At 42.1% G+C, this 57,671-nt stretch carries 52 protein-coding genes and 1 tRNA gene (2 of these 53 only partly in view); 12 read left to right on the top strand and 41 right to left on the bottom strand.

Annotated features, from left to right (window positions below; translation table 11 throughout):
- The 3 genes from pgk to FE005_RS08160 form a co-directional block, all read right to left on the bottom strand.
- A protein-coding gene (pgk, locus tag FE005_RS08170) for a phosphoglycerate kinase (RefSeq protein WP_003127563.1) crosses the window boundary here: on the bottom strand, positions 1-805 show its 5' portion. 386 nt of this gene lie to the left of the window's left edge; only the first 805 of its 1,191 coding nucleotides appear in the window; the start codon lies at positions 803-805; its stop codon lies beyond the left edge, outside the window.
- A gap of 99 nt (positions 806-904) precedes the next feature.
- Positions 905-1,906, bottom strand: a complete 1,002-nt coding sequence (gene gap / locus FE005_RS08165) for a type I glyceraldehyde-3-phosphate dehydrogenase (RefSeq protein ID WP_003127561.1) — start codon at positions 1,904-1,906, stop codon at positions 905-907.
- Between the two features lie 40 nt (positions 1,907-1,946).
- The gene (locus FE005_RS08160) at positions 1,947-2,984 is read right to left on the bottom strand and encodes a sugar-binding transcriptional regulator (protein WP_138371626.1); all 1,038 of its coding nucleotides are present in this window, start codon (positions 2,982-2,984) and stop codon (positions 1,947-1,949) included.
- Between the two features lie 258 nt (positions 2,985-3,242).
- Between FE005_RS08160 and FE005_RS08155 the strand changes: the two genes are divergently transcribed.
- Complete coding sequence (locus FE005_RS08155) at positions 3,243-3,443, top strand: hypothetical protein (protein ID WP_081131214.1); 201 nt, start codon at positions 3,243-3,245, stop codon at positions 3,441-3,443.
- Here FE005_RS08155 and rpoN read toward each other — a convergent pair.
- Entirely contained in the window at positions 3,421-4,734 is a 1,314-nt protein-coding gene (gene rpoN, locus FE005_RS08150; protein ID WP_081131213.1) for an RNA polymerase factor sigma-54, read from the bottom strand. The genes FE005_RS08155 and rpoN overlap by 23 nt on opposite strands.
- Positions 4,735-4,788: 54 nt before the next feature.
- On the opposite strand from rpoN, the gene FE005_RS08145 reads away from it, so the two are divergent.
- A tRNA-Arg gene (locus FE005_RS08145) sits at positions 4,789-4,860 on the top strand.
- Positions 4,861-5,011: 151 nt separating this feature from the next.
- Here the strand turns inward: FE005_RS08145 and rpoE are convergent.
- Both rpoE and FE005_RS08135 read right to left on the bottom strand, forming a co-directional pair.
- Positions 5,012-5,617, bottom strand: a complete 606-nt coding sequence (gene rpoE / locus FE005_RS08140; protein WP_005471809.1) for a DNA-directed RNA polymerase subunit delta — start codon at positions 5,615-5,617, stop codon at positions 5,012-5,014.
- Between the two features lie 86 nt (positions 5,618-5,703).
- On the bottom strand, positions 5,704-6,141 hold the full coding sequence (locus tag FE005_RS08135; protein WP_005471808.1) for a DUF1934 domain-containing protein: 438 nt from the start codon (positions 6,139-6,141) through the stop codon (positions 5,704-5,706).
- Positions 6,142-6,320: 179 nt separating this feature from the next.
- Between FE005_RS08135 and FE005_RS08130 the strand changes: the two genes are divergently transcribed.
- The 3 genes from FE005_RS08130 to yidA are packed head-to-tail and all read left to right on the top strand — an operon-like array spanning position 6,321 to position 9,349.
- On the top strand, positions 6,321-7,151 hold the full coding sequence (locus FE005_RS08130) for a lipoate--protein ligase family protein (protein WP_138371625.1): 831 nt from the start codon (positions 6,321-6,323) through the stop codon (positions 7,149-7,151).
- On the top strand, positions 7,148-8,518 hold the full coding sequence (locus tag FE005_RS08125) for an HD domain-containing protein (protein WP_060813523.1): 1,371 nt from the start codon (positions 7,148-7,150) through the stop codon (positions 8,516-8,518). Before FE005_RS08130 ends, FE005_RS08125 begins: the two co-directional genes overlap by 4 nt.
- 9 nt (positions 8,519-8,527) lie before the next feature.
- The gene (yidA, locus tag FE005_RS08120; RefSeq protein ID WP_003127553.1) at positions 8,528-9,349 is read left to right on the top strand and encodes a sugar-phosphatase; all 822 of its coding nucleotides are present in this window, start codon (positions 8,528-8,530) and stop codon (positions 9,347-9,349) included.
- Positions 9,350-9,378: 29 nt separating this feature from the next.
- Here yidA and FE005_RS08115 read toward each other — a convergent pair whose 3' ends face one another.
- Positions 9,379-9,840 (bottom strand): NUDIX hydrolase, encoded by a 462-nt coding sequence (locus FE005_RS08115; protein ID WP_138371624.1) that lies wholly within the window; start codon positions 9,838-9,840, stop codon positions 9,379-9,381.
- A 145-nt stretch (positions 9,841-9,985) separates the two neighbouring features.
- Between FE005_RS08115 and FE005_RS08110 the strand changes: the two genes are divergently transcribed.
- Both FE005_RS08110 and FE005_RS08105 read left to right on the top strand, forming a co-directional pair.
- Positions 9,986-10,360 carry a VOC family protein gene (locus FE005_RS08110; protein WP_003127551.1) on the top strand — a complete coding sequence of 125 codons (375 nt, stop codon included), beginning with the start codon at positions 9,986-9,988 and terminating at the stop codon, positions 10,358-10,360.
- Positions 10,361-10,544: 184 nt separating this feature from the next.
- A complete protein-coding gene (locus tag FE005_RS08105; RefSeq protein ID WP_138371623.1) occupies positions 10,545-11,258 on the top strand; it encodes a gamma-glutamyl-gamma-aminobutyrate hydrolase family protein in 714 nt (237 codons plus the stop codon).
- A gap of 303 nt (positions 11,259-11,561) precedes the next feature.
- Here FE005_RS08105 and FE005_RS08100 read toward each other — a convergent pair whose 3' ends face one another.
- From FE005_RS08100 to zapA, 9 genes are all read right to left on the bottom strand, one after another.
- Positions 11,562-12,815, bottom strand: a complete 1,254-nt coding sequence (locus tag FE005_RS08100; protein ID WP_138371622.1) for an ABC transporter permease — start codon at positions 12,813-12,815, stop codon at positions 11,562-11,564.
- The gene (locus FE005_RS08095) at positions 12,808-13,707 is read right to left on the bottom strand and encodes an ABC transporter ATP-binding protein (RefSeq protein WP_003127547.1); all 900 of its coding nucleotides are present in this window, start codon (positions 13,705-13,707) and stop codon (positions 12,808-12,810) included. The genes FE005_RS08100 and FE005_RS08095 overlap by 8 nt, the downstream gene beginning before the upstream one ends.
- A gap of 25 nt (positions 13,708-13,732) precedes the next feature.
- Complete coding sequence (locus FE005_RS08090; RefSeq protein ID WP_138371621.1) at positions 13,733-14,413, bottom strand: DUF2812 domain-containing protein; 681 nt, start codon at positions 14,411-14,413, stop codon at positions 13,733-13,735.
- The gene (locus FE005_RS08085; RefSeq protein WP_003127545.1) at positions 14,400-14,726 is read right to left on the bottom strand and encodes a PadR family transcriptional regulator; all 327 of its coding nucleotides are present in this window, start codon (positions 14,724-14,726) and stop codon (positions 14,400-14,402) included. The genes FE005_RS08090 and FE005_RS08085 overlap by 14 nt, the downstream gene beginning before the upstream one ends.
- Before the next feature lie 481 nt (positions 14,727-15,207).
- Entirely contained in the window at positions 15,208-17,427 is a 2,220-nt protein-coding gene (locus tag FE005_RS08080; protein ID WP_138371620.1) for a L,D-transpeptidase, read from the bottom strand.
- Between the two features lie 156 nt (positions 17,428-17,583).
- The gene (trxA, locus tag FE005_RS08075; protein ID WP_021149372.1) at positions 17,584-17,898 is read right to left on the bottom strand and encodes a thioredoxin; all 315 of its coding nucleotides are present in this window, start codon (positions 17,896-17,898) and stop codon (positions 17,584-17,586) included.
- A 94-nt stretch (positions 17,899-17,992) separates the two neighbouring features.
- A complete protein-coding gene (locus FE005_RS08070; RefSeq protein ID WP_138371619.1) occupies positions 17,993-20,356 on the bottom strand; it encodes an endonuclease MutS2 in 2,364 nt (787 codons plus the stop codon).
- A 72-nt stretch (positions 20,357-20,428) separates the two neighbouring features.
- A complete protein-coding gene (locus FE005_RS08065; protein WP_003127541.1) occupies positions 20,429-20,983 on the bottom strand; it encodes a CvpA family protein in 555 nt (184 codons plus the stop codon).
- A gap of 23 nt (positions 20,984-21,006) precedes the next feature.
- On the bottom strand, positions 21,007-21,447 hold the full coding sequence (zapA, locus tag FE005_RS08060) for a cell division protein ZapA (protein WP_003127539.1): 441 nt from the start codon (positions 21,445-21,447) through the stop codon (positions 21,007-21,009).
- Between the two features lie 205 nt (positions 21,448-21,652).
- Here zapA and rnhC point away from each other — a divergent pair, with 205 nt between their 5' ends.
- A complete protein-coding gene (gene rnhC / locus FE005_RS08055; RefSeq protein ID WP_138371618.1) occupies positions 21,653-22,588 on the top strand; it encodes a ribonuclease HIII in 936 nt (311 codons plus the stop codon).
- 115 nt (positions 22,589-22,703) lie between these two features.
- Here rnhC and FE005_RS08050 read toward each other — a convergent pair whose 3' ends face one another.
- From FE005_RS08050 to FE005_RS08040, 3 genes are all read right to left on the bottom strand, one after another.
- Positions 22,704-24,431 carry an ABC transporter permease/substrate binding protein gene (locus FE005_RS08050; protein ID WP_138371617.1) on the bottom strand — a complete coding sequence of 576 codons (1,728 nt, stop codon included), beginning with the start codon at positions 24,429-24,431 and terminating at the stop codon, positions 22,704-22,706.
- On the bottom strand, positions 24,424-25,635 hold the full coding sequence (locus tag FE005_RS08045) for a glycine betaine/L-proline ABC transporter ATP-binding protein (protein WP_003127535.1): 1,212 nt from the start codon (positions 25,633-25,635) through the stop codon (positions 24,424-24,426). Before FE005_RS08045 ends, FE005_RS08050 begins: the two co-directional genes overlap by 8 nt.
- Before the next feature lie 118 nt (positions 25,636-25,753).
- Positions 25,754-26,407: a GntR family transcriptional regulator gene (locus FE005_RS08040; RefSeq protein ID WP_138371616.1), complete on the bottom strand. Its 654-nt coding sequence runs from the start codon at positions 26,405-26,407 to the stop codon at positions 25,754-25,756.
- Between the two features lie 345 nt (positions 26,408-26,752).
- Between FE005_RS08040 and FE005_RS08035 the strand changes: the two genes are divergently transcribed.
- Positions 26,753-28,279, top strand: a complete 1,527-nt coding sequence (locus tag FE005_RS08035; protein ID WP_003127533.1) for an AMP-binding protein — start codon at positions 26,753-26,755, stop codon at positions 28,277-28,279.
- A gap of 119 nt (positions 28,280-28,398) precedes the next feature.
- Here the strand turns inward: FE005_RS08035 and menC are convergent, their stop codons facing one another.
- Genes menC through menB form a run of 6 tightly spaced genes read right to left on the bottom strand, consistent with a single transcriptional unit; the run spans position 28,399 to position 35,654 of the window.
- On the bottom strand, positions 28,399-29,502 hold the full coding sequence (gene menC, locus FE005_RS08030) for an o-succinylbenzoate synthase (RefSeq protein WP_003127532.1): 1,104 nt from the start codon (positions 29,500-29,502) through the stop codon (positions 28,399-28,401).
- 21 nt (positions 29,503-29,523) lie between these two features.
- Complete coding sequence (gene menH, locus FE005_RS08025) at positions 29,524-30,342, bottom strand: 2-succinyl-6-hydroxy-2,4-cyclohexadiene-1-carboxylate synthase (protein WP_103300634.1); 819 nt, start codon at positions 30,340-30,342, stop codon at positions 29,524-29,526.
- Positions 30,326-32,044, bottom strand: coding sequence for a 2-succinyl-5-enolpyruvyl-6-hydroxy-3-cyclohexene-1-carboxylic-acid synthase (menD, locus tag FE005_RS08020; protein ID WP_138371615.1), 1,719 nt, complete (start codon positions 32,042-32,044; stop codon positions 30,326-30,328). The genes menH and menD overlap by 17 nt, the downstream gene beginning before the upstream one ends.
- Positions 32,022-33,398: an isochorismate synthase MenF gene (locus FE005_RS08015; RefSeq protein ID WP_138371614.1), complete on the bottom strand. Its 1,377-nt coding sequence runs from the start codon at positions 33,396-33,398 to the stop codon at positions 32,022-32,024. Before FE005_RS08015 ends, menD begins: the two co-directional genes overlap by 23 nt.
- Complete coding sequence (gene menE / locus FE005_RS08010) at positions 33,376-34,839, bottom strand: o-succinylbenzoate--CoA ligase (protein ID WP_138371613.1); 1,464 nt, start codon at positions 34,837-34,839, stop codon at positions 33,376-33,378. The genes FE005_RS08015 and menE overlap by 23 nt, the downstream gene beginning before the upstream one ends.
- The gene (gene menB / locus FE005_RS08005; RefSeq protein ID WP_003127527.1) at positions 34,839-35,654 is read right to left on the bottom strand and encodes a 1,4-dihydroxy-2-naphthoyl-CoA synthase; all 816 of its coding nucleotides are present in this window, start codon (positions 35,652-35,654) and stop codon (positions 34,839-34,841) included. The genes menE and menB overlap by 1 nt, the downstream gene beginning before the upstream one ends.
- Positions 35,655-35,780: 126 nt before the next feature.
- On the opposite strand from menB, the gene FE005_RS08000 reads away from it, so the two are divergent.
- Positions 35,781-36,146, top strand: a complete 366-nt coding sequence (locus FE005_RS08000) for a PaaI family thioesterase (RefSeq protein WP_138371612.1) — start codon at positions 35,781-35,783, stop codon at positions 36,144-36,146.
- 210 nt (positions 36,147-36,356) lie between these two features.
- On the opposite strand, the gene FE005_RS07995 is transcribed toward FE005_RS08000, so the two are convergent.
- Together FE005_RS07995 and FE005_RS07990 are read right to left on the bottom strand one after the other, a co-directional pair.
- Positions 36,357-36,569, bottom strand: coding sequence for a DUF2922 domain-containing protein (locus FE005_RS07995; RefSeq protein ID WP_003127524.1), 213 nt, complete (start codon positions 36,567-36,569; stop codon positions 36,357-36,359).
- A gap of 17 nt (positions 36,570-36,586) precedes the next feature.
- Positions 36,587-36,790: a hypothetical protein gene (locus tag FE005_RS07990; RefSeq protein ID WP_003127523.1), complete on the bottom strand. Its 204-nt coding sequence runs from the start codon at positions 36,788-36,790 to the stop codon at positions 36,587-36,589.
- 170 nt (positions 36,791-36,960) lie between these two features.
- On the opposite strand from FE005_RS07990, the gene FE005_RS07985 reads away from it, so the two are divergent.
- Positions 36,961-38,136, top strand: a complete 1,176-nt coding sequence (locus FE005_RS07985; protein WP_005471785.1) for an AI-2E family transporter — start codon at positions 36,961-36,963, stop codon at positions 38,134-38,136.
- Positions 38,137-38,217: 81 nt separating this feature from the next.
- Here the strand turns inward: FE005_RS07985 and FE005_RS07980 are convergent, their stop codons facing one another.
- The 10 genes from FE005_RS07980 to FE005_RS07935 all read right to left on the bottom strand — a co-directional run bounded on the left by FE005_RS07980 (position 38,218) and on the right by FE005_RS07935 (position 50,134).
- A complete protein-coding gene (locus tag FE005_RS07980) occupies positions 38,218-38,859 on the bottom strand; it encodes a GyrI-like domain-containing protein (RefSeq protein WP_005471783.1) in 642 nt (213 codons plus the stop codon).
- A gap of 111 nt (positions 38,860-38,970) precedes the next feature.
- Positions 38,971-39,642, bottom strand: a complete 672-nt coding sequence (locus FE005_RS07975) for an amino acid ABC transporter permease (RefSeq protein ID WP_003127520.1) — start codon at positions 39,640-39,642, stop codon at positions 38,971-38,973.
- On the bottom strand, positions 39,642-40,484 hold the full coding sequence (locus tag FE005_RS07970) for a transporter substrate-binding domain-containing protein (RefSeq protein ID WP_003127519.1): 843 nt from the start codon (positions 40,482-40,484) through the stop codon (positions 39,642-39,644). The genes FE005_RS07975 and FE005_RS07970 overlap by 1 nt, the downstream gene beginning before the upstream one ends.
- Positions 40,485-40,530: 46 nt before the next feature.
- A complete protein-coding gene (locus tag FE005_RS07965) occupies positions 40,531-41,982 on the bottom strand; it encodes an amidase (protein ID WP_138372201.1) in 1,452 nt (483 codons plus the stop codon).
- A gap of 349 nt (positions 41,983-42,331) precedes the next feature.
- Positions 42,332-44,104, bottom strand: coding sequence for an oleate hydratase (locus tag FE005_RS07960; protein ID WP_138371611.1), 1,773 nt, complete (start codon positions 44,102-44,104; stop codon positions 42,332-42,334).
- Positions 44,105-44,589: 485 nt separating this feature from the next.
- Entirely contained in the window at positions 44,590-45,408 is an 819-nt protein-coding gene (locus FE005_RS07955; protein ID WP_175413570.1) for an alkaline phosphatase family protein, read from the bottom strand.
- Between the two features lie 1,053 nt (positions 45,409-46,461).
- The gene (locus tag FE005_RS07950) at positions 46,462-47,304 is read right to left on the bottom strand and encodes a DUF368 domain-containing protein (protein ID WP_138371609.1); all 843 of its coding nucleotides are present in this window, start codon (positions 47,302-47,304) and stop codon (positions 46,462-46,464) included.
- A gap of 197 nt (positions 47,305-47,501) precedes the next feature.
- The gene (locus tag FE005_RS07945) at positions 47,502-48,008 is read right to left on the bottom strand and encodes an N-acetyltransferase (protein ID WP_005471780.1); all 507 of its coding nucleotides are present in this window, start codon (positions 48,006-48,008) and stop codon (positions 47,502-47,504) included.
- A gap of 147 nt (positions 48,009-48,155) precedes the next feature.
- Positions 48,156-48,782, bottom strand: coding sequence for a glycosyltransferase family 32 protein (locus tag FE005_RS07940; protein WP_003127510.1), 627 nt, complete (start codon positions 48,780-48,782; stop codon positions 48,156-48,158).
- Between the two features lie 248 nt (positions 48,783-49,030).
- Positions 49,031-50,134, bottom strand: coding sequence for an alpha-hydroxy-acid oxidizing protein (locus FE005_RS07935; RefSeq protein WP_138371608.1), 1,104 nt, complete (start codon positions 50,132-50,134; stop codon positions 49,031-49,033).
- Positions 50,135-50,382: 248 nt separating this feature from the next.
- Here FE005_RS07935 and FE005_RS07930 point away from each other — a divergent pair, with 248 nt between their 5' ends.
- Positions 50,383-50,904, top strand: coding sequence for an aromatic acid exporter family protein (locus FE005_RS07930; RefSeq protein ID WP_003127505.1), 522 nt, complete (start codon positions 50,383-50,385; stop codon positions 50,902-50,904).
- 191 nt (positions 50,905-51,095) lie between these two features.
- Here FE005_RS07930 and FE005_RS07925 read toward each other — a convergent pair whose 3' ends face one another.
- From FE005_RS07925 to FE005_RS07910, 4 genes are all read right to left on the bottom strand, one after another.
- Positions 51,096-51,737, bottom strand: coding sequence for a hemolysin III family protein (locus FE005_RS07925; RefSeq protein WP_021149355.1), 642 nt, complete (start codon positions 51,735-51,737; stop codon positions 51,096-51,098).
- Between the two features lie 73 nt (positions 51,738-51,810).
- Entirely contained in the window at positions 51,811-52,671 is an 861-nt protein-coding gene (locus FE005_RS07920) for a class C sortase (RefSeq protein ID WP_175413541.1), read from the bottom strand.
- A 39-nt stretch (positions 52,672-52,710) separates the two neighbouring features.
- A complete protein-coding gene (locus FE005_RS07915) occupies positions 52,711-54,573 on the bottom strand; it encodes a SpaA isopeptide-forming pilin-related protein (RefSeq protein WP_138371607.1) in 1,863 nt (620 codons plus the stop codon).
- A 119-nt stretch (positions 54,574-54,692) separates the two neighbouring features.
- Positions 54,693-57,671, bottom strand: partial view of a vWA domain-containing protein gene (locus FE005_RS07910; RefSeq protein ID WP_138371606.1) — the 3' portion only. The gene runs 483 nt beyond the window's last position; only the last 2,979 of its 3,462 coding nucleotides appear in the window; the start codon falls outside the window, past its right edge; the stop codon is at positions 54,693-54,695.

Genomic DNA, 57,671 nt, shown 5'->3' with positions numbered 1-57,671 from the left:
AGTCAACTGGTAAAACAAGTTTATCGCCAGCTTTTTCGATCAATTCTTTTGCCAACTCAACTTTATCCGCTTCAACAAGAGAGTTACCAATTTCCATTCCTTTTGCTTTGTAGAATGTATAAGTCATTCCGCCACCGATCAAGATCTTGTCTGCTTTAGGAATCAAGTTTTCAATGACACCGATTTTGTCAGATACTTTCGCACCACCAAGAATCGCTACCATTGGACGTTTTGGTTCTTCGACTGCTTCACCAATAAATTTGATTTCTTTTTCCATTAAGAATCCAGCAACTGTTGGGATTCCTGTAGAAGCGATTCCGACGTTTGAAGCATGGGCACGGTGAGCTGTACCAAATGCATCATTGACAAAAACATCCCCTAATGAAGCCCAATATTTACCAAGCTCTGGATCGTTTTTGCTTTCTTTTTTGCCGTCAACATCTTCAAAACGAGTGTTTTCGAAAACAACAACATCGCCGTCTTTCATGTTGTTGATTGCTGCTTCCAATTTTTCCCCACGTGTTTCAGGAACGAAAGTCACTTCTTTGCCTAACAATTCGCCTAGACGTTTTGCTACTGGTGCTAAAGATTTGCCTTCTTTATCTGCTTCTTCTTTGACACGACCTAAGTGAGAGAAAAGAATTGCTTTTCCGCCATTTTCGATCACGTAATTAATTGTTGGAAGTGCTGCTTTGATACGAGTGTCGTCACCGATCACACCGTCTTTCAATGGAACATTGAAATCCACACGCACAAGAACTTTTTTATCTTTTAAATCGATATCTTGAACTGTCATTTTAGCCATGAACAGATTCCTCCTAATGTAATTGTTAAAAAAAGCGGAGAAGCGCGCTGCTTCCCCGCTTTCTCTTGCGATGGTTTAAATGAATGTACGACGCAAATCTTATAATTTAGCGAAGTATTCTAAAGTACGTACTAATTGTGCAGTGTATGACATTTCGTTATCATACCAAGCAACAGTTTTAACTAATTGTTTGTCGCCAACAGTCATAACTTTTGTTTGAGTTGCATCAAATAGTGAACCGTAAGTCATACCAACGATATCAGAAGAAACGATTTCGTCTGTGTTGTAACCGTAAGATTCGTTTGAAGCTTCTTTCATTGCTGCGTTTACTTCGTCAACAGTTACTTCTTTGTCAAGAACTGTAACTAATTCAGTTAATGAACCAGTTGCAACAGGAACACGTTGAGCAGCTCCGTCTAATTTACCGTTCAATTCAGGAATTACCAAGCCAATAGCTTTAGCAGCACCAGTTGAGTTAGGAACGATGTTTGCTGCAGCAGCACGCGCACGGCGGAAGTCACCTTTAGGGTGTGGTCCGTCTAGAGTCATTTGGTCACCTGTGTAAGCATGGATCGTAGTCATCAAGCCTTCGATCACACCAAATTTGTCATTCAATGTTTTAGCCATAGGAGCTAAACAGTTAGTTGTACATGAAGCACCAGAAATTACTGTTTCATCACCTGTTAAAGTTTCGTGGTTTGTGTTGTAAACGATTGTTGGTACATCGTTTCCGCCAGGAGCTGAGATAACTACACGTTTTGCACCAGCTGTTAAATGTTTTTCAGCAGCTGATTTAGAAGTGAAGAATCCAGTACATTCTAGCACGATTTCAACACCTAATTCGCCCCAAGGCAATTCTTCAGGGTTGCGGTTTGCTAGAACTTTGATTTCGTTTCCGTTCACGTTGAATGATCCTTCATGAACTTCAACTGTACCGTTGAAACGTCCTTGTGTTGTATCATATTTTAACAAGTGTGCTAACATTTTAGCGTCTGTTAAGTCGTTGATAGCCACAACTTCGATTCCTTCTACTTCTTGGATACGACGAAATGCTAAGCGTCCGATACGTCCAAATCCATTAATACCTACTTTAACTGTCATTTAAGATTTCCTCCTTATGAAAATCATAAAAATATTTATTTTAAAGGGTTGCCCCTTTTAAAATCTCATTGGCACAGGCTTCATCTGTGATGAGCCATGTTTGTTTTGGTGCATTTTTCATGTATGCATTGATCGCTTTGGCTTTTGATTTACCGCCTGCGATTGCGAAAATGATCGGCACGTTCTGCAAGTCCTTCAACTGCAGTCCGATACGAGGAATCTTATAAACGACCTCGCCTGCTTCGTTAAAGAAATAACCGAAGGATTCCGCTACTGCATTCTTTTGTTTCAGCATCAGGATCTCTTTTTCTGACATCTTTCTTCGAGCTGCCATATGCAGTGCTCGTCCAATACTATGAATAACACAATTTGCTTGACTTATCAAGTTTAAGACATCAAGGATCGCTGGTTCTTTCAACAAAAATTCATAGGTGTTAATGCTTAATTGTTCCGGTACAAATAGGGAACGATAATTACCATTGGTACGCATCGCCATCACTGATCCGACTGAATTTGCCTGAACATTGACTGCTTCTCCGATGCCCCCTCTGGCTGGGACAAACAAGTTATGGCGTTTGCCAGTTTCAAGATTGCCTAGTTCTTCGGCAACTTTTGCCATTGTCGTACCGCCCATCACAGCGATCGTATTCTCACCATCTGGCAGCAATAAGTCTAACGACTCATTAAGCAGCTGACCGAATTCAGCAATCACTTTCGGTTGACGGTCCCCATCACCGCTGGCAATCAAGCAACGATCAATCCCGAAGTACTCGGATAACCGCTTCTCTGTTTGATGCATGCCAAACAATTGATCCATCAAACTGCCGATTTTTGTATAGATTTCTTCGCCATAGGCCGTTAATTGCATACCGCTTTTAGACGAATCAATCAATTTAAGTTTTTTGAGGATATCCGTTTCAGACCTCAACACACGTTCCGTCATTGCTAAGCTTTCAGACAATGTCCGCCGCCCTACTGGTTGCATCCAATAGATAGTCCGTAAAATACGGTAACGTTCTTGAAGCACCGCGAGGATATCCGGGGTGATTGCCTCAATCAATTTCAATTCATCGAGCATTTTGCATCCTCCCGTTGGACTTTTTTTGTCCTACAATGACTTAAAATGACCCATCTATTCCAAAAAAAATTTAATTCATCTCTTACACCAATAATAGTAGCACTTCTGGACGCCTCATGCAACTATTTCAATTATAAAAAATGATTCTCCAAACTTTTTTAACCGTAAAGCGGATTCTTATCACAGCCAAAAATAGCTTTCAAACTAGTAAAAGAAATCAACAAAGAAAAACTCGAGCAAAAGGATCAGCGACCGCCTATGAAAAGCGGGCAGAGCTATTTATCACAAGTAGCCCTGCCTTTGCTACGATTATATGAAACCCAAATTGCTTACCTGTCTTCTTATGTAAAAGAGGTGGGGTCATTGGACTTTTTGCCGGCATTCTTGTTGAATCTTTCTTCAATAGCTGGACCAGAACAAGAACTGTATCGAAAAATCAATCAAACCGCTTTCGTTTAGATGATCCAGGAATATTAAGAGCCTCACGATACTTGGCAACAGTCCGGCGAGAAATTTCCACTTCTTCCGCTTTTAACAAATCAGCCAATTTTTGATCAGAAAGCGGCTTCTGCTTATTCTCTTCGTTGATCAAAGCTGCCAAACGCCGCTTGATTGCCTCCGTGGTGACATCCTCTCCACTTTGGGTGGACACTTTTTGACCAAAGAAGGACTTCAGTTCAAAAACACCAAATTCTGTCTCCAAATATTTCCCATTGACGGCACGACTGACTGTCGATTCGTGAATACCTAATTCGTCAGCGATTTCTTTGAGGATCAATGGCTTCAATGGTCGGTCAGCTTGTAAAAAAAAGGCTTGCTGATGATGAACGATCGCTTCTCCCACTCGATAGATGGTATCTCCTCGCTGCTGGAGAGTCTTTTTTAGCCATTCAAATTCTTGGGCTTTGTTGTCTAAATATTTCTTTACCTCAGCATCGCCACTTTGTTTTAATTGATCAAAATAGTGTTGTTGGAAACGGACTTCCGGCATTGCTCGTCGATTAGAGGTAACCACTGGCTGGCCTTCAATAATCGTAACTCGCAAATCTGGGATGATATACAAACCATCTGTAGACCCAAAGGCCGCCCCTGGTGTTGGGGTCAACGTTTGGATATAGTCAAACACCTTCTGAATTTCTGAAAGCGAAACTGCTAGATTTTTCGCTATTTTGTCCCACTTGCGCTCTGCTAATTCCGTGAACCATTCTTCAAGAACGATATAGGCGAGTTCTGGCGCAGCATCGTCCCGTTCAGTTTGAAGCATGAGGCATTCTCGTAGATCTCGTGCGCCGACACCCGCTGGATCCAACTGCTGAATCAGTGTCAAGGCATCAAGCATCTGAATCTCTGAAGCTCCGATCATTTGACCAGCCTTCACCAAATCAATGGTCAAAAATCCATTCAAATCAATATATTCCACTAGAAATAACACGACGGTGCGTAGAAAGGTGTCTCGGTAATTTAAATGGATTTGATCGATCAAATACTCAAAGAGCGAACTTCCTCTATTTGGGATCTGATTCAAATATTCATTGAATTGCTCAGATGTCCCACTGCCTTGAGTATAACTCGTCGGATATTCATGGTCCGTTAAATCGATCAGGGGATTCTCTAATGCCTGATTATCTACGAAAGCAAGCAGTTCATCTGATGAAAATTGCAGCACTTGGATCGACTGCTGTAATTTCTGCGTCATCGCCAACTTTTGTGTCTGTTTTTGTTGTTGCGAAAATTGTTGTTGAAATTTCATCATTTTACCTCTTGTTTTTTCTGAGAAAATTGGTTAAACTGTTATTTGTGCTTCGCGCCTTTAGTGTAGTGGATATCACGTAAGATTCCGGTTCTTGAGACGGGGGTTCGATTCCCTCAAGGCGCGTTTTTCATTTCATTTATAGTATACTTTATCTCAAGGGATAATTCAAAAAACCACGGAAGTGCTGACAGCACTTCCGTTTTTTTTTATTTTGATTGAGCTCTTGCCATCTTCCATACGCTGTTGCCTTTGCTAAACACAAAAAAGAAGAGGCCTATTCCTCTTCTTCCTCGTCATCAAATTCGTCTTCTTCATCATCATCGATGATCGTTAGATCTTCTTCAATGTTCCCTGGTAGTTCCTCTTCGTCATCATCGTTATTGTCTGCACCAATTTCTTGCAGATCTGAGTTATATGCGGAGATTTCTTCATCCTCATCGTCATCATCGTCAAAAAGATCCTCTTCATCGTCATCAGACAAATCAGTATCCTCTGGGTCATCATCGTTATAATCGATCGCGTCTTCATCGTCACTAATAAAGGCATTCACTTTCTTACGTTTGCGACGACGCGGTGTATCTTCATCTTCATCATCGATTCCGTGGTTGACTTCTTCATCGATTGAGTCGATCGCATACCATGAACGCAATCCCCAGCGATTGTCTCCCAAAGAAATAAAACTGCCATCGATATTCAAGTCTGTATAAAACTGCGCCAAAGAATCACGAATCTCGCTGTCCGAAGTTTCTAGATAGTTTTGGATTTGGTTGACCAAATCAGAAAAATCCATCACGTCACCGCGTTGCTCTAAAATCGCATGGGCAACTTCGATCATTGACAATTCGTTTTTATTTACACCTTCAAATACATTAATTTCCAAACGGGACACGTCCTTTCACAGTCTACTCCTAATCATACAAAAATGTGAGACAAATTGCAATTTATTCTTTCAAAATTTGCATTTATTTAAGCAGTAAACTCCAAAGAAAGTTTGTATTCTCCCACTTTGTCTTCCATCATAAATAAATCATAATGGACATCGACTTTGCCTGAATAAGGACGATCTTTCAGACTGACATGTAAGTGACTTGTATATGTATGGAAATGCATCGTGCCATAAGGCGTTTGATAACTTGTTTCTAAACGCTCTTTGTAAGCGAATTTCAAGCGTGTTCGCATTTCTCCCGAGCGAATCAGTTGGATCACGCCATCTGGCATAATTTTCATCGTCACTGGTACTTCGGCTCCTTCTGGCTGAATCTCTTTGTATCTCAGATACAGCGTATCGCCGATTTTGACCGCCTGTCCTTGTAAATCAAACAAAAAATCTTGTGTTTCTCCCGCTTGTTCGACCTTTGTCGTTAAATGGATCGAAATCGGAATTCCTTGTGACAATTCCCTCATGATAGTGTGCCTCCTTAGCAGATTTCAGTTCCATTTTTCCTTTTTTCCCCTCTTTTGTCAATCATTTCAGCTAAAACATCCACTATAGAACGTTTTCTTAGCTTTTTGATTAAGTTTTTTCATGATCTTCATATATAATAGTAGGAGATCTTATTATTGAAGGAGAATCTAAGCCTACCGTGACCATTGAAATGATTGATCAAATGTTGCCATTTGATCCCCAAACTACCGAGAATCGTTTTTTACCGTTTGCATTGACCGATGTATTGAGTGAATATGCAGGCGTTCATCATCAGGATTTTTTACACTTTTGGCAGTTGCCTGATACTATGATTTTAGGAATGAAAGATACCCGAGTGCCTTATTTCACCGAAGGAATATCCGCTTTGACGACTGCTGGCTTTCAACCAATCATCCGCAACTCAGGCGGGCTTGGGGTCATCAACGATGCCGGTGTTCTGAATGTATCGTGGATTTTCCCAAAAACGTTAGCTGCTACTACAGATGCGGCTTATCAGCGAATGGTCGACTTGATGCGAGAAGCATTTCCCGAAAAAGAAATTGCGGCCTATGAAATCCCAAACTCTTATTGTCCCGGTACCTTTGACTTGAGTATGGACGGAAAGAAAATCGCAGGGACTGCCCAGCGCAGGATCAAAGCAGGAATTGCAGTCATGATGTACCTTAGTGTCAACGGCGACCAACACTATCGTGGAGAAGTAGTAAGAACGTTTTATCAAAAAAGCTTGAAAGAGCAGTTTGGTACTAATGGCTATCCCGCCGTTGAACCTACCAGTATGACAACACTCCAAGATGTGCTTCAGCGCTCTTTCTCTGTATCAGAAGCTGCCTCACGACTGCAAGAGGCCTTGATGCGGCTAACTAAGTCCTCTCTCAGCCCTGTGACTGCATCCGAATGGGTTGAAAAAAATGATCAAGCGGCATTACTAGAGGCTCGTATGACCAGTATGTATCAACGAAATCAACCGATAAAGGAGAGTTCACAATGAGCATCCCATATAAGTATCAAACACTTGCTATTGAAAAAGTATTCCGTGATCCTGTACACAACTATGTGCATGTGCAGCATCAAGTGATCTTGGACTTGATCAATTCGAAAGAAGTACAGCGCCTGCGAAGGATCAAACAACTAGGAACTTCTTCGTTTACTTTTCATGGTGCTGAACATAGTCGCTTCTCACATTCGTTAGGAGTCTACGAAATTAGCCGCCGCATCTGTGATTTGTTTCAACGAAATTTCCCAGTTGAAAAAGTTGGGTCTGATGGCTGGGATGACCGGGAACGATTGGTCACGCTTTGTGCTGCTTTGTTGCATGATGTTGGCCATGGCCCTTATTCTCACACTTTTGAACATATTTTTCATACCGATCACGAAGCCATCACTGTAGCGATCATTACTTCTCCAGAAACAGAAGTCTATCAAATCCTCAATCGTGTGGAAGAAGGTTTTCCTGAAAAAGTGGCCAGTGTTATTACTAAGACATACCCAAACCCACAAGTGGTGCAAATGATTTCCAGTCAGATCGATGCGGATCGCATGGATTATTTACTGCGGGATGCATACTTCACGGGAACGGAATACGGCACATTTGATTTGACACGTATTCTGCGAGTCATTCGTCCCTATGCTGGCGGGATCGCATTTTCTATGAGTGGCATGCATGCGGTAGAAGATTATATTGTCAGCCGCTATCAAATGTATGTCCAAGTCTATTTCCATGCCAGTTCTCGGGGAATGGAAGTTATCTTGGCACATTTACTAAATCGCGCTGCCGAATTGTATCAAGAACATGAAGAACTTTTCCAATCGCATTCCCAGCTTTTGCTGCCCTTTCTTAAACAGCACTTTACTTTGGAAGAATACCTAAAACTAGACGATGGCGTCTTGAATACGTACTTCACTCAGTGGACGGAAGAAAATGATCCGATTCTTAGTGATTTAGCCAAACGATTCTTGAACCGCAAACCGCTGAAGTCTGCACGTTTTGAAGAAGACACTCAATTGCCATTGATTCATGAACTGCAATCTCTTGTCGAAAAAGTCGGTTTTAACCCCGACTATTACACAGCAATCAATTCTAGTTTCGATTTACCTTATGACTTTTATCGCCCAACTTCTGGCATGCATCGGACACAAATCGAACTGCAAGAAAAAGACGGCTCCCTAGTGGAATTATCCAAGGCTAGTCAACTAGTAGCTGCACTTGCTGGGCAAACACAAGGAGACCAGCGCTTTTATTTCCCAAAAGAAATGATTGACCCCGCACTACAAAATCACTATGATTTATTTTGGGATACGTATCAAGAGTTTGCGAAACATATTCGCAATGGTGCCTTGATCAATACGAACAACTAGGAGGAAGTTATGAGCATCAAACTGATTGCTATCGATATCGATGGCACGTTACTGAACAATGATCGAAAAATCACACCTGGAGTGTACCAAGCACTAAAAGCTGCGGAGGCACAGGGTGTTCGAATCGTCTTATGTACTGGCCGCCCCTTAACAGGTGTCCAAGATTTATTAAGTGAACTAGACTTGTTTTCAGAAACGGACTACGTAATCACATATAATGGTTCTCTCGTACAGAAGACTAAAACAAAAGAAATCGTTTCTGAATTCGGATTGACGCATGAAGAATACTTAGAAGTAGAAATGACTGCCCGTAAATTAGGGGTTCATTTGCATGTGGAAACCCAAGATACGATGTACACAGCGAATCGAGACATCAGTCCTTATACCGTCTATGAAGCCTTTTTGGTCAATATGCCTTTGAAATATCGTACACCGGAAGAAATGACTGCGGATCTGAATATCATCAAAATGATGATGATCGATGAGCCTGAATTGATCGATGCTATTATTCCACAATTGCCAACTTCATTGACTGAGCGTTTCAATATCGTCAAAAGTGCACCATTTTTCTTAGAAGTCTTGAATAAGAAAGCTCATAAAGGGGCTGCGGTTCAGAAGCTAGCTGAGGAACTAGGTATCTCACAAGCAGAAGTCATGGCGATTGGTGATAACGAAAATGATCTAACGATGGTCGAATATGCGGGTCTTGGCGTTGCAATGGCTAATGCAACAGAAAACGTCAAACAAGCGGCCGACGTCATCACTGCTTCCAATGAAGAAGATGGTGTAGCTAAAGTTATCAATGACTATGTGTTAAATGAACTAAAATAAAAGAGTAAAAAAGACAACGATCACTGCCTTTATGCATGATCGTTGTCTTTTTGATTTACCCATTGTTTCACTGCCCAGGCATGACTGCCGCGTTTCAATAAATGAATGGCTTCTTCTGGTGTATGCCACGAAAGTTGGTTGTGTTGTTCTGTTGGCTCACCTATTTTTTGCCAATCGGTCATTAAATAAAAATAAGCCGGATGATGGTAATACGTTTCTCGATGTCGCGAGTAAAAATAATCAACCGCCTCCCCTAAATAACTGGCGATCTTTCCTGCAAATCCTACTTCTTCGACCAATTCCCGTTTGATCGTTTGTTCCTTCGATTCACCGGGTTCAATCTCCCCTCCTGGTAAAAAAAAGGCGCCATTTGGCGCTTGGACCAAAATCACTTGTTGGTGTTCATTCGGAATCACGACATAGGCACCGAATCGTGAAATATAGTCAGCCCCCGGCTCTTTTTGCCCAAACACTTTCTCCTTGTTCCCCATGTTTCCCTCCATCATCTCTTTCTTTCCATTCTACCTTAGGAAGCCACTGGCGACAAGCTGCAACTTGACGGGGTGCACTTTTCTTACCACAAAAAATCGGGTTATGTTATTATAGGCTTACCACAATTGAAAGGATGAATGACAAATGAAAATGGCACATACTTGTGTGCGAGTGAAAGATCTTGAAGCATCACTTGCATTTTATCAAGAAGCATTCGGTTTTGAAGAATCGCGCCGTCGTGATTTTCCAGAAAACAAATTTACGTTGGTTTACCTGACATTACCAGGAGATGATTATGAATTAGAATTAACTTATAACTATGATCATCCCGGCTATGATCTAGGTGACGGCTATGGTCATATCGCGATCAGTACCGATGATTTAGAGAAACTTCACGAGCAGCATAAAGCAGCTGGTTTTGATGTTACTGACTTAAAAGGCTTGCCTGGTACTTCTCCTTCTTACTATTTCGTGAAAGACCCAGATGGCTACAAAATAGAAGTGATTCGCGAAAAATAAAAAAGTACTGTGACTTAAGTGCAGCAACAAATGGAGCATCCGAACGATAACGAAATTGCATCTACTCTCTAGTAGGTCCTCGCAATTTCGTGGAAAAAGTCAGTTTGGATAGCTTCCTTTGTTTTCCTTTTGTCACAGTTTTTTATTCATTACTGCTGTCAAAACAGCTGGAAGGAGAATGCTTATGAAACCAGTGATTGGAATTGCTGGCAACGAACGAACGATGATTGATGGGGAAGCCCATTGGATTACATATACCCCGAGAAATTTTGTGACACAGATTCAACAAGCCTCTGGCCTTCCCCTTATTTTACCCATGGGAGCTCCCGAAAATGCCGTCCAATATGTTGCCCAGATTGATAAATTACTTTTGGCAGGGGGGCATGATGTGACTCCTCGCTATTATGGCGAAGAGATGCATCCACTGATCCAAGGTACACATCCTGAACGAGACGCATTTGAATTGGCGTTGATCAAAGAAGCTGTCGCACAAGAAAAACCAATTTTTGGTGTCTGTCGTGGCATGCAGCTATTGAATGTTGCTTTCGGCGGCAACCTCTATCAAGACTTGTCATTGGTCGAGCAACCAACCATCAAGCATGTGCAAGCACCGACACCCTTTCGCTTTCCTACTCATGCCGTTGAGATCGTTGCTGACAGTCGTTTAGGAAAATTATTAGGAACCACCTATCAAGTGAATTCGTTTCACCATCAAGCCATTAAAGATGTTGCAAAAGATTTCCAAGTGATCGCAACGGCCCCTGACGGTATCGTAGAAGCCATTGAAACTTCTGCCTTTCCGGCGCCGATTTTAGGGATCCAATGGCATCCTGAATTAACCGCACAAGAGATTGCTTCAGAACAGCAAATTTTCGACTACTTTGTTCATCAGTTTTGACATTATGCCAACAAAGATTTCGCTAGCAGAGGCAATGCCTGATTGAAAAAAGACTTGGTTATATTTGAAACTAGTAGTTTAAATGACTCGTTTAGCTTTAATAGTTAGTAATTAAAGGCTGATTGGATACTAGCTTGATCAATTGGCGGTCTTGACTCATTAAAGCTACTTTACCCAATTCTACGTAGAAAAAAACCGATGAAAAGCAGAGGGTTTTCTGGATACCATTTGGTAATCAGAAAGCACAAGCTTTTCATCGGTTTCTTTATTGAAGCCTAACTAATCGGAGAATTTGTTGGCTGGTCATTTTTCATTCTTCATCAAAACGAAAGATTGTTTCAATGAAGCCAAAATGCCGTTATCGTTATAAATCAGTACGTTTGACTTATACATTCTTGCTGAGATCAGCATCAATGCCAATGTACTTACTGCTAAGATGGCTACAGAGACTGCCGCGCCTCCGATACCTACTGTATCGTTAGCCAATCGGACTGGCATGATAAATGAAGATAAAAACGGGATATAAGAAGTGACCCGCAAAATGATATTGTTAGGATCTGTACCGCCTAGAATCAAACCTAACATATAACCGGCTAAAGAAAGGTAAGTGACAGGAATGATCGCCTTGGCAGTGTCCTCTGCTTTATTGACTAATGAACCGCACAAAGCAGACAGGACAGAGTAAATCAAAATTCCTAATAGGACAAAGATGACCGAGTAAATCAAGAATGGACCGAATAATCCATCAATTGAGAAATTGGCTAATACATCTTTGACCATTGAAATGTCTTTGATCCAATAATAACTGATAGCAAAGATACCGGCATAAGCCAATAACTGAGCTAATGCGACCATAATTACACCGGTTAATTTGGCATAAAAGTGAACCTGTGCTCTCGTACTGGACAAAATAACTTCCATGATCCGGGTCCCTTTTTCGGAAGCAATCTCTTGGGCAATGATTTGAGCGTAAGTCAAAATAAACATGAATAAAATAATTGTTCCGACATAACTCACAATGTATTGGATCGAACTATTGTCTTCCCCAAGCTCCATTTTACCATCTTCGGTGAAAGAAACTTTTTGTTTACTGAAGTTTGCTGGCTCACTTAAACTAGCCACTTGCTCCTGATTTAATCCGAGTGCTGCGGCACGTCCCGAGGCTTGCAACCCAGACAATAATTGCTGAACCGTCAACTCTGTGGTTTGTCCCATAGAAGATTCACTCAATAATTCACCTTTGATACTGTCGACCTCTGAAGTAACGATCAAGAATGCATCGACCTTTTCATCCGCTAATTGTTTTTTTCCAGCTTCTTCAGAATCCACCACTTCAAATTGATAGTCTTCATTTTTCTGAGCTGCGATTGTTTGTGCAATAGCTGGTTCATTCGCATAAACAGCAATTTTATCGGCACTGTTCATTCCATCGGTAAAAATTCCTACCACATAAATAATGCCCAATGCAATAAATGGAATCAATATCATGATCAAAAACGAGATCGATTTCACGTTTTTCTTAAACACATCGAGCGCGATCACCCAAAATTTACTCATTGTCTTTTCCCGCCTTTCTCTTAAAGATTTCTTCTAATGTCGGCGGTTGTTGGTTAAACATCGGGATATAGCCATCAGCTGTGGCCAAATCAAACAATGTGCGACCGACTTCAGGATGCGATAATGTAATGTCATAACTCCCATCTTCTTTATGAAGAACTTTTTCGACACCTTCAACTGCTAGGATGGTTTCTTTTGACAATGAAGATTCCAAGAAGACTTTCGTCCGCCCAAACGATTCACGGATCTCATGAACTTTTCCGTTGAGAACCGTTTGACCATCTCTTAGCATGATCAAATGATCGCAGATTTTCTCAACATTATCCATGTTATGACTAGAAAAAATGACACAAGAACCTTTTTCTTTTAGTTCAATAATGCCATCTTTCAGCAACTCAGCATTGACAGGGTCCAATCCGCTAAATGGTTCATCCAAAATGACTAATTTAGGTTCATGAATCAATGTTGCGATCAATTGGACTTTTTGCTGATTCCCCTTCGATAATGATTTAACTTTATCTGTCTTTTTCCCTTTTACTTGGAATTTTTCCATCCATTCGTCGATCTTAGGTTCAATTTCTTCTTTCTTTTTTCCACGCAAGCGTGCAAAATAAATCAGTTGATCTTGGATGGTTACTTTAGGGTAAAGTCCCCGTTCTTCTGGCAAATAACCAATCAAATTGTATTCCTTTTCTGTGATTTGATGGCCATTCCATAGTACTTCTCCTTGTTCAGCCCGTAAAAAATCTAGAATCAATCGGAATGTCGTGGTTTTACCAGCACCATTTTGACCGATCAGCCCCATGATCTCGCCATCGTTGATTTGAAAGGACAATTGATCCACTGCCCGATAGTCCCCAAATGTTTTCACTAAATTCTTTGCTTCTAACACAATTTCACCTTCCTTGTCTTTTAAGTTAATATAAATAACCGGCTAAAAAGCCGATAATTCCTCCAATTAATGCGCCGACTCCCATAAAGAGCAGCGTATCCCGTAACACGTGTTGCCGCTTAGCTAGTTTCTCTGGTTCTTTGTAAAAAGAGGCGCGGTTCTTGTACAAGCGACGCATGAGAAATGACACCACACCGATGACAAGAGGCGCACAAATCAGCCCAACTGCAACACCATATGAGAAACCTAGTATCTCATTATAGGTAAGTACTAGCCAGCGAGCGAGGAGATAAATCAAAAGCAGAATAACCAAGCCAACACCTGTTATGCCAAAAGAACGTTTCATAAGATAGCGTGCCTCACTATCGATTCGTTCTTGATAGCTTTGCTGATCACTAAAAATAGCTGGTGTCTCTAAAGGAGCCTGAAAATAGTAGTAACGGTTTTTGTAGGAACTAATATACTCCCATCCGCCGGCTTCATACATGGCCAAGTATTCATCAACATCGGATTTGTCTCCTTGAAAAAAATCGACAGCAAACTTCTTCTCTTGTGGTTGGCTTTGAATAAACTTCAAAAAACCGAACTGATTCATATGCACAAACTGCCAACCTTTTGCTGCTTGCTCTTGCAGCCGCATCATTTCTTTTTCTGGATAATAGGCAACACCTAATGAATACAAATATTTTGTCTTACGTTTGCTCATCTGCCAGTCCCCCCAACTCACCCATAATCTGTTCACCAATCTCAAAGAAATGTTTTCGTCGCTGAATGTCCTTTTCTAAAGCCGTTTTTCCTTTGGCTGTGATCTGATAGATTTTTTTACGATCTGTCGTCTCTTCTAAACTGATCATTTCATTTTTGGTCAATTTTTTCAATATAGTATACATTGTTGCCGGACCGATTTCATAGGTACCTTGGCTTAATTCATTGATTTGCTTCATGATCACATAGCCATGTTTTGGCTTTAATAAAGCTAACAAAATCAAATAAGTTGAATCGGTCAATGGTTCATCCATGTGTTTTCCCCCATCCTAGGAAACTATATCACTTATTGATATATTATCGGATGATATAATAAGTGTCAATCTCTTTTTGTAAGCAATTTTCTCCCGGATTTGGGTAGTTTTCTGATTATCTATCGGCGTATTTCAGAACTATTTACACTTAGTTGACCGCTTTATACTTACCTTAGTTAGCAACTAGGGATTCGAGATTGATGCTCCCTATCAATCTTCGAACGAACATGTCAGTCATTCAAAATAGAAATCCTTTTCCCAAACGGGCGACACAGCTTTCAAAGGGCAGTTTTTAGTCAATTGACCCACTTTACAAATCTAACTTCTATCAAAATATCAAAAAGTAAAATATCAAAAAGGCCTTGATCTCTATTCAGAAGATAAAAACTTTCAACTCTAATTACAGTGAAGTGCAAATCAACAACTCTTTTCGCTACAAAAAAACTGCTGCATCCTTATTCAAAGGATGCAGCAGCTAGAATCAGTTAACGATTTTTACGGGAGTGTTGTAAGGTATGTTGTAATAGAACCATTTAGCATCAGGGACTGCTAATCGAATACAGCCATGAGAAGCTCGCTGTCCTAGTTTTTTGCCTTCCACCGAACTAAATGAATTGGTTGACCAAGCAATGCTTGTTGGAACGGTATGGAATAGATAGACACCATGATCTTTGAAAGAACGGTAATAAGCCGCTCCTGAAAAGGCGGAGCCTTTCTCCTGCTGAATTCTAAAATTACCTAACGGTGTCGGCGTAAAAACTGTCCCCGTGGAACAAAGCATGGTATAAATGACTTTGTCGCCTGACTTAATGTAAACTCGCTGCTTACTGATGGACACATGAATGTTTAAATTTTTGACATTTAGCGAGGGGTACTTGCCACCAGTAGTGTACATCCAGAATTTATCATTCACGCTATACGTCTGATTCTCTTTGATCCACCCGATTTTCCCTGCTGGTGAAACCAGATACAGATAATTGCCATCACTCGTTTTGGCTAATTTGGTTGCTTTCGCCATATACCCTTTATAATTACTCTTTTTTCCTAATTTGCTGCTGTTAGGATCAGCAGCATTCAGAAAATTCCCGCTGGCATTGTTGACGATCACATAACGGCTAATATTGCTCTGCGAATGGATTACATGAGCATTTGTGACACCTGTAGCATTGATATAGCCGATCCATGTATTGTTTAAATACAATGAGTAATAGGTCGCACCGTTATAATGCTGATATTTTCCGGTGACTTTGATATTTTTGTTCATATAATTGCCACTCGAAGCTTTCTTCTTAGAAAAATTCAAATCTTGCCACAATGTATAGTTCTTACTTTTCATCCGGATCGTCTTGTTTTCACTCTGCCATATGCCACCTTGATTATTAGCCACAGTAGCGGCTTCAGCATTCAAATAGCCGATCCATTTGCCAGTAGAATCAGACAATGAGTAGTAAGTTGATCCGTTCCAATGTTCATATTTTCCTTTAGCCTGGTAAGTTTTTCCATACAATGAAGAGGTAGTGTTCTTTTTGCTCGACCAGTTAAAATTACCCCAAATTGTATAATTTTTCTTTGTTAGAGTAACATATTTACCGTAAGCCTGGTAAGCTCCCTGTGCATTTGATGTCGTTTTGACACCGGCAGCGTTGATATAACCTAACCACTTGTTCTTATTGTCATACAACGAATAATACGTTGCACCATTAACATGGCGATATTTTCCTGTGGCTTTGACGGTCTTTCCATTTAAAGCAGCTGTCGTTCCTTTTTTGGCTGACCAATCAAAATTTTGCCATAATGTGTAGTTGCCACTGATGATCGTGGCGTATTTTGATTCAGATTGCCATATGCCTCCAGGTGATTTGGCATCCGCGGCTCCTTTGGCATTAATCCAACCAATAAATTGGTTCTTATCCGTGTACAGAGCATAATAGGTCGAGCCGTTTCCGTGTTTGAAACTTTCTTTTACTTGAAACGTTTGTTGATTGATTGTTTTTGTCGTGCCTAACTGTTTATCAAAAAAAATTGACTCCCATAAAGGATAATTGCTACTTTGAACAGTAGCATATTTTTTTTCTGACTGAAACACCCCATCTGCTGTCGTGACAGACTCTGCTTCAACAATACCAATCACGTGATTCTGTTCATCAAGTAGTTCACTATACTTCTTTTTCGTCGCTGTATCTTGGTACTGTTTGACACTTTTATAAACGTGACCCGCAAGTTCAGTAATTGATCCTGTGGCTGTTAGTTGCAATTGATTGAGGGTATATAAAACCTGACGACTATCCATTGCTTGCGACACCGTTGTAGTCGCTGTGAAAGTGTTGATTTTGACATAGCGATTTGAATTGGCTAATTCCTTAACAGTGATGACTGGATTCGCTTCTGAAGTATCCGTTTCTTCTGTGGAAGAAACAGTTATTTCTGAACTACTTGTAGTTGTTTCCCCAAAGCTATCAGTCGAACTGTTGGTACTCGCTTCGGAAGTTGACGTGTCTATTGTAGACGATGTCGCAGTTGTTGAGTCAGTCGTTTCGGTTGTCGTCCTACTGGTATTGGTGGTTGATTCGGTGACTTGATTGACTGAAGAAGTTCCTGTATCAATTGTTTCCGCGTAGGTCGCACCTGCAGATACAAGCGGTGCACTGACCAAGGAAATGATACAGAGCAGCCGGTACCCCCATCCTCTATTCTTTTTCATTTTTCATCCCCCTTTTCAAATAAAAGCACTCCATAGAAAGTAAACGCTCCCCATATTCACACTTTCATTATACCATTGCAAGAATAAATCCTCGCTTAAAACTACTCAAAAAAAAAGCAGCGATCGCTTAAGATCGCTGCTTACTATAAAATTTTCTTACATGTGGCTTGCTACCATTTCTTTCAATTGATCTTTGGTATGAACACCAACGGCTTTATCTACCACTTGGCCATCTTTTTTCAACAATAGCGTAGGGATCGACATGATACCAAATGAAGCTGGCGTTTCAGGATTTTCATCCACATCCATTTTGACGATTTTTAATTCGTCTTCTTCATATTCATTTGCTAATTGTTCCAAGATTGGTGCTTGCATCCGACATGGACCGCACCATGTTGCCCAAAAATCAATAAGGACTAAGCCTTTATCGGTTTCTTCTGAAAAAGTTTTATCTGTAATTTCTTTTGCCATATTGTTCGCCTCCATTTGATTGCTAAAAAAAGTATAGCATGTTCACGTGCTTTTTTGAAATCCTCTGCTTACAAAAGGTAAGAAGCCTTAACGATTATTTAAATTTTACGATGGTCGCCCCATTGCCACCTTGATTTGCCGGTGCAAACTCAAAACTTTTGACACTACGATGATTTTTCAAATATTCCGTAATTCCTTGCCGTAATGCCCCCGTCCCTTTTCCGTGAACGATCGTCACTTGTGGGTAACCAGCAAGAATCGCCGCATCGAGATACTGATCAACTTCATTCAATGCCTCTTCATAGCGTTTGCCACGAAGATCCAGCTGATTAGGAACATGCGAAGACTCCGCTGAACGGACGGTATGAACGACGCGCTGCACAGGTTCTTTGACAGGTGCTGCCGGCTGTAGATCTGATTCAGACAGCGTCATTTTTAAGATTCCCAATTGCACTTGCCATTGTGATTGTCCCATCTTTTTGATCAAAGTTCCTCGCTGACCATAGGAAGTAACTAACACTTCATCGCCGACCTTCAATGTTTTCGCAGCTTTGGCTTTTTGCAAGACCTTGTTCTTTTGCAAATGTTCTTCTTGATGAAGATCAGACAATTTTGTGCGGGCTGCGATCAACTCATGTTCTTTGACATGGCTCTGTCCGCTGCTCAATTGCATGTTGCGGATATCCGAAATGATTTTTTCCGATTCCTCTTTTGCTTCTTCAACGATTTGATTTGCTTTCTTGCGGGCTTTTGCTAGTTCTGCTTCGCGTTCTTCAAAGAAAAAGTTATATGCTTGTTTCAATTCTTTTTGCAGCCGTTCCGCTTCTTCTACATAATGCCGCATTTCCAAATACTCTGTTTCGGTCATCTTGCGCCGGTTTTCTAAGTCGGCGATCATCTCATTCAAGTCCTGACTTTCGCCATCCATGATTTGCTTGGCTTGCTCAATGATCTGGATGTCCAAGCCCAGACGTTTGGAGATTTCAAAAGCATTACTGCGACCAGGCACACCGATCAGCAAACGATATGTTGGGCTTAGGGTATCGACATCAAACTCCATTGAAGCATTGATGGTATTGGCACGATTGTAACCGTACACTTTCAATTCCGGATAATGAGTCGTCGCCATCACATAGGCAGAGCGTGCACCAAGTTCATCAAGAATAGCAATCGCTAACGCCGCGCCTTCTTGCGGATCGGTCCCAGCTCCCAGTTCATCGAATAAAACTAAACTTGTATGGTCCACTTTTTTGAGAACATCGACGATCGTCGTCATGTGAGAAGAGAAGGTAGATAAACTTTGTTCGATGGATTGCTCATCCCCAATATCAGCAAAAATTTCTTGAAAAATGCCCATTTGGCTCTCTTCATCGACTAAAATCGGCAATCCAGATTGCCCCATGATTTGAAGCAATCCCAGCGTCTTCAAGGTGATTGTTTTCCCACCAGTATTCGGACCGGTAATTACCACCGCTTGATAGTCTTCACCAATAGCAATATCATTCGGTACGACTTTTTCTTGATCGATCAGCGGATGACGTGCTTGTTTGAAAACGACATGATTATCTGTATTGATAGCCGGCACGATTGCCTGCAATTCTTTCCCAAAACGTGCTTTGGCATTCATGAAGTCCATCATCCCGATCACATAGGCGTTGTGCAGAATTTCGCGTTGATAAGGAGCTAGCTCTGCAGAAAGTTCCGCTAAGATTCGTTCAATCTCCGTACGCTCAGCGATTTGATGTTGGCGCAGTCGATTATTCTGATCCACCACTTGTTTTGGTTCAATAAATAATGTCTGCCCAGAAGAACTCTGATCATGCACGACCCCGCCAAACACGCCACGATATTCTTGCTTCACCGGAATCACATAGCGCTCATTTCGCATCGTGACAATGGTATCGCTCAAATACTTGGCATTTCCGCCACGTACGAGACTATCTAACGTTTCTCTGATCGTTCGTTCAGAACGACGAATATTTTGTCGAATGACACGTAGCTCTGGAGATGCTTCGTCAGTCAACCGACCGTCTTCATCCACTGCTTCTTTCAGGCGACGGCTAAGCGTGGGCAGCGTTACTAACTGCTTTTCCCATTCATACAGTCGCTCGAACTCGATTTCGCTGTCTGATAGATCTTCAAAGAAACGCTTCAATTCATTGGCTGTCACCAACACTCGACCTACTTGCGCTAATTCTAAACCATTAAGGTCCGCTCCGATTTCGATTCGCTTCATTTGCGGACGAATATTTTCAATTTTTGGTACAGGAATACCGCCCCGCAATCGCTGTACTTTTAACGCATCTTCTGTTTCAGCCAGCCAAGTGGAAATTTGCTGAGCATCTGCTGATGGCGCTAATTGAGCTAATTCTTCTTTCCCTTGGGCGGTCACTAGATACTGCCCAACCAATTGTTTTACTTGATCGAAAGCTAAAACATCAAGAATTTTTTTATTCATAGTCTCACCTACTTTTTCATTTTTTTACTTAAGAAAAAAAGCAGCATGGGTCTAATGACCAGCTGCCTTATACTAACCAATCACATTAGTGATCCACAAACGGTAAAAGTAATCAGAAATGATTGGCGAACTTTCAACGATAAAGTGTGCCGTGCTGCTCTTATCAAACAAATTTTGGATAGTCGCTAAAGGAATCATCGAGAGGATCATAAAAAAGAAATAGATATTCAGATAAACTAATAGCGTATTCAAGATCCCTGCTACGACCCAATCATAGCCTTTCAAAAAACGCAGACGTTTGAAACGCAGTCCATTTGCAAAAATGCAAATCAATTTTGTCACTAACCAGCCAGCAAAAAGAATCATAATAAAAGCGACAGCTGCATAGTACGCTTTGTCTAGGTCTAGAGCAAGATCTAGGTTATAAAAGACCAACTTTGAGTCTGCGGTCACAGACATATAAGGAACATATAATTCAATTTTTTTTGCCAAAGCTTGGTAATTTGCCACTGCAACTAAAAAAGAAAAAAGGTATCCTAAAACGGAGACCAGCTGCAATGAAGTCCCTCGCCGCGCGCCACCATAAAATGCCGCTAACAAAAGAACCAGAACCAAAAATCCTATCATTTCAGAGTCCTTTCCGCGCCTACTTAACCATGAGCTGCTTTTTCTTGGATTTTGCGCTTACGTTGTTCATTTAGTATTTGTTGAGCTTCCACATGATTATGGATCTCCACATCTCCGCGACCTGTCTCATCCAATACTTGGCGCGCTTCAGACTCAATCGCTTCGATTCGCTTAATCCGATTCTCTAGTTCGGTCGCCTTAATCGCTTGACTGCGTAACTCTTCTACCTTATTTTGCAAACTTAATACTTGCTCTTGTTTTTTCAACTGATCAGAAATCGCATTGATTGCTAATAGAATTGCTGCTTGCTCTTTATCGACTTGAGAAGACAGCCCCATGATTTCTGTCAATTGGTCATTGACTAATTTCGTTACCATATCCATATGTTGTTTACTTTCACGCCCAATAATCGTGTAGCTTTGATTGGCGATTACTGCTTTATAACGTTTCTTTTGCTCCGTCATAGGAAAGATTCCTCCCATTGCTGTTCTGTACTATTTTATCACTTTCTGCACGCGTATCGCAAACTCCTACCTATTATACGTGATTTCTAGTGTAATTTCCATGCCAATCGTTTTTTTAGAAAGAGGCTTCGTAAAATTTTTACCTATGGTAGAATCTAAGAAGATGTTCTATTCAAATAACCAGTATGTATATCGGAGGAAGACAATGAGTAATATCGTCATTAAAGTATCTCAAAAAACTATCGCAGAAATGATGAACTTCTATCAGCAAGCGCTGTTGAATAAAAAAGTTCCTTATACCGTGTTTGTTGCCAAAAAAGAACAAACGACCATCACCGCTTATACTTCTGGTAAAGTGATGTTTCAAGGCAGTGGTGCAGAAGCTGAAGCAGCTCGTTGGAGCAATTCCGCCGACTTGTCCAAAACAGCAAATACGAACAACAAGGCTCCTTCATCCTCCTTGCCTGCTGATTTTTCACAGTGGAGTGTCGTTGGTAGTGATGAAGTTGGCAATGGCAGTTATTTTGGTCCTTTAGTCGTTTGCGCTGTCTATGCCAGTAAAGATCAGCTACCCGCATTGAAAGCATTAGGTGTCAAAGACTCCAAAATGTTGACTGATCCACAAATTCGGGCAATGGCCCCAAAAATAAAAAAACTTGTGCCTTATCAATTACTGACAGTTGAACCAACTAAATACAATGAGATCCAACCTAAATACAACACCGTTCGAATGAAAGTTGCGCTACACAATCAAGCCATTCGGCTACTGTTGCAAAAAATCGCACCAAAAACACCGGATGCCATCTTGATTGATCAATTCACTAGCGAAAAAAATTACCGTACCTATCTAAAATCAGAAAAAAATCAAATCACAGAAAAATTGTTTTTTGCAACAAAAGGGGAGCAATATCATTTAGCAGTGGCTGCGGCCTCCATTCTATGCCGCACTGTTTTTCTGGAGGAACTAGAGAAGGCGTCACAAGAAGTTGGATTACAGCTTCCTTCGGGTGCCGGCAGCAAATCCGATCAGGTCGCTGCTCAGCTTTTGCAAAAAGGCGGAATGCCTTTATTAGCGAAGTATACCAAACTGCATTTCGCCAATACTGAAAAAGCACAAAAAATTGCTGGCTACTATCAGTAGACAGTCAGTAGACAGTGAAAAAAACGAAAGTCTCACACCTGAACTCGGCCACCGAGTCTAGATGCGAAACTTTCTTTTTTTGTTTATTTATCTGATCCTTTCATGCTTCATTGACTTACTTCGTCCAAGCTGCCACTTCTTCTGGGTGTTTGGTTACCCAATCTTTTGCAGCATCTTCAGCAGAAGTTCCATCGTTGATTGCCAGCATGACTTCTTCCATATCTTCTTGTGTCCAATTGAATTTATCCAGTACTTCATAAACTTCTGGCAAATCATCAGCTAATCCTTGGCGTACCATCGTATTGATACTCTCTGCTTCTCCCATCGTTCCTTCAGGATCATCTAGATATTTCAAATCATATTTTGCAAACATCCAATGAGGCGACCAGCCAGTGATCACAATGTCTTCTTTATTCTTGATGGCTTGTCCTAACGCCACAGTCATTGCCCCGGAAGAAGATGTCGCCACATTCCAATCAGAAAGATTATCATATGTTGCAACTGTATTTTCAGCAGCAGCGACCACACCTGCACCTGGTTCAATTCCCGTGATCGTTTTTCCTGCCTCATCCGATAGATCTGCGATAGAATCAACTGCCATGTAGCTAGGAACTGCAATTCCCAGTTTAGCTCCCTCTAAGTTTGGTCCTAGATTTTCTACTTGGTCTTTATATTGTTCATATTGAGCTTGATGAGTTGAAGGCAACCAGGCAGCTACCATCCCGTCAACTTCGCCTTTAGCCACAGATTCCCACATGATCGCATTGTCTAATGGTGTCGTCTTGACTTCATAGCCCATTTCTTTTAACACTTCAGCTACCACATGAGTGGAAGCCACTTCTGTATCCCATTCGACATATGCTAAGTTGACTGTTCCTTTATTGTCTGAAACACGACCAAAAGCTACAGAAGCACCAATCAGCGCAACAACAGCTGCGGCAGCGATCCCGCCAAAGAGACGTTTTTGCTTGCGGCTTTTCGCGGACACGGCTTTTTTCTTATGAGCGGGTTTATTCAAGTTTTGGGTAAACCGATCCATAATGATCGCTAAGATCACTAATGAAACCCCACTAACAAATCCATTTCCGACTTGTGCCCGCTGCAGTGCAGATAGGACACCTCGTCCAAGACCAGGGGCACCGATCATCGAAGCAATCACTACCATTGAAAGAGCAAGCATCGTGGTTTGATTGACACCTGCTAAAATCGTACTTTTCGCTAATGGCAATTCTAACTTGACCAATTTCTGCCAGCCAGTTCCCCCAAAGGAATCCGAAGCTTCGACTAATTCACGAGAAATTTGACGGATTCCTAAATTAGTCATCCGTACAGTCGGCGGCAATGCAAAAATCACTGAGGCAAAAACCCCTGGTACCATGCCGATCCCAAAGAAAGCGACTGCTGGGATCAGATAGACGAAGCCAGGCATCGTTTGCATGAAATCTAAGATTGGCGTAACGATGCTTTGCGCCTTTTCGCTTTTTGCCATTAAGATTCCGAGGGGAATACCGATAATGATCGATACCAGACTAGAGAGCAGAACCAATGTGACAGTATTCATCAAATCAGTCCACAAACCTTGATTGTAGATAAACAGTAGCCCGACAAATGTAAATGCCGTCAGCCCCCATTTTTTACTTGAAACAAAAAATGCAGCGATTGTCAGCAGCAAGATCATGACTAGTGGTGGCACAAAAAGCAAAGTATTAGTCATTCCATCCATCACGAACTGACCAAAAGACTGCAATGCGGAAAAGAGCCCACTAAAAGTTCCTGTTAGCCAATCTGTAAAGGACTCTACCCAATCAGCAACTGGAATCGTTTGTTGAAGAAAATTACCCATTGACGACCACTCCTTCCTCTGTCACTGATGAATCCGTTTCTGCCAGCGCTTCGATCACACTGCCTCGAATAACTACACCGATCAGACGATCATTTTCAACCACCGCTAACGGTGTCGGGGAATCATAAATTAAATTGAAAATATCCGTCACTAGCATATCTTTGTCGATTTTTTGTACATTTTTATCGATGACTTCTTTTAGGGTCAAATTGTTTTTGCGTGCTTCGCGAGCCGACTCAGCTGTCAAACTACCTTTTAGATGACGTTTTTTGTCTACCGCCAGCAACATACTAACTTCCTCTTTACGCATTCGATTTAGCGCAACGCTTGGCCCATCGATTTCGATATTTGTCGTTAGTGCTGGTACCATGATGTTTTGAGCCGTCAAAACTTTCGAGCGATCGACATCTTCGACGAAATCTCTCACATATTGGTTCGCAGGATTGGTCAGAATCTCTTCTCCTGTCCCAATTTGCATGATTTGTCCATCTTTCATCAAAGCAATGCGATCACCAATTCGCAAGGCTTCATTCAAATCATGAGTGATAAAAATAATTGTCTTTTGGACATTGGCTTGTAATTCTAACAACTCATCTTGCATTTCACGACGGATCAACGGATCTAACGCTGAGAATGCTTCGTCCATCAATAAGATCTCTGGATCATTTGCTAATGCTCGCGCCAGACCAACCCGTTGTTGCATCCCACCAGACAGTTGATCAGGATATTGATCCTTGAAAGATAATAGCCCAGAATTAGCTAAAGCTTTTTCGGCTTTGGCTACTCGCTCTTCTTTGGGAACCCCTCGCACCTCTAAGCCATATTCTGTATTCTCAAGAATCGTTCGGTGAGGGAACAAACCAAAGCTTTGGAAAACCATGTTGATCTTATGGCGTCGGACTTCACGTAATTCTTCTTTACTCATCTTCGCAATGTCTTCCCCATCAATATAAATGTCCCCACCGGATGGTTCGATCAACCGATTCAATAAACGGATCAAGGTTGACTTCCCACTACCAGAAAGTCCCATAATCACAAAGATTTCTCCTTCATTGACTTCAAAATTCACATCATAGACGCCAACAGTGGCCCCAGTTTTTTCTAGAATTTCATTCTTGCTGCGTTGTTCTTGAATCATGGCAAACGCTTGTTGCTTCTTCTTGCCAAAGATTTTCGTTAAATGTGCAACTTTAACTTTACTCACTTATACTGACTCCTTTTTCTGAAAAATTTCACGAAAGTGACCATACTATACTAACAGCATGTGGTCACTTTGTCAAAAAAAGATTCCATCTCTTCTTAGAAATGGAATCTTTCGCTCTTCAATTAGCGGAGTCTTGTGGATAAAAAAAGTTCGTCATACGTTGTAGTGCCAACTCATTTCCGACAAAATAAATCGTATTGCCGGCACTAAACTTGGCGTAAGGGCCTGGTGAGAGCAATAACTCCTGTTCCGTTTGGATTGCCACGATGGTTGCTCCCGTTACTTGCCAAATATTCAGGTCGTGGACACTTTTCTCTAAGTGCTGGGCATCTTCTTTCAATAACAATTCAAATGGCAGAAAAGGGCTCATATTATGCACTTTTTTCGTTTGCCGAACCAAAACATTCAATAGTTCCGAAAAATTATCCAGCTCTTGTTGTTGCCGTTCAACGCTTTCTAAAATGTCTTTACGAATCTCTTGGATCGATTGAACATCTTTGTACTGATCCAAAAAAGATTGCGCCTTTTCTTTTGAGGCAATATACGCGCCGCTCCCATGACGGACATCCATGATCCCCAAATCGACCAAGACATTGATTGCTTTACGGGCTGTTTCTGGCGACACATTGAAGTTACTGGCTAATGTCGAACGGGCATGAACCTTTTGTCCAACTTCGTAGCGATTTTCCACGATTCTTTCCGCGATCTCCACAGCGATCTGCTGGTATCGAGGAAGCGAAACATGTTTTTTATTTTGTATCTTTTTGGCCATCGGGATCTTCCTTTGTCTTTTTTTTCATGATAGCAATAAAAAGACATACTGACAACTATCGTCCTGCTGATGTTCGCAATAGAATCTTTTGTTCTAACTATCCTCGGTTGCCCTTGTGCCAATCAAAACATACCAATCGAGTATCACTAATCAAACTTGATTGTCTCAAAATAGCCCTACCCGGCTTGTAAGTCAGTTGATTTAAGACGTTATGTGAAAAAAATCCCAAAGTAACTATTCTTAAAAAAAACGCTATGTTAAAATGAACCATAGTTTGAGAAAGGTGACTTTATTAACCATCGAAGTTAACAAAACACCGTCATCAATTTAAAGGAGTGTGTTATTTTGTCTATTTTAGCGTATCAACCATTGAATCTTTATACCAATTACCGCGATGCGGCGGAGGCTTATCCAGACGTCCCAATCATTCATGATGAGATCTTGCCAGCTTTTCCTGAATTGGGTTACCGCAGCACATATCATTCAAGTCATGAAATAATCTTAAAGCGGGCGTATCAACTTGCCCACCTTGGCGTCCAAGCCGGAGATAAAATCATTATCTATAAATCATCAAAATTTGATACGTATCTTTTAGCTACAGCTGCTGCTTATTTAGGCGCTGTCCCAGCAATGATTTCTTATCATTTTCCAGCTTCAACGATCGAAGTCTTTGTTGACCGCTTAGAAGATCCTTATATCCTTTTTGATGAAGAGACAGAAAACCGAGTGGCAGCTGTCAAAAACAGCAGCCCGAACAAGCAGATTGCTGTCCGCAATCTATTGTTGCAACCAGCTGAACCTGTTGGCCAAACCGAATTGCCTCACGATCAAATTTCTTATATGACCCACACCTCAGGCACAACAGGAATACCAAAATTGATTTGTCACTCGGCCAATTCTATGGGGTGGCGGACAAAGTGGCAGCGAACTGTCTTCACAAAAATCGCAGAAACAAAATTAGTGGCGTTCCATATTTCACCGGTTCATTCTCGCTTCAATATTGGGATCTCTTCTTTGATGTCTATGGGCTTTCCAATGATGCCTCTTGCTAGTGCGAATGGTCCTCACGTCGTTCGGATGTTGAAAGAGAATCCACCGATTGCCTTAGAGACACACCCAAATAACTTCGTGCAATGGCGATTCGTTGCAGAAGAACATCCTGAAGCTTTTGCTGGAATACGGTATTATCACTCCACATTCGATGCCATCAATAATCAAACAATGGCAGCTTTCTTACAAACTTCTGCCAATCAAGATGCCATCTTCTTGCAAGTATACGGCCAAAGCGAGTGCGGCCCAATGATCCTGAAAGCACATACGCTAGAAAGTATACAATCAAATGATGCTCGCGATATGGGCATTGGTTTAGGTGATTTGACCAAAGCACGAATCGCAGATGCTGACGGCAATGAGTTGCCTGCAAATACAGACGGACATATCCACTTCCTATCCAAAGGACGGGCATTGACTTATTATAAAGAAGATCAGCGTTTTACTGAGAATGTTTATGGAGATTGGTGGGATAGCGGCGATTATGGCAGCATGAATGAAGAAGGCCATTTATTCTTGAAAGACCGCCAAGTGGATCTGATTGAATCCATCGATAGTAATTTAGCTTTAGAAGATCTGCTTTTAGATACATTGGATTTTCTAGCTGAAGTGGTCATCGTTCGTGACAAAGAAAATTCACCGCAACCGATCATTGCCTTAGCACCAAACCGTGAAATGGATTGGACAGCTTGGTGGCAAGCAGTAGAAGATCTTCCTCGTTTGAATCAGCCAATTCTCTGGGACTTTGAAAAGATCCCTCGTACAGCAACAATGAAAGTTCGCCGTTTGCAAATTGAGAAAGAATTTAAAGAACAGGCTTAGCAACAGGCGCTTGCACGCCCTTTTATCCAAATAGCAGCAAAAAGCACCCTCTCTAAAAGCGAGAAGGTGCTTTTTGCTGCTTGATAATTGATCTGCTGATCAAAAACTATTTCTAAAGTTCAACCTAACAAACGAGTACGGGAAACACAATAGTCAGCTATTTTCTTTTCATCTAGTGTGAAGCCCGCTCCCACACCAACAGGCACCTGAAGACAGCCATTTTTGATCTTCGCAGGTTCAGTGACGATGTCATCGTAAAAATAACGATCAGAAGCAGATAGATCACCAGGGAAGTGGAAGGGAGCTTGGCTGGCAAACTGCAGATTCAACGCTCGTCCCACTCCTGATTCGAACATTCCACCTAGCCAGACATCCAATCCATAATGTTGGCAGGCTGAAACAATTCGCATCGCTTCGGTGATTCCTCCCACTCGCGGAATTTTTAGATTGATTGCTCGGCAACTATCTAATGAGGCAACAACAGCGACATCTTCTGCAGTACGTATATCTTCATCTAAACATAGCGGCGTCTTTAACTGCTTCTGCAGACGGCGATGCCCCACTAGATCCCGGATCTTCAACGGTTGCTCGATCATTGCCAGCCCCAATTCATCTAATGCGAGAATCTTTTCCGGTTGATCTTCATAAGCGCCGTTCGCATCAGCCATCAGCAATAGCTCGGGAAAGGTTTCCCGAACGGCTGTCAACGGCTCTAAGTCGACTCCCGGCTTGATTTTGATTTTTACTCGCTGATATCCTTGCGCTACATAATCAGCGACTTGTGCGACTAGCTGTTCTGTGGATGCTTGAATCCCCACACTGACCCCTACAGCAAGCTTGTCTCTTGTTGTAGGATAAAAAGAGGTCAGACTGCAATGTTTTTGGCGGCCATATAAATCCCAAATCGCCGTTTCAACTGCTGATTTGGCCATAAAATTTCCTTGAACTGTTTGAAATAACGTCCAAACATCTCGCGGATGATCGATGTTTCCTGTCAGCAATGGGAATAAGAACTTGCTAATGACTTCTCGAGCTGAAGCCAACGTTTCTTCAATATAATCTGGTTGCTGAAAAGCCACCAATTCTCCAACACCTACGGTTCCGTCTTGGTCGGTCAGTACAAGCAGGTCAAATGCTTTTTCCGTCAAGCGACCATAACTCGTCTCAAAAGGCTGCCTCAATGGGAGTCGACAAGCAATCCGTTCTGCTTTGACGATTTTCATACGCGCTCTCCTTTTCCAATATCAGTGTGCGGTCAACCAAGCATGCACTTCATTTGCCACTACATCTGGACGTTCCAAATGCACGCAATGACCGGCTTTTGACACCGAGAGGATAGTCAACGCTGGTTGTTGCTGCTGCATTTTTTTAGCGATCAGGAAAAATTTTTCATCCCATTCCCCAGTGAGAACCAGAAATGGGCACTGAATGTCTGCCAAATTTTGCCAGAAGCTAGGTTGTGTTCCTGTTCCGCTATAGTACAAACTCATCGCCAAACCAAACGCCTGTTGGCTCAAACGCGTCGCTCGTACTTGCTGCTGTATTTCCTTTGGTAATCGTTTTTGACTAGCAAACAATGGCAGTTCTTGCCAATAATCAACAAAGTCAACCAGCGGTTGCTGAATCAATCGTATCGCCAAACGTTGATCATTGCGTCGGCGAAGACTGCGGGCAGATTCTGATTCCAGTCCCGGAGAGCCGCTCTCCATGATCAAGCCAGCGATCTTGTCTGGGAAAGCAACCGTCCATGCCAATGCCGTACGAGCACCCATTGAATAGCCATAAAGATAATAACGGTCAACCGTTAAACGATCCACCAATTCTGCCAGATCCGTTACCATCTGAATCATCTCATAGCGTAACGGGTGCACATGACTGGCGGAACCACCATGACCCAACAAATCGATTGCTAAGACATTGAAGGACGTTTCTTGAGCAAACACTGGGCGAAAAGAATCTGAAGTGCCAGTAAATCCGTGCAGAACTACGAGGGTCGGCAGATCAGCCAGATAAGGTCGATACCACTGATACAAATAGTTCACACCGTTAACGTTTATTTTCATTGGAGATCCTTTCCTGAAACTCCTGTTGCAACGCTTGCCAAGCGATCACAGGATCTTTTTGCAGGCCAACTACTTCAATGATCTGAAAACAAGGCGTCGTTAATGATTGCTCGATTTGGGAGGCAAAATCAGTCAAAGTTGCTGGAGCGTGCCATTTCGCGCCATAAAGTTTTGCAGCTTGCTGAAAGTCAAGATCCAACGGGGTGCCAAATAGCGGCACAAAGTCACTTTCTGACAAGGTATTTTGCGATAAGAAGGAAAAAATCCCCCCACCGTTATTATTCAGTAAAATGATCGTGACTGGCAGCTGATATTGTTTGAGCAATTGCAGCCCATTCATATCATGAAAAAAAGCTAGATCGCCAATCAATAAATAGGTCGGTTTTTGGCTGGCAGCTGCGATCCCAGCAACGGTCGATATCAACCCATCGATACCATTCACACCGCGATTGCCAAATACTTGGTAAGCACTACCTGTAACCGTTCCGTATCGATCAACAAAGCGGATCGCATTACTATTTGCTAAGAGCAATTGGGCATCATGTCCCAATGTTTGTTGCAAGATCCGTACAGCAGCAGTTTCATTCCACTCCGTTAAAGAATGAGTCGTTGCCAATGCTTCCTCAGCGACGGCTTGCAGCTTTTGCCATGGCTGAAACCATTCTGGTTGTGGTCTGCTAGGCAACTTGCTTACTTGCTCCACAAAATCCTCTATCGTAAGCTGTAGCAAAAAGGCTGAGCGATGCAATTGATCTTGCCACTGTCCAGATTCATCCACGAAAAGCCAGTCGATGCCTTCCGGCAGACCGCTTAACCAAAGCAAGACATTTTTGGTCACTGGCAAGCGACCAAAACGAATAACGACTTCGGGAATAAAGTCCGCATCTAGTTGTGGAAAAATCAAATCAGCCTGTGGGAGAAAATGAGCCGACGTTTCCCCGCAAGTGGCCAAATTTGTCAGTGGATCCCCCACTAGCGGCCAGCCAAGATGATTGGCAAGCGCATGCAGCGTTTCTGCTTCAGAAGGTGTCAAACTTTCACCCACCACTAGGAGCCCTTTTTTCATAAACAATGGTGCCAGTTCTGTCAATACAGCTGCAGGTAGCGATTGCTGTGTAGGGAGGTAAGCGATATTTTGTTGGATCGAACAAGTCCGCGTGAAGTCAGGCAGTAATGGTTCCCGCAAAGGAAAATTCAGGTGTACGGGACCACGTGGTTGCTTTAATGCTTCGATCGTTGTCGTGGCAGCCTGCCAAAAGCTGTACTTCAGCATGTTGGGTGTATTCTCCGGCACAGTCATTTCTACCATTTTTTTTACATGAGAAGCATACAGACTTTGCTGATCCATGGCTTGCGGTGCACCAACACCACGTAGTTCCGGTGGCCGATCAGCAGTTAAGACGATCAATGGCAAATTTGTGGCTTCCGCCTCACAAATTGCTGGATAGTAATTGGCTGCAGCAGTACCTGATGTACATAGTAAAAGTGTCGGCTGCAAATCGACTTTGGTCATTCCCAACGCAAAAAAAGCTGCTGAACGTTCATCGACATCGATCCAACAAGTGATTTCTGGATCCCGATGCAAAAGCAATGCCAACGGTGTCGACCGCGATCCGGGACTGATCACCGCTCGCTTTATTCCAGCGGCTTTAAACCCATGGATTGCTGCCAACAAGTAGTCAGTCATGACTTGCTGATTCATTCTCTATCACTCCTCTTAGCATAGGTTGGAATTTCAAGGCTGTCTCTTGGCGCTCTTCTTCTGCAACAGAATCGGCGACGATCCCGCATCCTGCGTAAAGGATGCCTTCTGTCCCATGAAAAACACCAGAACGAATCGCTACTGCAAATTCTCCGATATCTTCTTGGATACCTAGCCACCCGATTGGTCCACCATATAATCCCCGACGCGCAGGTTCGTGGTTACGAATCCATGCCAGCGCATCAGCTTTTGGCTCCCCACCTAGGGCTGGTGTTGGATGCAGCTTAGCCACTGCTTCTAAAAAAGAAACAGCGGGCTTCCGCTTGCCAGACAAAGGCACGAATAAGTGCTGAATGTCGCGATTCTTGATGATCGATCGCGCCTCTGAATGGAACCCTTCCGCCAATAAGGAAGACAACGCCTGCTCCAGGCGATTGACAACTACTTGATGCTCATGGGTATTTTTGGGATCAGTTAATAATGCATCAGCTATTTGCTGATCTTCTGCTGGTGTGCTGCCTCGAGGCGCAGACCCTGCAATGCTGACTGTCTCGAAATGACTGGCAGTCGCCTTTAACAAGCGCTCCGGTGTGGCACCAATAAACGAAACCTCGTCTTCAAAAGCAAAGAGATAGGTATTGGTTTGTTGCTCTGCAAGACGGGCCAACACCGCAAAGGAATCAATCTCCTTCTTAGTAGTGATTTTCATTCGCCGAGCTAAAACAACCTTCTCCAAAGGCGTTTTTGCAGAGCGGATCGCAGCGACTGTCTCATCGACCGCTTTTACCCATTGTGGTACGTCTAATTCTGTTTGCTGCAACAAACAAGCCCCTACAGGCTGTTGCGCTTGTTTTCCCCATTGCTCAACGAGTTGTTGTAAATCAGCAAACTGTCCGAACAGCGTTTCCACGTCATTCGTATCCTTCGCTTCGACGGTCAAGATCACACCATACACATCATTTATTTTTCTAAAAAGAATTTTCGGCAACACAAAAAGACCATTGCCGATTGTGCCCCATTCTGCTGCTCCTTGGCTTTGTTCATCAAAAGCAAAAGCCCCTAATAATGTAGCAGCCATTTGGTCCGTATTTGGTTGAAAATGCTGCTTTTTAAGGTTTCGACGCTGCCGCTCAAAATCAATCAATGATGGGTTCGCGTACCGTTTCACACTGCCGATACCCAAAAAACAGGTTGCTTGATCTGATGATCGCCAAAAATAACGTTCACCAATAAATTGACTGGCAGCAGCATATAACTGAACAAAATCACAAGGTGCAAGTGGGTAATAATGACTAAACACCTTTTTGCCAGCAGCTAATGCTTGTTGATACTCATTCTTTGATTTGCTGTTCAATGTAGTTCACTCTTTCTTCTGTCAGCAATACACGCTTTACTATTTTCCCGCTAGCGGTACGCGGCATTTCTTTTACTTGATAATAGCGACGGGGGTGTTTGTACCGAGCAAGCTGTGGGGTTAGATAGGCGATCAATTCTGGTAATGTAATCGGCTCTTTGAGTGTAAGATAAGCAACTGGCTCTTGTCCCCACACTCCACTTGGCTCGCCCACCACTGCCGCTTCTTCAATTGCAGGGTGGCTAACTAATGCCTGTTCAACTTCAGCTGGATAAATATTTTCGCCACCGGAAATAATCAATTCGCTCAAACGAGATACCACATACAAATACCCTTCAGAATCCAAATAGCCAAGATCACCGGTGGCAAACCAGCCATCCTGCGTCCACTGCTCCAACCCGCGATCATTCAAATAGCACGTAACGATCGCAGGTCCTTGCAACTGGATTTCCCCCAGTTTTCCTTCTTTTTCGATAACAGATTCTTTCAAAGACTGCGACTGAATCCGCAAATTGACTTGGGCTAATGGTAATCCAGCAGAACCAATTTTTTCCTCGGCTTTATCTGGAGGCAAAGCAACGACTTGCGAACAAGTTTCAGTCATCCCATAGGATTGAATAACTGATAAGCACTTGTCTTGGCATTGCATCAAGACTGATCTGGCAATCGGACCACCACCTAAAAGAATATAGCGCAATGAAGGGTAACCATTGTCTCCAGTCAAAGGCAAAAGATCGGTCAGCATTTTGGTCACTAACGAGAGCACCGTTCCTTTACCAGCAGCTAGGTCTGATGCGATTTGCTGCGCATCGAATCGATCATATAATCGAACACTGATCCCTAAAATCAAGGAACGCAACAAAATTGATAAACCGCTAATATGATACAACGGAACGACACAACACCAGCAGTCGTCAGCAGTCACCGACAAGTTGATCTGCGTGGCTTGTGCACTGGCAAAATGATTGCCAAATGTTTGAGGCACTCCTTTGGGATTACCCGTCGTGCCAGAAGTGTACATGATCGATGCAACTTGTGTTTTTTGGTAAATCGAAATCGGCGCAGAAAAAAAACGTTCTTGCAATTTGCCAAAAGGCAGGAACTTGATTCTCGGCAAGGAAAGCGATCGATTGGTGACTACCCACTGACAGGCAGCATCGGTTAATTGAAAGTACAGCTCTTTTTCAGTCAATCGAGTGTTTAAGAACTGAATTTGTTTTCCTAATTCCCAAAGTGCCAAAATCGTGAAATACATCTCAGGAGAGTTATTGCTTAAAATCGCTACTCGCTCGATTGTTTGAGGAATCCGATGTTCATAATAGCAAGCATAAGCCGTGACTTCTTTTTGCAAGGCAGCAAACGACCAGCTTTTATCTTGCCAATAAAAAGCTGGTCGTTCTGGATGAAGTTGTGCTTGCCGTTGCAGCCAACTACCATTCATTAAGGGAATTTAGGGAATTGGTCGAAATTAGGCTGACGTTTTTCTTTAAACGCATCGCGGCCTTCTTTTGCTTCATCCATTGTGTAATACAATAAGGTCGCATCGCCAGCAAGTTGTTGGATTCCGGCTAGCCCATCTGTATCGGCATTCATTGAGGCTTTGATCATGCGCAAAGCCAATGGGCTTTTTTGCAGCATCGTTTCTGCCCATTCCATCGTCACATCTTCCACTTGATCAAGAGGAACGACTGTATTGATCCAGTTCATTGCTAAAGCTTCTTCTGCTGTATACTGTTTCGTCATAAACCAAACTTCTTTGGCTTTCTTGTGGCCAATCGTTCGAGCAAGATAGCCTGAACCGTAGCCACCATCGAAACTGCCGACATTCGGTCCTGTTTGACCAAATTTCGCATTATCTGCCGCGATCGTTAGATCACAAACCAGCTGCAGCACGTTTCCGCCTCCAATAGACCAACCTTTGACCATAGCGATCACCGGTTTTGGTAATGTCCGGATCAAACGTTGCAAGTCCAGCACATTGAGACGAGGAACTTGATCTTCACCAACATAGCCGCCATGTCCGCGAACTTTTTGGTCGCCGCCAGAACAAAAAGCTTTGTCGCCAGCCCCTGTTAGAATGATCACACCAATGCCAGGTTCATCGCGACTGATTGAAAAAGCATCGATCATTTCAAACACCGTTTTCGGTGTAAAGGCATTGTGGACTTCTGGACGATTGATCGTGATCTTCGCCACTTTACCATGCTGTTCAAATAAAATTTCATCGTATTCTTTTAAGGTTTTCCATTCTCTCATTACAGGTTCCTCCTTATGTCACATGTTTCCATTATACACATTTCTGAGCGAATTTCGTTAGAAATTGCTTTCTGTCAAACGTTTGTTATAATCAAATCATCAAATTCTCAGAAAACGAGGAACTCTATGAACTTACTTGACTATTTAGGCATCCAGATCGAAGAAACAACCGCTACTCAGGTTCGGTTATCTTTAGTGGTCACCGATCAGCATAAACAACCTTTTGGTCTTCTGCACGGTGGTATCAATGCCGTCTTGATTGAAACAGCTTGTAGTCTGGGGGCAAATCAAGCCGTAGCTGAAGACCAATTTGCCGCCGCGATTGATCTACAAGTCAATCATTTAAAAGCGGTCAAACAAGGAACTGTTACTGTGGAAGCTATCCCTGATCGAATCGGTGGAAAGATCCAAACTTGGCAAGCTACGATCAGACAATCCGATGGAACGAAAACGGCTGTCGGACGTTGTACATTAACTGCCGTCACCAAATAAAGGGACTGTGCCATAAGTCTCCTACAAGTAACACTAGCCGAACATTAATGATTATTGCTCCTGCGGTGCAGGGACTCCTCGTCGCAAAAGTCAGAGGAATCTATCCTAGCAACAGACTATTATTCGGTTTAACTTGTTGGATACTGACTTATGGCACAGTCCCTTTTGATTGTCGAGCATTTCTTGATGAACGTTCTACTTCAACTTATTTCAAAACAATGGCGTCTCAATCGTCTCTACGATTTTGGCGCCAGACAGCTCATTGTAATAACGGACACCATCTGATTCAAAGATACCGATTTTTGTAATATTCTCCATTGCTGTTCGTGCTGCTTCTGCCGTTATCTCTTCATCAAAAACTTTTGGCTGCAATGTGTGTTTTTTGCCCTCGCTAGTCAAAAATAATGCATGAAGCTTTTTCATCTCTTTCTCTCCTTTCGTTATTTTACGTACTCATTCTGGATCGTTTCTACCACGCCAGCCAAAGACGCATTCTTAGAAAATCCTGCCATGGCTTCACCAAACGCTAACATCTTAGCCTCCTCTGGAGCATTCATGACTTGATTGACGGTCTGACTGACAGTTTTTTCTGCATCTGGTGCTTGGATTCGAATCGTCAGCCTTGTGGTGGTTTTGGTCTTCATCGCTTCTTTTCCTCCTCTATTGTATTTTGATTGCTTCGTAAGTGGCGCCCTTACATATCTATAAACGAATCAAATAAGCAAAAGTAAAAAATAAAATTGGTTTGACTCGCTCTTTTTTTACAGAAAGTGCTGCTTTCGTTATAATGAGGCTAAGAAAGTGAGGCTCTTCTATGAAAAAAAACCGTTTAATCCAATTTTTAGGAGGAAAAACCAGCTATTATGTACTGGGATTGATCATTCTCTGTGCGATCGCTGCTTTTTTACTTAAACAAATCTCGTTTCTTTTTGATCCTTTTTTTGTCATTATTTCTACTCTTATTCCACCATTTTTATTCGGCCTGATCTTGTATTATTTGTTCAATCCGTTAGTTGATCGCTTAGAAACGAAAAAGATTCCCCGCATTGTTTCCATTGGCGGGATCTATCTTCTGATTCTTTTAGTGATCGTTTTGGCTGGGTTTCAGCTTTATCCAATCATCCAAAAACAAACAACCGATTTGATCAATCAATTCCCAGATTTGATTGCTGATTTCGAGCGAAACGCTGACTCATTCCTAGCGAATACGCCATTTGGTGCTCAGATCGATCAGATCACGGATACTCTTCAAAAAGTTGCCAACAATATCATGGATTTCATTGGTGACTATTGGCAAACCGGTGCTGCAGGGCTTAGCAGTATCTTTTCGACGATCTCAACGTTGTTTATCGCATTGTTTACAGGACCGATCATTGCTTTTTTCTTACTAAGAAATCCAAACAAGTTTTATTATTCTCTCCTGTCAATCGTACCACCGCGATTTCGTAAAGATTTCAACACGATCGTAAAGATCGCTGACCTACAAGTTGGTGCCTTTCTGAAAGGACAGATTATTTCTTCCTTTATTTTAGGCGGAATTTATTGGGTGATTTTTTTGCTGATTGGTTTAGAATATGCAAGTATCTTGGCGATCGCTGCCGGGATTTTATGTATCATTCCATATATCGGTCCATTTATCGTCTTCTTCCCGGCCCTTTTCATCGCAGCACAAGATTCAACAGGAATGCTGATCAAATTCCTGATTGCTTGGTTCGCCGTACAGCTGCTTCATGGTGACTTGGTCGTTCCTCGTGTAATGGGAGATCGTCTGCAGATCCATCCGATCACGATTCTCGTTGTTTTATTAGTTATGGGGGATTTGATGGGGATCGTAGGTGTCATTTTCGGAATACCGATCTACTGTCTCTTAAAAGTATTAGTGGTGTATGGATTCCGCAAATTCAAGCAACGGTACAATACCTATTACGGCGACGAAGGCAAGTATTTTCACAGTGAATTCACCAGTGAAGACTATTTAAAAGATGAGTAGTAAAAGAGAGAGAATCGCTTAAGCGCGGTTCTCTCTCTTTTCATTACGTGTTTTCATTAAGTACACCAACGGTTAAATGGATCAAGCGGATTCTTTGTTTGTTTTGGCTACCCGCCAGCGTAAGACTGTTTTTGCTTTTTCTGGTGCTGTCTTTCGCGGATCTGACAGATAGATCTCCCGATGCTGATAATTGCCCATCGTGGGAACAATTGATAGATCGTGGGCTTCGCAATAGTCTTGCATTTTCGCAAACGTTTCTGTTTCTGTGTCAAAAGGACCGATGTGACAAGCTTGCACGGACCAGCCTTCTTGGTATTCTTCGAAACGAATTCGTTCCAAAAAACGATTTTCTTTTTTCTTCATGATTTGTGTCAACTGTTCGGCGGCTAAATCAGCAGTTACTTGTTCCGGTTGCCGAATCATGATTTTATAGATCAACTCTTCTTTAGCAATCGGTCCTTGTGGTTTTTCAGGTAAAGTCCATACGCCTTCTAGCGGGTATACCGTATACTCAAAAGGCGTATTGCCGAAGGAGCCTTTTTTCAATCCCATGCGCAATCCATAGGCCATCATATAAAGTGCACTGATTTGCTCGGAAAATTCAGGACGGTTAGGATTTCCTTCGCCAGTCAACGTAATGAATTGATAAGCAGGCACTTCGATCAGCTGTGGTTCTTTTGGTAAATAGTAAGCTTTTTCTTGTTTTCGCCATTCATATTTCATTGTCCAAACTCCTTTTTTGTAAAGTGTACCACAAACAAAGAGATTGATTCATAAATAATCCAACCAGCGAATTTTTTTAGCTACTTTTTTGACGATCAGCTTTTTTGACGATCAGCCTTTTTGACTTTCAAAGCGGTCAGCAAATCGTTTTTCTAAGCGATGTTGGAGCGCTTCGATCCCGATACACAGCAACCAGTAAATGATCGCCACTAACACGTACATCGACATATAATCAAACGTCCGGCCGCCAACAATTTTGGCTTTTTGAAAAATGTCCGGGATCGTGATCATTGCCGCTAACGAGGTTCCTTTCAACAGGTCCATCGCGACATTGCTTAATGCTGGGACCGATATGCGAAATGCCTGAGGCAGAATGATCAACCGTAATGTTTTAGAAAAACTCAATCCCAGAGCATACGCTGCATCCCATTGCCCGCGATCCACTCCGGCGATCGATCCTCGATAAATTTCTCCAATAAAAGCACTGCTAGTCAAACTAAAACAAATAATGGCAGCTGTCAATGCGGGTAATTGATACGGCAATCCGAAATAGAGCAAAAACAACAGCACCAATGCGGGTACTCCTCGCAGAAAGGAGATATAGCCTCGAACGATCCTTCTTACCCAAGGGTTTTGAAGCATCCCCAGAAAAGTCAGCAATAAACCTAACGCATTTCCTGCGAGAAAAGAAGCAATGGCAATCCCTAACGTATAGGATAACCCTGTCAGTAAAAAAGGAAGCGACTCCCACATCAGTGGAAGATCAAGAGTTGGGATATACATTACTTTTCAACCTTTTGGATCTCTTTGTCAGATGGTACAGATACATCTGTTTGGAAGTATTTTTCGGAAATTTCTTTTAACGTCCCGTCTGCTTTCATCTCTTTTAAAACACGATCGACTTCGTCATGCAGTGCTTGGTTGTCTTTCGCAAAAAGAAAACCTGTTTCGTTCGGATTGAAGTAGACATCTTCCAAGATTTTAACTGGAATATCTGGCAAAGCTGCCACCGACATCTTTTGCAGATAATAATCATTAAGGATCACATCGGTCCGTCCGTTTGCCACATCTGTCAGATACTGGTCATTCGTGGCATTATCATAGGTCACAAGTTTCGCACCATATTCTTCGGCTAACTTCATGTAGCTTGTATTAGGTTCTCCCGCTGCTTTTTTGCCTGCTAAATCATCTAGAGAGGCAATGCCAGAATCATCGCTTTTTCGCACGATCATACTATCAAATGAATACTTGATTGGTTCAGACAGACGAAACTTATCTCCACGGTCTCCGCTGAGACCGAAATCATTTGCGGCAAAGTCCGCTTCACCTCTAGTCAAGGACGCCACTTGTCCGTCTACGTTGTATTCTTTGAACTGGATCGAAACACCCATCCGCTTGGCTACTTCTTTTGCAACGTCTACGTCATAGCCAACTAATTGATTGTCATCATTGTAATAAGAGGAAGGAAATAACGTACCTGACGTAGCAACAGTCAATTCTTTTGACTCTTGAACACGACTTAAACTATTGTCCTCTTTAGCCTTACTTCCGCAAGCACCTAACAACATCACAAAGGCACCTAGTACAACGATATTTTTCCACTTGTTTATTTTGATTGTTTCCATCTTTATCCCCCTAGAAAATCATTCTTGAACCGTCATTCATCGACAGTTATTTTTTGGGTAAATGAAATTGCTCCCATCGTTCAAACAATTCACCCACTTGAAAAAGTAAATCTTCACGGCCTTTTGATGCCATAAACTGAATTCCCAATGGCAAACCTTCCTCACTAACAGCTGTTGGAAGGCTGATTGCAGGTTGGCCCGTTAGATTGGCCAATTGCGTATAGGGCGTCAGTGCCAAACTTTTGTCGAACATCTGATAAATCAAGTCTCCGGCAGCAGCAGCTGTTCGTCTTTCTATCTCTTGCAGTTCGCTTCGAATCGTATCACTTTGCAAATCCTCTTCAATCAATGGCGCCGTTTGTGCTGTTGCAGGGGTCAAAAACAACTCATAATCTGCAAACAAAGCTTCCATCGTTACTGCCAGCTGATCCCAATATTGCAATGCCTGAATATAATCGGCAGCCGCTAATTTTTTGCCATATTGGTACAGTCCCCAAGTCATCAGCTCCATATCTTTCTGTTCCACTGGTCGTTGCAGCATTGCCTCGATCTCGGCAAACATTGCTGCTGTCTCTCCACCATTCATACGATAATAGCTTGCCATCATCGTTTGACCGTCAACAGGATAACGGATTTCTGTAACCTGATGTCCTTGATCTTCCAAAAATGCGACAGCTTTCTTGACAGCTAAGACAGCAGTTTGTGAAACTGGACTCCCGGCTGGAGACTCGGTTGTGTACGCAACTCTCAGTGTTCGATTCTGACTGGGTCCATGATGTTTCCATTCGATTCTAGGTGCCTGATAGGGAGCCGCCGGTTGAGACGTTCGTAATCCATAAAACAAACGTTCCGTATCTCTCATAGAAAGCGTCAATGCAAAATTGATCGAAGCACCTTGCCAACTACGCCATTCTTGCGGTCCCACTGGCATAGTTCCTCGCGTCGGTTTTAACCCAATTAGTCCGTTGAAAGAAGCTGGGATACGAATGGAACCGCCTCCATCACTAGCAGCAGCTAATGGAAATAGTCCAGCCGCTACGACGGCCGCCGCTCCACCGCTGGATCCCCCTGCCGAATAGGCGGACTGCCACGGATTGCGTGTTGGACCGTACAATACTGGATCGGTAACATTTTTGAAACCAAATTCCGGGGCATTGGTTTGTCCCAAAGGAATCAATCCTAGCTGTTCCAGCCCGTTGACAAATGCACTCGTCTGCTCTGCTTTTGCATTTGCAAACAATGCAGCCGCCGATGTGGCCGGCCACCCCGCTTTACTTTGCCCCAATATTTTAAGTGGTATTGGCAGCCCGCCGAATAAAGCCGCTTTTGTTTGCGGATTCTGTTCATACTGCTTAATTGCTGCTTGCCGATCAAAAGAAACAAGCGCATTTAACGTTGGTTCAACTTGCTGAATTTTTTCTTCGATCCTAGCTGTCAATTCCGAAAAACTGATTTTCTTCTGCGTTAATTGCTCTGCCCAATAGGTCGCATCTTCCATAAATCTCCCGCCTTTCATCGTAACAATTACAGCTTCTGTACTAAAAACAAAAAAAGCTTTTAATTAACAATCAATATACCAAACAGAGTGAAAAAGTTCAATACAAATATAACAGAATAACACTCTGTATTATTAAAAAGAAGCAATTTGTTTGATAGCGGTTCCCTTATTTTTCGCTACTCTTGTGTACATCACACAGGGGGTTCTACAGCATGGAAATCGTTCCAAAAAAACTGAGCCATCCGTCAGACATATGTAACCCCGAAGAAAAGAGAGGCCGTTTCATGGCCTCTCTTATTCTTTCGGGTATCCTGTCTTTAAGTAACGGATGTCACAGCATTCAAGTGTGTTAAACTAAATGATTTTTTTCAAGGATTTCGCCGATATAGGTATCTTTCGTCTTCTTAACAAATCCTTCTACTAATTTGCGTTCGATAAATGGCAGCTCCATCTCAGTCAATTTTTTCTTGTCCGATAAATAGTAAATCGCATTGGCCAATGTACGCAGATCATAGGCGGAAGCAAAGACTTCTGGAACGCCTCGTTCAATAGCTAACAATTGGTAGACAGCTTCCATCGCCGTTCGTACAGAATATTCAGTCGTAAAGACGGTATCACGTTGCGTTTCGGCAAAGTTGCCGATGAAGGCTAAGTTTCGTGAACCATTCGGTATCACAAGCGGACGATCTCCAGGTTCCCGCAACATGAAGTAAGAAGTGATGAAAGGCATATACACAGGGATCGCTGAACATGATTCATTAGAGATCCGTAGAATTTCATCTTCTGGAACACCTAAGTGATACAATAGTTCTTGAACGATTTCTTGTCCGGAACAGTGTTCAATCGGTTTTTTGATATAATTTCCTGGTGTATTAGACAATAGACCATAAACCCAAGTCACCGTTTGTTGATCGCCTTGCTCTTTGAAATGAGGTTGACGATGGGTCGCAAAACTCATCAGCCAATTTGAATCTTTGATGGTGACGATCCCACCGGTCACTACTCTTCCTGTCCGTAATTTCCGTTTTGTCAAACGAGAAATATAAGGTTCAATATCAAAGTTTTGCCATGTGACTGTCGCTGATACAAACCAGCTTTCTGCTGGCAGATTGTCATAAAAGACTTCTGGGCGACCAAATTCAGGAGATTGAGCAGCCAAGTTCTTCCAAAGATTCCAACTGCCGCCTAATTCATGAGTAATAGGGGCAGGCGTATGGTGATCCCCTTCAGTCGAACTCTCCGTGATTGAGCCGTTTGTTACAAACACCAGATCATCTGCTGTCAAAGTGATTTCTTGGGCTTTGCCATTTCTCATCAGTGTGATACTTTGGGCGATTTTCTCTCCTTCAGTGATCTTCACGTCAATATTCATGACTTTGGTTTCATATTGGAAATCGACACCTTGTGCATCAAGGTAAGCTAATAATGGTTTAACTAACGATTCATATTGATTGTAACGAGTAAATTTCAAAGCCGTGAAATCAGGCAATCCATCGATATGGTGAATGAATCTTAAAACATATCTACGCATTTCGATGGCAGAATGCCATTTTTCAAAAGCAAACATCGTACACCAATAAAGCCAAAAGTTTGATTCAAAGAACTCGTCTCCAAAAACATCCTCGATCCGTTTGCCAACAAGCTGATCTTCTGAAGTCATAAATAGTTGGACCAACTCTTTTTGGGCTGCTGCTGATAAAGTGAATTCTCCGTCATCTGCTGCTCGTTGGCCACGATCATGAATGATCCGACAATTGGATGAGTTTGGATCGTCATGATCCAACCAATAAAATTCATCTAAGACGGAGGCATCTTCTACCTCCAATGATGGAATCGAACGGAATAAATCCCATAAACATTCAAAATGATTTTCCATTTCACGGCCGCCTCGAGTGACAAAGCCATCATGAGGAATAAATTTGCCGTCGAGTGAGCCGCCTGAAAGAGACAGCTCCTCCAGCACATGGATTTTCTTTCCCTCCATGTGTCCGTCACGAATCAAAAAGACTGCTGCTGCTAATCCAGCTAATCCGCCACCAACAATATAGGCCTGTTTCTTTTCGACATCTTTCGGTTTTCTGCTTCTTGCAAAAGCTTCATAATTTCCGTTTGTATATCTCATATGATCCCCTCCTAATATTGGTACGAATCCATGGTAGCAGTATCTTCTATTTGTGACAAAAATAACAACTGCTATTTTTCACAGATTTAGACAAATAAAGTCGTTTGTCCAAAAGTGCAAAGAATAGCAGCACTTCGTTGCCTTGTTCTAATTAAAAAAGACGGTCCCATAAACAGTCAACAAACAGACGGAACGACCGGATATAAACAAAACCCAATAAATTCTAACGATCGCAACTGCTGCTATAGTACCTAGGCACTCTCACAGTTTCCAAGACGCGGCAGCCACTTTCTCTCATTTACAATGTCCGTTTATTTTCACTCATGGCACAGTTCTCTGTAGCGGAACAACAATCGATTACTTTTTTGCTTATTCATCTGATATAAGCCATCTATTTATGCCCGTTAAGCCAAACCAAATAGACTTCTAGCAATGATGCCCTAATTTGAGCACCTGACTTTAGCGGCTTTGTTCGTTTCTACAAATCAGCTGCGCCCAATCTGCATGCGTTCAGAAGTATCGATTTTTAGTAAACTGCAAATCAGTGGTGCCAACTCTAATTGATTCATTTTTTCGATCCCACAGTCTGGCGGAAAAATATCTGAAAAAATATAGAGGGGGACTTCGCGATGAGCAGCCATGCTTCCGCCATGCAACCCATATTCATCCATCCCGTGGTCCGCAGTAACAATCACTTGATAACCTGCAGCCAACCAATCGTGCAAATACAGGCCAATCAATTGGTCTGCTTGGTTGACGGCTTTTCGGTATTCTTTTGAAACAGCCGTATAACGATGTCCCGCGGCATCGATATTCATGGAATGTATCAGTAACAAATTCGGCTGATACGTGTGCAGTAAATAATGTCCATCTGCAAACACATGTGAATCGGGATACTGGTTTTCACTATAAAAGATTCCATGTTGGATACTTTTTTTGTGGTCGTGTTGAATACGATCTCGTTTGATTTCATAAGGTGCTTGATTGAATAATTCACTTTGCCAATAATGTGCTGCAGCTGCAGTATTTCCGCCGGCAGCTTTGACAAGATCAAAAATCGAGAGTTCTTTGGAATGTTGACCATCGGCATTGGTCAGAATCCCATTCCGGTAGCTTGGTACACCAGTAGCCAACACTTCATACAATGGCCGAGAACTGCTAGGCATTTCAGCATGGACTTTGATCAGTTGTGCTTGTTTATAATCCACATGATGATTCAAGATCCCCATCTGTTCAACCGCGGTATCGTATCGGCAGCCATCCAAAACTAGTAAAAGCAGCTTTTCGGTTATTTGCGATTTAATGGACATAGCTTGTCACCCCCATCTGTCGGTCTTTGCTGATTCTCAAAAGCCATTTCCTAATTACTATTATAGCTAGCCCATTTAGCATCTTTTTCTTAGCAAGTCCACGTTGGAACCGGATACTTTTTTGAGGATCCAAAATCCGTTTGCTTTTGGAGGTGTTTCGTTTACAATCCCTTGCAGGGATATCGGGCAGTCTCTTTTCAATAAGTACCTTTAGCCTATCATGATTCATCTTTTCACCTCATTACTCATTTACTCCATCCTATCAAGCAATCGTTAACATCCAGTAAGCGTTATGAAAAGTTCATGTTAAGTTGGTAAACTTTTGCGCCTAACACAATAAAGGACTCGTAAGTGCCCCCCCCTTAAAAAAGCGACAAAAAAGAGCCAAATCATCACTTTGATGGCTTGGCTCTCACAGGAAAAAATTTATTTTTTCAGTCTTTCTCATATCAATAAATAAATATTGACTTTTATTGACAAATCTCACAGAATTCTGTTATCTTTTCACGTTTTTCTAATAAAACACTTGCATTTTTTCATTAAATATGGAAACGTTCCCTTGATTTATACCCTCGCTTTCTATAAAATAAAAGCGAATAGAAACCAAAAAAGGCACCCCATCCCTTAGCGGCAACTAAGGAATAGGGCCTTGATTTGTCAGCAGCAACTGACCATCAAGTTTGCCATAGTCAATGCAGTACATCAACGTGTTTATTGTACCCAATTTTCTGGGTGATTTCTACCTCTTTTTAGGTAAATCAACACGCTTTGGTCTGCTTATTTCACTATGACAAAGGTATTGGGCAGGATCGTCCGATACCTCTTTTTTATATATATCCTTTTTTAAATTTGGGCGCTTAGCGATCAGATGTAAGTTGTCCCGTTCGATCCTGTCCCCTTTTTCCAGCGACGTTTCATGATTATCTTCCAAGGGGGAGTGAGGATAGTACGTGTGAACGTCGCTATTCAGACAAAGGTTGCCTCGGTTTCTATTCCATAAAAAAACAATCGATCATCTGACCGATTGTTTTTTTGTCCACGCAGTGGTTATTTATATTTTTCTTCTAATTTACTCATCCAAGCTCCTAACCAGTACCCTAAAACAAACAGTATCACACCGCTGACCGCAGTCAGCCAAGTAAATCCGCTATAATCAGCCACTGGTGGCAAGACGATTAATACTGTTGATGCAATCACAATTCCCAAAATAAAGTGATAGACTTTCGAATGATAATGCTCCAAGAGCCACTCCATCAATTTTGAGAACAGCAGCATCACGAGTAGACCACCAATTGCGATCGGCAAGAAGACGCCTAAAATGTCGAACCCCTTGAAGCCTTTCAACATCGGATCATACAAACCTAATACGAGCAATAAGTTAGATGGGCTTAATCCAGGCACCAACACACCTAATGCAATCAATCCGCCGGCCAAAACAAATCCTAAAAAGTTTGCTGGGATCGTTCCTAGAATATCACCCATGAAATAAAGAAATAAGAAACCGATGATCATTGTACCAAAGAACCAAAACAGATCCCCCATAGTTCGTTTGCTTTTAAAAGTCGATTCTTTTGCAAGTGCAGGCAATGTACCAATAATGGCTCCGGCAAATCCCCATAAGACGACAATCTGATAATTTTGCAGCAGCCATTCTAACGGTTTCGATAAAAGCCCGATCCCAACGATCCCGCCGATCCCTACTGGTAAGAAAAAGAGCAGATTTTCTTTGAAGTTTTTCGTTAAATGTGCCATAAAACGCAGCATTCGTTCATAGATCCCTAAAATTGCTGCTAGAACTCCACCGGAGACCCCCGGCAAAATAAATCCTAAAGCAATAACGACTCCTTTTAAAAATCGTGATAATACACTTTCAGTTTTTTGTTGTCCCATTCTTGTCTCCTTCATCTGTCACCATAATTTTCATTTTTTAGTTAGTCATTTACTACTATACTGGAAGCTCTATTAATTGAAAAGGAATTTTCATCCTCCTCTTGCTCCCTCTTTCGAAGTCACTAATGGCATCTCTCATCGACAGGTTTTCGACTTTGATTTTTCAACAACAACGAATCGAAGAAGAGTGACTCTCTTCATATTTGTTTTTCCATTAAATAATCGGTCTGTTCATCATCCCCCATGAAGAAAGAATGACTGCCTACTCGTCGAAAGCCCATCTTGTTATAAAAAGCCAATGCATTGGCATTGTGTTCCCATACGCCTAACCACAAAGACGTCTTTTGTTTTGCCTTGGCAAACTCTTCCGCAAAAGACAACAATTGCTGACCATAGCCGCGGCGTTTGTAGTCACTTCGGATGTAGATCCGCTCAACTTCAAGTCCCTCTGGTGCAATCGGCTCAGTTTGAGCTGTTCCCCAATTAAGCTTTAGATAACCAGCAATTGCTTCTTCTTGCAAAAAGAAAAAAGCAGACTGCGGATTTTTCAGTTCTTTGTGCAACTTTTCTGAATGATAAGCAGCCTCTAAATAAGCTTGCATATTTTCTTCCGTATTATATGGCGCAAATGTGTCCTGATACGTCTCAATACTGATGGCTTTCAACTCAACAAGGTCAGCCGGTGTACATTGGATAATTCCCATGATAAACTCTCACTCCGATCCATTTCATTTCGTTCTATTGTGGCATAATTCATTGCCAAAGACAATAAAAAATAGTTCGTCAGCAGGCGCCCATTCAACTGTTGCTGGGATTCTGCTTGACGAACTATCGGATCAGTAAAAAACTGTTTATAGCCAAGATCCGGAAAATTGGTGGATCACCATAGTAGTTGGATCTTCCTCAACTTCGCCGGTAATATAACTTTTTGGCGAGAAAGTCATTTGCGGGAAAATTTCTACCCCTTTAACCGTTTGACGCTGATTGTTTAGTTGCAGACCATATTCCTGCAACAATTCAGTGACTCGAATGACGTTGGTTACTACATCTTCCGTTTTTTCTGCTCGCACAAATTCACGATCATCATAGTCATGATACCATTCTTCCATGAAAGGATGATGAGGCACTGCACCGATGATACCGGTGGAAATTTTGGTTTCGATCTCAAATCCCATAAATGCCTCATAGTTTAATAGATCATCTAATGGTTTCACCACTTCGACATCGGTATCCATATAAATGCCGCCTTCTGTCACTAATGCATACAAACGAACAACGTCAGAAACAAAGGCCCATTCTTCTTGTTTGTAGGCTTCTTGTAAGTAAGAACCAAATTTTGAAAGATCGATCGTTGATTCATCCCAGCGTTTGATCTCATAGTCTGGGCAAAATTTGCGCCAGGTTTCGATATATTTCTGTTCGCTTTCCCCTAATTCATTGCCCCCAAACCAGCAATAATGAATGATTTTTGGAATCATTTTACCCTCTCCTTTTTGATTTCGTTAATTTAAGTGTACAGGGTTTTCTCTCCTTTTCAAAATCATATACACTGTTACTATCAAATAAATCGTAGCAGTTCGTTCTTGATACCGGTGATTTCCTATAATCAACCCAGATACAAAAAAGCCATAAAAAAAGCCCCGCTGCCGTGGCTTTCAAAGGTTTCAGTTCTTTGAATTTCTGGCTGCGTGCGGCAGAGGAAGGCTCTTTTTATTACTATTTTTTATTACATATAATGATTGTCCCGTAGTTTCGCTTGGCGAATATCTGCAATCGTTTGAGTCCCTGCTAATTGCATTACCATCTCTAATTCTTTTTTGAAGAAATCGAACACTTGCTGAACGCCTGTTGAACCGCCTAACGCTAATCCGTAAATCACTGGACGTCCAATCGCCACTAGATCAGCACCAGAGGCGATTGCTTTAAAGACGTGCTGCCCACGGCGCACACCGCTGTCAAAGACGATCGGAACTCTGCCAGCGACGGCATCTGCTACGATCTGTAAAGAATCAAAAGCAGCTGGTCCACCATCTAACTGACGGCCACCATGATTTGAGACCCAAATCCCTTGTGCTCCAGCATCTAACGCACGTGCTACATCTTCTTCTGATTGAACCCCTTTGACATAAACAGGTAAGTCAGATTCCTTCGCAATGAACGCCACATCTTGAGGACTCAGTTTTTGTTTGGAGGAGCCATATACCGCATCCATTGTTTGTCCGATTCCAGACTGATAAGCTTGCACAATTGGCATAGCCAATGGAAAGGTAAAGCCGTTACGGCGATCCGTTTCTCGGTTGCCACCAACTGTGGCATCCGCCGTTAAAACAATCGCTTTGGCACCATTGCGTTTCGCCATCGACAAAATATCCCGATTGATGCCATCATCTTTGCTCATATAGAATTGAAACCACTGAGGTGCTTGTTCTCCGCCGGCTGCCCGAATTTCTTCTAGCGTACAGGAAGCATAAGAACTAGCTGTGTAAATTGTACCGAAGCGCGCAACTCCTTTTGCTGAGGCTTTCTCCGCATTGACATTGGCCAAGCCATGAGCGGCCACCGGAGCCATGATGATCGGTGCATTTAATGTATCACCGGAAAAAGTAGTCCTGGTGTCTGGTAATTCAATGTCTTTGAGGACATGAGGAATAATCAGCTTATGATTGAATGCGCGTTCATTTTCTCGATAAGTGAAGGTATCTCCCGCACCGCTGGCGATGTAGCCATAGCCTCCTTTGGGAATCACTTCTTTTGCTGCCTCTTCTAAATCACGCATGTTGATAAAATCGACTGCGCCTTCTGCCGTACTTGCTTGATAAATTTTTTCCATCCCTATCCCTGCTCTCCAATAAGATAACGTTTACAATATTATGTTACGCTTGTTTGGTCAGCCAAGCAACTGATTCGCTCCAACGCTGGTAGTCACTCTTTTTTGATCACTCTCAAGCTGATTGACGTATTCTCCAGGAGAGCCACGAAGGTTTTTCACAAAGAAAAGCCTTTGCAGCAACCTTTCGGACTTTTTTTCACTAGCAAATACAGCTTATGGTATGATATGATTCGTTTGAAAGGGTTAAGATGATTTCTTATGAAAGGATGGCATTATTGAATCTATTCGGATTAAAATTTGGTTTGCGAAATCTAAAAACGGGGATCAGCGTCTTCATTTGTATTCTTCTAAGTTTTCTTCTACAGCGTGAGACATACGTTGTTTCAACGATCACCGCTGTCTTTACCTTAAGAGAAGATCATGGGACTACTGTCAAATACGGCCGGCATCGGATTGCTGGAAATACCTTTGGCGCATTAGCATCGATCATCTGTATCGGAATTTTTAAATTTTTTGGCTACACACACCTTGTTCAGCTGCTATCGATTCCTTTCGTTATCATGCTGATGATCGCATTATTAGTGAAATTCGACTATCACGAAGGAACGGTCGGTGCCTGTGCTACCCTATTGACGATTTTATTTATGGTTCCCCAAACTGAATCCTATCTTTATGCCTTTAACCGGGTGATCGATAGTTTCATTGGGATGGCCGTTGCGATTGCCGTCAACCGCTGCTTGCCTGCATCAGCTAAAATAGTAGAAGAATAAGGTAAAAAAACGTGCTGAGCTAAATTGCTCGGCACGTTTTTGCTTTAGTCATAAAGGATTTCCTCGGATTCCCTTTTCAAACAAGAAGCACTCGAAAAATAAACCATTTTCGAGTGCTTCTGTTTTTTTGAGAGTGTAACGAACCTATGTCCCAACAATTTGTTCATTCTTATTTCATCATGCACAACGTCTTAATTACTTACGTAAATCGCAAAAAACATCAATGCTGCACCTAACATGACAAACAAATGCCAGATTACATGGGTGAATCGTCTATTTTTCATACTATAAAAGAGCGAGCCTACAGAATAAGCGATTCCTCCAGCAACTAACAGTAGTAATCCGGTCAAATCGATATTCTGATAGAGCTTAGGTAAGACAACAATGATTGCCCACCCCATCACATTGTAGATGATCGTTGAAACTTTCGATACTTTGTTCGTTTTTGTCAACGTCAAAGATTTGTAAATAATCCCTATTACTGCGGTGGTCCAAATGACACTAAGCAAGATCAACCCAGCCATTCCCTGTACGACTAAGAGGCAAAATGGGGTATACGTACCAGCGATCAAGAGATAGATCGAGCAATGATCGAATACTTGGAAAACTTTCTTTGCCTTCGTAAAAATCAGGCTATGAAATAACGTAGAGGAAAAGAAAAGCAGAAAAAGCGAACTTCCATAAATCGCAAAAGCGACATAATCTAAGGTGGTATGGGCGCGATCCATCAGCAAATTAAAGCAAAACAAACTTAACAACGCTGCGATCCCATGGGTCACTGCATTTAATACTTCATTGATGATTTGATACTTTCGACTAAATTCTATCTCCATCTTGATCCACTCCGTTTCATTTCTTCGACTCCATTATACTCGAAAAACTATCTGATTACCAAAACTTTTGCATCTAGTTTTTAAAACTACATGTATTTTTAACTTTTGTAAAATGTTTTATCACCATCACCAAAGACAGCATCAAAAGGACAACGATCAAACCAGTCACGAGTAAAAAGGTCGTTCGTTTTGCTTGCTGCACTTTTGACAATGACGCGCTTATTTCCTCTTGCTCAACTGCGACCCTGTGTCCGCGAACCAGCAAACGGTGACTATTGATCATATAAGGGGTGCAAGTAACTAGTGTGACCAGGTCTTGGTTATCTTGGATCTGAAGTGCTTCTGTTTTTGTCGGCGCGACGGTTTGTATTTGATCGATTTGATACGCAAGATATTGACCATTGATTTCGATATAAAAGCGATCCTCTATCTGTAACCGAGGTAGATCTGTAAAGAGTTTTGCTTGTGGTAATCCTCGGTGACTAGAAAGTACCGCATGTGTCGATACTCCTCCGACTGGATATGAAGTTCCCTCGAGCAGACAGGCCCCTTTCTCCAATAGTTTTGTTGTCGTCTGATCAAAGATTGGTAAATTGACATTGATTTTCGGGATCGTCAAAACACCTATCGTGTGTGCTTCTATATAAGATTTCAGCGAGTTCTGCTTTTCCTTTTTTTCCTTGGAAAATGGGTCTGCTTCTGTCTTAGGTTCATTTGATGCCATTTTTTCATTTGCTTCACGCATCTGCTTGTTCAACTCAGCAATCACTGACGCATGTTCAGATTTTGCTTTTTTCTGATAGTTTTTGATGATTTGTTGATCGAGATAGTCATTCAATGTATCGCTAACAAAGGGATACGCCAAGCTGAGGATACCGATAAAAAATACCAATAGCATGATTAGATCTAAAGGATGCCTTTTTTTTTGCTTCATTTCATTCTCCTCAGCTATCCATTCGTTCTTCGTTTGACACTAAGCCTTATATCTTTTTATCCAGTAGACACCTACTATCGTCAATAAAACGACGCCTAAACCAATATACAAAGTAACTCCCTCGCCGCCAGTTGCTGGTAATGTTCCTTTCTGTTTGTTTGGTACTTTTTCTGGAGTAACCAATTTATTCGCCACCGCATAAGATTGTGAATCTACTTTGAAAGCAATTCGTTCATTTAATTTGATATAGCTATTCGGTGCTTTGGTTTCTTCCAAATAGTAGGTTCCATAAGCTAATCCTGTAATGTCTACTAATCCATCGTTCGTTGTATTGAAAGTTGTTGCTTTCTCCGGAGAATTCGTCCACGCCACTGCTTTTGTGACTGGATCAATGATCAAATAGTTCGCGGTCGCCGAATTTTCGTCGCGTACGACAAACGATGCACCTGCCAATGGCCGTAGCTCAATCACTGCCCCATCTACTTTTATAAATCTTTTTCCCCCTGTCAGAACCTCAACAGTCGGTGGTGTTTGATCTGTCGTGTGACCATTATCGACATTTGCTTCGTTTTTATAACCTTTCGTCGGATCTGCTAGTTGATTCAAATACATGTAATAAACGAATCGCAACGTTCCACCTGGAGTCAGGGAAGGGATATATGTGGGCGCAATTGCTACTGTAAAACCATTGGCATGTTCAGTGATCTGATAATTATTAGTATCAATGAGACGTTCACCATCATAGAGTGCATAGCTTGTTTCTCCCTTGGACTGATTCATAAATGTCAATGCAGGATCGTGGCTATCGATCAATTTGAATGAGGTATACTTGTTGCTCTCCTCCTCTTTATCGGCAATCCCATCAGGTATATTGACGGTAATCTCATAGTTGATTGCTTCACCGATGGCTACATCTTGTCCTTCTAATTGGGGCGTGTCTTTTTCTACTTTAGTCGTATCATTTTTTACCGTCTTTGCTACAGGCATTTGACTTCCTGAAATGATGGTAAATAGCGTAGTTGTTTGGTCGGCAATCATCTCAGCATTTTCAGGCGCTTTGACTTCCTCCAATACATACTCTCCGACCTCTAAACCAGCGACGATCATTTGTCCTTTAGCCGCAGCACTCTCGACAAAGTCCTCTTCTCCTATTTCATAACGATTGCCGCTGACAAAGTGTTTCGCCTTTGATTTGTCTGACGTCCATGTATACATACCTTGTGCAACGCCTTGTATATATTTTGTTACCTCTGATTCTTGTTTGACAATGACGAATTCCGCACCGTTCAGTGCTTCACCCTCAGCGGAACCAATTTTCGTGACTTGCAGTGTGCCATCATTTTCAACAATGTTTTTAGGATACAAATGAATCATCGATAGTTCTTCTGCTCCATATTGATACGTACCGTCTGCTTGTTTGATCAATTCATACACAGGAAACGCCACGACCATATTTGCAGCAGCAGTCACCCCTGGTTTTGCCGCTTCTTTGATCACATAGACGGCATCTTTTCCTGCTTGTTTTTTGGGCAATGATAAAGAAAGATCCCCATGGGTATCCGTACTGCCTGAAAAAAGAGCTGTGCTAAAAGTTTGTGATTGCACCTGTGCTTTCGCTTCTTCAATCGTTGCGCCGTTTTCTCTTGCTTTAGTAAATGCTGTGGTCGCATCGTAGACATGGAAGGTGACGTCAGCTAGTCCTTGATAGTCATCAAACTCTGCCATTTCCTTCCCTGTGTTTTGGATCCCTTGACTTGGAAAATCCAACATTTTCTTCTTGTGGATCACCAGTTGCACCTCAGTTCCATCAGCATACACGTGCTGGATAGAAATCAATGCTGCCAATGTTACTAGTGAAATAAAACATAGTACCAATCGTTTGATATGCTTTCTCTTCTTCATTTTCTTTACTCCTATTCTTTTAATAAACAATGAATTTTCCTACGATCAATTTGCCATCAAGAAAACCATTTTTTCACTCCATTTCAGAACCAACAATGAACAAAAAAGGAATCCTCTAATCAATAGTGCTTCTCATTGATTTCCCTTTTTCTTCGCAAAAACAAATAGATGGCAAATGAAACAATGCCGCTGAGACTAGCAATGATGCCAAGCCCTCCCATGCCGCCGGTCTCCGGCAGAGAGAGCAACGCCTGATTGGTAACCACTAATTGCAATTGGTTGTTTTTGTTCCCACTTTGTAAGTGCACTTCTGTTGGTTCTCCAGTTATTGTCACTTCGCCATCCTCTTGGATAACAATTTGCACTGGTTCCTTTAGCCCGACATGGCCTTCTGGTGTTTTGATCTCCTCCAGCGTGTAATTCCCGGGTTTGAGATCTTCAAAAACAAAGGTGTCGATTGCTGTTTCATCACTTGGTAATTCGATTTGTTCAGCTGAACCAGATAGTCGGAATGCCGCGCCTTTTAACGATTGACCTGTGTCTGTTTGCTTTAAGACAGTTAAATCAAATGGTTTGATTTGATTGCTATGTGTCAGCGTCCAAACTGCTGCATGTTCTACATTTTTCCCGTCATATTCAATCGTTCCATAAGGATCAACTTCAAACTCATAATTTCCTGGAATCGTATCATAGCCAAGCGGTCCTGCGGTTTCCACTATTCGGTATTTGCCAGATTTTTGGATGGTAAATTGCGCCAATCCTGATGCCGCTGTGGTGGCTTCTTTCAGTGTTTGATAGCTTCCTTTATCCGCTTTTATTTGTAATGCAAAGGTCGCGTCTGCCAAATTTACTTTTTCTTTGCCTTTTTCTGTATACTTTCTTATAGCGATCGGAAGGTCTAAAAAAGTGTTCTCGATTGTCAACTGGATGACTTGGTCGTCAACTGCTGTTTTTTGACCGTCCACTGTTACTGCGCCATTATTAGAAATCGCGATATCCCACATGTGCTTTTCTGAGCGTTCGTGTCCAGTGGGTGGACTGATTTCTGTCAATGTATAGTTTTTTCCTTTTTCAAGAAGTGTTCCTTCTGGCAACGAATACGTACCATCTTGATGATCGATCAGCTGAATCTCCCGCTCCTCAATCGTTAGTTGGAATACCGCGCCTTTTAGGAGATGATCATTTGCAGAAGATTTCTTGGTTACTTTTAAGTCTAAAGGGACAAATTGTTTTGTATTTTTCCAAGTCGTTGCATTGACTTTTTCTGATTGATAGCCGGGAACCGCTTCTTCATTGACCGCCTCATAGTGGAAATCTTGCCCTAGATTGTTGTATTTCGGTAGCCCAAGGGTTTCTCTGATTTCTTCACTAGATTCTGAAACTTTGGTGACTTTTGTTCGCTCCCAACGATTTGTTTCGTCCTTTGCCGGCTTATTTAATTGTATATAGCCATTTTCCCAACTTGATGATTGAGTGATCCCCCTTCGCTTGATTTCGTAGATCACTTTTTCTGGTCGCGTTGTCAGATCTTCATCAAATTCTTCCCATTCTTTGAAGAAATCAAGAGAAACACTGGGCGCTTTCGCTGATGGAATACCAAATTTAGCAACTACATCTGGGTTGGACGTTGGCTGAAAGGTGGTCGAACCATTCATCTGATACCACCTATCTGGTTCGAATGTTTTACTTTCTGTTTGGATTCTAACTTGATAATGCAGTTGGATCTCTTGGCCTTTTTCTAAATAGATTTGCTCGACTCGAATGATAGAATCCTCAATGGCTAGAATCGGTTCAACAGATAAAGGACTCGTTCCGACACTTTTAACAGAAACACTTTCTGTTTCATAAACGAATGGCTCAATGATCGGATCAGTGATTTTCCCATCAACGACGGTCCCAGACAATTGCACAGCTTTTCTGGCTAAATAATCAGCAATATCTGAGGAATCATTTGCAGACTCGTAATACAGTGTCCCATCCTCCCCATTCGAGACCATTTTCCGCATTCGACTCTCGACTTCTTCTTTCGTGAGTCCTGCGGTTTCATCCCCCTGTAGTTGGATTCCTAACCCATGGATTTCGATTCCTCGTTGCTTCAATGCCATTGCTTCACCGATCGTAGCAATAAATGTCGAATTGATCCAACGCCGTTGCGAAGATTGGTTGCTTACTGAAGCAAGATAAGGGGGGGAGATTTTCGAAGTATAGTCTGGATGATCAATACGTCCGCTAAAGGCTGTACCATAATAACTACCATCTTCATCGTCCATTACACTAGATACTTGATACGAGCAAGTCGGAACGCCATCGGTTAAGAGAACGATCACTTTTTTGTGTCCATTTTGTTCTGATAATAATTCTTCTGCCTGTCGTAACCCATTTTGAGTAAATGTTCCGCCACTTGTTGAAAGAGGGGTTGCTGCTTTGATTTCTTCTTTTACACTATCAAAGGCTTTTAGCGGAATCGTACGGTTGCTATATCCTTCACTTGAGAATCCGACATACCCTAAGTTGATTTTTTCCGTCACGCCACTATCTGATAATGTATCAATAAATCGGTCAATGCCATTTTTCACCTCAATGATCCGATTTTCTTCATTCATACTCCCAGACCAGTCTGCAACGAATACGATATCAAGTGGAAGAATGTCCTTTTGCGTGTTACCTCGGACATTTACATACAGATCAAACAAACCTGGAGTTGCTGTCTCTTTAGCAAATTTTCGGATCGCATAATCGGCTGCTTCTTTCTCCCCCCCATATTCAATATAAGAATTATTTTGATTGGTTGGATCACCATCCCAATTAGTCACTCCATCCCATTGTTGTTTTTCCTGACGATTGCCTTGGTGATTTCGTACATACTGATTATTATTTGGTTGCCACATCGCTTTCGGATAAGTACCTTGCCCATCCGTTACATACTCTGGTTCGATCGTAGCTAATCCATCGGAACTCACCTGTCCGTTGAACAATTGCGGCTGGTCAAACGGATGATACTCGTCCGAGATGACCGAGGAATCCTCTGATGTATCATATACTTCAGAGGATGCTGTTGTTTCCGCTATTTCTTCACTTGTGGTTGACGGCTCTTTCTT

Origin of the sequence: Enterococcus sp. M190262, assembly GCF_005843965.1 — a bacterium.
GTDB lineage: Bacteria > Bacillota > Bacilli > Lactobacillales > Enterococcaceae > Enterococcus_D > Enterococcus_D gallinarum.
The sequence above is the reverse complement of the archived record's forward strand: the minus strand, read 5'-3'. Positions and strand labels throughout refer to the sequence as shown.

Excerpts from the sequence above, each read along its gene's own strand:
- gap (WP_003127561.1), bottom strand. The coding sequence starts at position 1,906 with ATGACAGTTAAAGTAGGTATTAATGGATTTGGACGTATCGGACGCTTA.
- FE005_RS08160 (WP_138371626.1), bottom strand. The coding sequence starts at position 2,984 with ATGCTCGATGAATTGAAATTGATTGAGGCAATCACCCCGGATATCCTC.
- FE005_RS08155 (WP_081131214.1), top strand. The coding sequence starts at position 3,243 with ATGAAAAGCGGGCAGAGCTATTTATCACAAGTAGCCCTGCCTTTGCTA.
- rpoN (WP_081131213.1), bottom strand. The coding sequence starts at position 4,734 with ATGAAATTTCAACAACAATTTTCGCAACAACAAAAACAGACACAAAAG.
- FE005_RS08135 (WP_005471808.1), bottom strand. The coding sequence starts at position 6,141 with ATGAGGGAATTGTCACAAGGAATTCCGATTTCGATCCATTTAACGACA.
- FE005_RS08125 (WP_060813523.1), top strand. The coding sequence starts at position 7,148 with ATGAGCATCCCATATAAGTATCAAACACTTGCTATTGAAAAAGTATTC.
- yidA (WP_003127553.1), top strand. The coding sequence starts at position 8,528 with ATGAGCATCAAACTGATTGCTATCGATATCGATGGCACGTTACTGAAC.
- FE005_RS08115 (WP_138371624.1), bottom strand. The coding sequence starts at position 9,840 with ATGGGGAACAAGGAGAAAGTGTTTGGGCAAAAAGAGCCGGGGGCTGAC.
- FE005_RS08110 (WP_003127551.1), top strand. The coding sequence starts at position 9,986 with ATGAAAATGGCACATACTTGTGTGCGAGTGAAAGATCTTGAAGCATCA.
- FE005_RS08105 (WP_138371623.1), top strand. The coding sequence starts at position 10,545 with ATGAAACCAGTGATTGGAATTGCTGGCAACGAACGAACGATGATTGAT.
- FE005_RS08100 (WP_138371622.1), bottom strand. The coding sequence starts at position 12,815 with ATGAGTAAATTTTGGGTGATCGCGCTCGATGTGTTTAAGAAAAACGTG.
- FE005_RS08090 (WP_138371621.1), bottom strand. The coding sequence starts at position 14,413 with ATGAGCAAACGTAAGACAAAATATTTGTATTCATTAGGTGTTGCCTAT.
- FE005_RS08085 (WP_003127545.1), bottom strand. The coding sequence starts at position 14,726 with ATGGATGAACCATTGACCGATTCAACTTATTTGATTTTGTTAGCTTTA.
- FE005_RS08080 (WP_138371620.1), bottom strand. The coding sequence starts at position 17,427 with ATGAAAAAGAATAGAGGATGGGGGTACCGGCTGCTCTGTATCATTTCC.
- trxA (WP_021149372.1), bottom strand. The coding sequence starts at position 17,898 with ATGGCAAAAGAAATTACAGATAAAACTTTTTCAGAAGAAACCGATAAA.
- FE005_RS08070 (WP_138371619.1), bottom strand. The coding sequence starts at position 20,356 with ATGAATAAAAAAATTCTTGATGTTTTAGCTTTCGATCAAGTAAAACAA.
- FE005_RS08065 (WP_003127541.1), bottom strand. The coding sequence starts at position 20,983 with ATGATAGGATTTTTGGTTCTGGTTCTTTTGTTAGCGGCATTTTATGGT.
- zapA (WP_003127539.1), bottom strand. The coding sequence starts at position 21,447 with ATGACGGAGCAAAAGAAACGTTATAAAGCAGTAATCGCCAATCAAAGC.
- rnhC (WP_138371618.1), top strand. The coding sequence starts at position 21,653 with ATGAGTAATATCGTCATTAAAGTATCTCAAAAAACTATCGCAGAAATG.
- FE005_RS08050 (WP_138371617.1), bottom strand. The coding sequence starts at position 24,431 with ATGGGTAATTTTCTTCAACAAACGATTCCAGTTGCTGATTGGGTAGAG.
- FE005_RS08040 (WP_138371616.1), bottom strand. The coding sequence starts at position 26,407 with ATGGCCAAAAAGATACAAAATAAAAAACATGTTTCGCTTCCTCGATAC.
- menC (WP_003127532.1), bottom strand. The coding sequence starts at position 29,502 with ATGAAAATCGTCAAAGCAGAACGGATTGCTTGTCGACTCCCATTGAGG.
- menH (WP_103300634.1), bottom strand. The coding sequence starts at position 30,342 with ATGAAAATAAACGTTAACGGTGTGAACTATTTGTATCAGTGGTATCGA.
- menD (WP_138371615.1), bottom strand. The coding sequence starts at position 32,044 with ATGAATCAGCAAGTCATGACTGACTACTTGTTGGCAGCAATCCATGGG.
- menE (WP_138371613.1), bottom strand. The coding sequence starts at position 34,839 with ATGAATGGTAGTTGGCTGCAACGGCAAGCACAACTTCATCCAGAACGA.
- menB (WP_003127527.1), bottom strand. The coding sequence starts at position 35,654 with ATGAGAGAATGGAAAACCTTAAAAGAATACGATGAAATTTTATTTGAA.
- FE005_RS08000 (WP_138371612.1), top strand. The coding sequence starts at position 35,781 with ATGAACTTACTTGACTATTTAGGCATCCAGATCGAAGAAACAACCGCT.
- FE005_RS07995 (WP_003127524.1), bottom strand. The coding sequence starts at position 36,569 with ATGAAAAAGCTTCATGCATTATTTTTGACTAGCGAGGGCAAAAAACAC.
- FE005_RS07990 (WP_003127523.1), bottom strand. The coding sequence starts at position 36,790 with ATGAAGACCAAAACCACCACAAGGCTGACGATTCGAATCCAAGCACCA.
- FE005_RS07985 (WP_005471785.1), top strand. The coding sequence starts at position 36,961 with ATGAAAAAAAACCGTTTAATCCAATTTTTAGGAGGAAAAACCAGCTAT.
- FE005_RS07980 (WP_005471783.1), bottom strand. The coding sequence starts at position 38,859 with ATGAAATATGAATGGCGAAAACAAGAAAAAGCTTACTATTTACCAAAA.
- FE005_RS07975 (WP_003127520.1), bottom strand. The coding sequence starts at position 39,642 with ATGTATATCCCAACTCTTGATCTTCCACTGATGTGGGAGTCGCTTCCT.
- FE005_RS07970 (WP_003127519.1), bottom strand. The coding sequence starts at position 40,484 with ATGGAAACAATCAAAATAAACAAGTGGAAAAATATCGTTGTACTAGGT.
- FE005_RS07965 (WP_138372201.1), bottom strand. The coding sequence starts at position 41,982 with ATGGAAGATGCGACCTATTGGGCAGAGCAATTAACGCAGAAGAAAATC.
- FE005_RS07960 (WP_138371611.1), bottom strand. The coding sequence starts at position 44,104 with ATGAGATATACAAACGGAAATTATGAAGCTTTTGCAAGAAGCAGAAAA.
- FE005_RS07950 (WP_138371609.1), bottom strand. The coding sequence starts at position 47,304 with ATGGGACAACAAAAAACTGAAAGTGTATTATCACGATTTTTAAAAGGA.
- FE005_RS07945 (WP_005471780.1), bottom strand. The coding sequence starts at position 48,008 with ATGGGAATTATCCAATGTACACCGGCTGACCTTGTTGAGTTGAAAGCC.
- FE005_RS07940 (WP_003127510.1), bottom strand. The coding sequence starts at position 48,782 with ATGATTCCAAAAATCATTCATTATTGCTGGTTTGGGGGCAATGAATTA.
- FE005_RS07935 (WP_138371608.1), bottom strand. The coding sequence starts at position 50,134 with ATGGAAAAAATTTATCAAGCAAGTACGGCAGAAGGCGCAGTCGATTTT.
- FE005_RS07930 (WP_003127505.1), top strand. The coding sequence starts at position 50,383 with ATGATTTCTTATGAAAGGATGGCATTATTGAATCTATTCGGATTAAAA.
- FE005_RS07925 (WP_021149355.1), bottom strand. The coding sequence starts at position 51,737 with ATGGAGATAGAATTTAGTCGAAAGTATCAAATCATCAATGAAGTATTA.
- FE005_RS07920 (WP_175413541.1), bottom strand. The coding sequence starts at position 52,671 with ATGAAGCAAAAAAAAAGGCATCCTTTAGATCTAATCATGCTATTGGTA.
- FE005_RS07915 (WP_138371607.1), bottom strand. The coding sequence starts at position 54,573 with ATGAAGAAGAGAAAGCATATCAAACGATTGGTACTATGTTTTATTTCA.